The 56,659-nt window shown below is 57.8% G+C and carries 58 protein-coding genes, 4 tRNA genes, 1 rRNA gene and 1 pseudogene (1 of these 64 cut by a window edge); 7 read left to right on the top strand and 57 right to left on the bottom strand.

Going from position 1 to position 56,659, the window contains the following annotated elements:
- Window positions 1–515 carry the 5' portion of a sugar nucleotide-binding protein gene (locus AC1DRN_RS13195; protein WP_223461694.1) on the bottom strand. It extends 370 nt beyond the left edge of the window, so 515 of the gene's 885 nt are visible here — the first part of the coding sequence; its start codon is at window positions 513–515; its stop codon lies beyond the left edge, outside the window.
- A 306-nt stretch (window positions 516–821) separates the two neighbouring features.
- On the opposite strand from AC1DRN_RS13195, the gene AC1DRN_RS13190 reads away from it, so the two are divergent.
- Entirely contained in the window at window positions 822–5,138 is a 4,317-nt protein-coding gene (locus tag AC1DRN_RS13190; protein ID WP_223461692.1) for an Lhr family helicase, read from the top strand.
- A 152-nt stretch (window positions 5,139–5,290) separates the two neighbouring features.
- On the opposite strand, the gene AC1DRN_RS13185 is transcribed toward AC1DRN_RS13190, so the two are convergent.
- A complete protein-coding gene (locus AC1DRN_RS13185; RefSeq protein WP_223461690.1) occupies window positions 5,291–7,411 on the bottom strand; it encodes a mechanosensitive ion channel family protein in 2,121 nt (706 codons plus the stop codon).
- A 192-nt stretch (window positions 7,412–7,603) separates the two neighbouring features.
- On the opposite strand from AC1DRN_RS13185, the pseudogene AC1DRN_RS13180 reads away from it, so the two are divergent.
- The 4 genes and pseudogenes from AC1DRN_RS13180 to AC1DRN_RS13165 form a co-directional block, all read left to right on the top strand.
- Window positions 7,604–8,536, top strand: a pseudogene (locus AC1DRN_RS13180) (MFS transporter); the annotation flags it as partial.
- Window positions 8,537–8,775: 239 nt separating this feature from the next.
- Entirely contained in the window at window positions 8,776–9,540 is a 765-nt protein-coding gene (locus AC1DRN_RS13175) for an endonuclease/exonuclease/phosphatase family protein (RefSeq protein WP_223461781.1), read from the top strand.
- Complete coding sequence (gene clsB / locus AC1DRN_RS13170) at window positions 9,537–10,829, top strand: cardiolipin synthase ClsB (RefSeq protein ID WP_223461687.1); 1,293 nt, start codon at window positions 9,537–9,539, stop codon at window positions 10,827–10,829. The genes AC1DRN_RS13175 and clsB overlap by 4 nt, the downstream gene beginning before the upstream one ends.
- A complete protein-coding gene (locus AC1DRN_RS13165) occupies window positions 10,816–11,802 on the top strand; it encodes a lysylphosphatidylglycerol synthase domain-containing protein (protein WP_223461685.1) in 987 nt (328 codons plus the stop codon). The genes clsB and AC1DRN_RS13165 overlap by 14 nt, the downstream gene beginning before the upstream one ends.
- Before the next feature lie 137 nt (window positions 11,803–11,939).
- Here the strand turns inward: AC1DRN_RS13165 and AC1DRN_RS13160 are convergent, their stop codons facing one another.
- The 3 genes from AC1DRN_RS13160 to AC1DRN_RS13150 all read right to left on the bottom strand — a co-directional run bounded on the left by AC1DRN_RS13160 (window position 11,940) and on the right by AC1DRN_RS13150 (window position 15,093).
- A complete protein-coding gene (locus AC1DRN_RS13160) occupies window positions 11,940–12,698 on the bottom strand; it encodes an alpha/beta hydrolase family protein (RefSeq protein ID WP_223461682.1) in 759 nt (252 codons plus the stop codon).
- Window positions 12,688–13,797, bottom strand: a complete 1,110-nt coding sequence (locus AC1DRN_RS13155) for a DUF3182 family protein (RefSeq protein WP_223461680.1) — start codon at window positions 13,795–13,797, stop codon at window positions 12,688–12,690. Before AC1DRN_RS13155 ends, AC1DRN_RS13160 begins: the two co-directional genes overlap by 11 nt.
- A 303-nt stretch (window positions 13,798–14,100) precedes the next feature.
- The gene (locus AC1DRN_RS13150) at window positions 14,101–15,093 is read right to left on the bottom strand and encodes a GlxA family transcriptional regulator (protein WP_223461678.1); all 993 of its coding nucleotides are present in this window, start codon (window positions 15,091–15,093) and stop codon (window positions 14,101–14,103) included.
- A gap of 101 nt (window positions 15,094–15,194) precedes the next feature.
- Here AC1DRN_RS13150 and AC1DRN_RS13145 point away from each other — a divergent pair, with 101 nt between their 5' ends.
- Window positions 15,195–15,743: a cysteine hydrolase family protein gene (locus AC1DRN_RS13145; RefSeq protein WP_223461676.1), complete on the top strand. Its 549-nt coding sequence runs from the start codon at window positions 15,195–15,197 to the stop codon at window positions 15,741–15,743.
- A gap of 125 nt (window positions 15,744–15,868) precedes the next feature.
- Here the strand turns inward: AC1DRN_RS13145 and AC1DRN_RS13140 are convergent, their stop codons facing one another.
- Complete coding sequence (locus AC1DRN_RS13140; protein WP_223461674.1) at window positions 15,869–16,387, bottom strand: single-stranded DNA-binding protein; 519 nt, start codon at window positions 16,385–16,387, stop codon at window positions 15,869–15,871.
- Between the two features lie 9 nt (window positions 16,388–16,396).
- Window positions 16,397–17,794: an MFS transporter gene (locus AC1DRN_RS13135; RefSeq protein WP_223461671.1), complete on the bottom strand. Its 1,398-nt coding sequence runs from the start codon at window positions 17,792–17,794 to the stop codon at window positions 16,397–16,399.
- Window positions 17,795–17,985: 191 nt separating this feature from the next.
- On the opposite strand from AC1DRN_RS13135, the gene uvrA reads away from it, so the two are divergent.
- Window positions 17,986–20,820, top strand: coding sequence for an excinuclease ABC subunit UvrA (gene uvrA, locus AC1DRN_RS13130; RefSeq protein WP_223461669.1), 2,835 nt, complete (start codon window positions 17,986–17,988; stop codon window positions 20,818–20,820).
- Between the two features lie 64 nt (window positions 20,821–20,884).
- Here uvrA and bfr read toward each other — a convergent pair whose 3' ends face one another.
- The 50 genes from bfr to rrf form a co-directional block, all read right to left on the bottom strand.
- Window positions 20,885–21,349: a bacterioferritin gene (bfr, locus tag AC1DRN_RS13125; protein ID WP_223461667.1), complete on the bottom strand. Its 465-nt coding sequence runs from the start codon at window positions 21,347–21,349 to the stop codon at window positions 20,885–20,887.
- Window positions 21,350–21,498: 149 nt separating this feature from the next.
- Window positions 21,499–22,953: a catalase gene (locus AC1DRN_RS13120; protein WP_477786727.1), complete on the bottom strand. Its 1,455-nt coding sequence runs from the start codon at window positions 22,951–22,953 to the stop codon at window positions 21,499–21,501.
- A gap of 237 nt (window positions 22,954–23,190) precedes the next feature.
- The gene (gene rplQ, locus AC1DRN_RS13115; RefSeq protein ID WP_046041617.1) at window positions 23,191–23,577 is read right to left on the bottom strand and encodes a 50S ribosomal protein L17; all 387 of its coding nucleotides are present in this window, start codon (window positions 23,575–23,577) and stop codon (window positions 23,191–23,193) included.
- A gap of 42 nt (window positions 23,578–23,619) precedes the next feature.
- Window positions 23,620–24,621 (bottom strand): DNA-directed RNA polymerase subunit alpha, encoded by a 1,002-nt coding sequence (locus AC1DRN_RS13110; RefSeq protein ID WP_007970428.1) that lies wholly within the window; start codon window positions 24,619–24,621, stop codon window positions 23,620–23,622.
- Window positions 24,622–24,643: 22 nt separating this feature from the next.
- Window positions 24,644–25,264: a 30S ribosomal protein S4 gene (gene rpsD, locus AC1DRN_RS13105; protein WP_477786726.1), complete on the bottom strand. Its 621-nt coding sequence runs from the start codon at window positions 25,262–25,264 to the stop codon at window positions 24,644–24,646.
- A gap of 18 nt (window positions 25,265–25,282) precedes the next feature.
- Entirely contained in the window at window positions 25,283–25,672 is a 390-nt protein-coding gene (gene rpsK / locus AC1DRN_RS13100) for a 30S ribosomal protein S11 (protein WP_002555466.1), read from the bottom strand.
- 30 nt (window positions 25,673–25,702) lie between these two features.
- Window positions 25,703–26,059: a 30S ribosomal protein S13 gene (gene rpsM, locus AC1DRN_RS13095; protein ID WP_009045849.1), complete on the bottom strand. Its 357-nt coding sequence runs from the start codon at window positions 26,057–26,059 to the stop codon at window positions 25,703–25,705.
- Between the two features lie 130 nt (window positions 26,060–26,189).
- A complete protein-coding gene (gene rpmJ / locus AC1DRN_RS13090; protein ID WP_002555468.1) occupies window positions 26,190–26,306 on the bottom strand; it encodes a 50S ribosomal protein L36 in 117 nt (38 codons plus the stop codon).
- A 24-nt stretch (window positions 26,307–26,330) separates the two neighbouring features.
- Window positions 26,331–27,659 (bottom strand): preprotein translocase subunit SecY, encoded by a 1,329-nt coding sequence (gene secY / locus AC1DRN_RS13085; RefSeq protein WP_003228718.1) that lies wholly within the window; start codon window positions 27,657–27,659, stop codon window positions 26,331–26,333.
- A complete protein-coding gene (gene rplO, locus AC1DRN_RS13080; protein WP_003228720.1) occupies window positions 27,660–28,097 on the bottom strand; it encodes a 50S ribosomal protein L15 in 438 nt (145 codons plus the stop codon).
- A gap of 3 nt (window positions 28,098–28,100) precedes the next feature.
- Complete coding sequence (gene rpmD, locus AC1DRN_RS13075; RefSeq protein ID WP_003176408.1) at window positions 28,101–28,277, bottom strand: 50S ribosomal protein L30; 177 nt, start codon at window positions 28,275–28,277, stop codon at window positions 28,101–28,103.
- A 2-nt stretch (window positions 28,278–28,279) separates the two neighbouring features.
- Window positions 28,280–28,780, bottom strand: coding sequence for a 30S ribosomal protein S5 (rpsE, locus tag AC1DRN_RS13070; protein ID WP_003186035.1), 501 nt, complete (start codon window positions 28,778–28,780; stop codon window positions 28,280–28,282).
- Between the two features lie 3 nt (window positions 28,781–28,783).
- Entirely contained in the window at window positions 28,784–29,134 is a 351-nt protein-coding gene (gene rplR / locus AC1DRN_RS13065; RefSeq protein ID WP_003186037.1) for a 50S ribosomal protein L18, read from the bottom strand.
- Window positions 29,135–29,144: 10 nt separating this feature from the next.
- Window positions 29,145–29,678, bottom strand: a complete 534-nt coding sequence (rplF, locus tag AC1DRN_RS13060) for a 50S ribosomal protein L6 (protein WP_003176412.1) — start codon at window positions 29,676–29,678, stop codon at window positions 29,145–29,147.
- 12 nt (window positions 29,679–29,690) lie between these two features.
- Entirely contained in the window at window positions 29,691–30,083 is a 393-nt protein-coding gene (gene rpsH / locus AC1DRN_RS13055; protein ID WP_003186040.1) for a 30S ribosomal protein S8, read from the bottom strand.
- A gap of 209 nt (window positions 30,084–30,292) precedes the next feature.
- The gene (gene rpsN, locus AC1DRN_RS13050; protein ID WP_003176414.1) at window positions 30,293–30,598 is read right to left on the bottom strand and encodes a 30S ribosomal protein S14; all 306 of its coding nucleotides are present in this window, start codon (window positions 30,596–30,598) and stop codon (window positions 30,293–30,295) included.
- 13 nt (window positions 30,599–30,611) lie between these two features.
- A complete protein-coding gene (gene rplE / locus AC1DRN_RS13045) occupies window positions 30,612–31,151 on the bottom strand; it encodes a 50S ribosomal protein L5 (protein WP_003210069.1) in 540 nt (179 codons plus the stop codon).
- A 22-nt stretch (window positions 31,152–31,173) separates the two neighbouring features.
- Entirely contained in the window at window positions 31,174–31,488 is a 315-nt protein-coding gene (gene rplX / locus AC1DRN_RS13040) for a 50S ribosomal protein L24 (RefSeq protein WP_003176416.1), read from the bottom strand.
- A gap of 11 nt (window positions 31,489–31,499) precedes the next feature.
- Window positions 31,500–31,868, bottom strand: coding sequence for a 50S ribosomal protein L14 (gene rplN, locus AC1DRN_RS13035; RefSeq protein WP_002555479.1), 369 nt, complete (start codon window positions 31,866–31,868; stop codon window positions 31,500–31,502).
- A gap of 23 nt (window positions 31,869–31,891) precedes the next feature.
- Entirely contained in the window at window positions 31,892–32,158 is a 267-nt protein-coding gene (gene rpsQ / locus AC1DRN_RS13030; RefSeq protein WP_003176419.1) for a 30S ribosomal protein S17, read from the bottom strand.
- A 2-nt stretch (window positions 32,159–32,160) separates the two neighbouring features.
- Window positions 32,161–32,352 (bottom strand): 50S ribosomal protein L29, encoded by a 192-nt coding sequence (rpmC, locus tag AC1DRN_RS13025; RefSeq protein WP_002555481.1) that lies wholly within the window; start codon window positions 32,350–32,352, stop codon window positions 32,161–32,163.
- Window positions 32,352–32,765, bottom strand: coding sequence for a 50S ribosomal protein L16 (gene rplP / locus AC1DRN_RS13020; protein ID WP_003228729.1), 414 nt, complete (start codon window positions 32,763–32,765; stop codon window positions 32,352–32,354). The genes rpmC and rplP overlap by 1 nt, the downstream gene beginning before the upstream one ends.
- Before the next feature lie 12 nt (window positions 32,766–32,777).
- Window positions 32,778–33,464, bottom strand: a complete 687-nt coding sequence (gene rpsC, locus AC1DRN_RS13015; RefSeq protein WP_008065719.1) for a 30S ribosomal protein S3 — start codon at window positions 33,462–33,464, stop codon at window positions 32,778–32,780.
- Between the two features lie 13 nt (window positions 33,465–33,477).
- Window positions 33,478–33,810, bottom strand: a complete 333-nt coding sequence (rplV, locus tag AC1DRN_RS13010) for a 50S ribosomal protein L22 (RefSeq protein ID WP_003103908.1) — start codon at window positions 33,808–33,810, stop codon at window positions 33,478–33,480.
- A gap of 11 nt (window positions 33,811–33,821) precedes the next feature.
- Window positions 33,822–34,097, bottom strand: a complete 276-nt coding sequence (gene rpsS, locus AC1DRN_RS13005; RefSeq protein ID WP_002555486.1) for a 30S ribosomal protein S19 — start codon at window positions 34,095–34,097, stop codon at window positions 33,822–33,824.
- A 16-nt stretch (window positions 34,098–34,113) separates the two neighbouring features.
- Complete coding sequence (gene rplB, locus AC1DRN_RS13000; RefSeq protein WP_003228734.1) at window positions 34,114–34,938, bottom strand: 50S ribosomal protein L2; 825 nt, start codon at window positions 34,936–34,938, stop codon at window positions 34,114–34,116.
- Window positions 34,939–34,952: 14 nt separating this feature from the next.
- Window positions 34,953–35,252, bottom strand: a complete 300-nt coding sequence (gene rplW / locus AC1DRN_RS12995) for a 50S ribosomal protein L23 (RefSeq protein ID WP_002555488.1) — start codon at window positions 35,250–35,252, stop codon at window positions 34,953–34,955.
- Complete coding sequence (gene rplD / locus AC1DRN_RS12990; protein ID WP_003228735.1) at window positions 35,249–35,851, bottom strand: 50S ribosomal protein L4; 603 nt, start codon at window positions 35,849–35,851, stop codon at window positions 35,249–35,251. The genes rplW and rplD overlap by 4 nt, the downstream gene beginning before the upstream one ends.
- Before the next feature lie 12 nt (window positions 35,852–35,863).
- Complete coding sequence (gene rplC, locus AC1DRN_RS12985; protein WP_003186059.1) at window positions 35,864–36,499, bottom strand: 50S ribosomal protein L3; 636 nt, start codon at window positions 36,497–36,499, stop codon at window positions 35,864–35,866.
- Between the two features lie 80 nt (window positions 36,500–36,579).
- On the bottom strand, window positions 36,580–36,891 hold the full coding sequence (rpsJ, locus tag AC1DRN_RS12980; protein ID WP_003186070.1) for a 30S ribosomal protein S10: 312 nt from the start codon (window positions 36,889–36,891) through the stop codon (window positions 36,580–36,582).
- 157 nt (window positions 36,892–37,048) lie between these two features.
- Complete coding sequence (gene tuf / locus AC1DRN_RS12975) at window positions 37,049–38,242, bottom strand: elongation factor Tu (RefSeq protein WP_477786725.1); 1,194 nt, start codon at window positions 38,240–38,242, stop codon at window positions 37,049–37,051.
- 30 nt (window positions 38,243–38,272) lie between these two features.
- Window positions 38,273–40,378, bottom strand: a complete 2,106-nt coding sequence (fusA, locus tag AC1DRN_RS12970; protein ID WP_007994652.1) for an elongation factor G — start codon at window positions 40,376–40,378, stop codon at window positions 38,273–38,275.
- 30 nt (window positions 40,379–40,408) lie between these two features.
- Complete coding sequence (gene rpsG / locus AC1DRN_RS12965) at window positions 40,409–40,882, bottom strand: 30S ribosomal protein S7 (protein WP_007994653.1); 474 nt, start codon at window positions 40,880–40,882, stop codon at window positions 40,409–40,411.
- A 108-nt stretch (window positions 40,883–40,990) separates the two neighbouring features.
- Complete coding sequence (gene rpsL, locus AC1DRN_RS12960) at window positions 40,991–41,362, bottom strand: 30S ribosomal protein S12 (RefSeq protein WP_003186084.1); 372 nt, start codon at window positions 41,360–41,362, stop codon at window positions 40,991–40,993.
- Window positions 41,363–41,578: 216 nt separating this feature from the next.
- Window positions 41,579–45,778, bottom strand: a complete 4,200-nt coding sequence (gene rpoC, locus AC1DRN_RS12955; protein ID WP_056728978.1) for a DNA-directed RNA polymerase subunit beta' — start codon at window positions 45,776–45,778, stop codon at window positions 41,579–41,581.
- A gap of 64 nt (window positions 45,779–45,842) precedes the next feature.
- Window positions 45,843–49,916 (bottom strand): DNA-directed RNA polymerase subunit beta, encoded by a 4,074-nt coding sequence (gene rpoB / locus AC1DRN_RS12950; RefSeq protein WP_108218341.1) that lies wholly within the window; start codon window positions 49,914–49,916, stop codon window positions 45,843–45,845.
- A 220-nt stretch (window positions 49,917–50,136) separates the two neighbouring features.
- Window positions 50,137–50,502, bottom strand: coding sequence for a 50S ribosomal protein L7/L12 (rplL, locus tag AC1DRN_RS12945; RefSeq protein WP_095945914.1), 366 nt, complete (start codon window positions 50,500–50,502; stop codon window positions 50,137–50,139).
- Between the two features lie 75 nt (window positions 50,503–50,577).
- Window positions 50,578–51,078, bottom strand: a complete 501-nt coding sequence (rplJ, locus tag AC1DRN_RS12940; protein WP_007970413.1) for a 50S ribosomal protein L10 — start codon at window positions 51,076–51,078, stop codon at window positions 50,578–50,580.
- Window positions 51,079–51,276: 198 nt separating this feature from the next.
- Window positions 51,277–51,972 carry a 50S ribosomal protein L1 gene (rplA, locus tag AC1DRN_RS12935; RefSeq protein WP_003186095.1) on the bottom strand — a complete coding sequence of 232 codons (696 nt, stop codon included), beginning with the start codon at window positions 51,970–51,972 and terminating at the stop codon, window positions 51,277–51,279.
- Window positions 51,972–52,403: a 50S ribosomal protein L11 gene (rplK, locus tag AC1DRN_RS12930; RefSeq protein ID WP_007933726.1), complete on the bottom strand. Its 432-nt coding sequence runs from the start codon at window positions 52,401–52,403 to the stop codon at window positions 51,972–51,974. Before rplK ends, rplA begins: the two co-directional genes overlap by 1 nt.
- Window positions 52,404–52,520: 117 nt before the next feature.
- Window positions 52,521–53,054 carry a transcription termination/antitermination protein NusG gene (nusG, locus tag AC1DRN_RS12925; protein ID WP_223461663.1) on the bottom strand — a complete coding sequence of 178 codons (534 nt, stop codon included), beginning with the start codon at window positions 53,052–53,054 and terminating at the stop codon, window positions 52,521–52,523.
- A 9-nt stretch (window positions 53,055–53,063) separates the two neighbouring features.
- Entirely contained in the window at window positions 53,064–53,432 is a 369-nt protein-coding gene (secE, locus tag AC1DRN_RS12920) for a preprotein translocase subunit SecE (RefSeq protein ID WP_223461660.1), read from the bottom strand.
- 45 nt (window positions 53,433–53,477) lie between these two features.
- Window positions 53,478–53,553: transfer RNA gene (locus AC1DRN_RS12915), tRNA-Trp, on the bottom strand.
- Between the two features lie 174 nt (window positions 53,554–53,727).
- A tRNA-Thr gene (locus AC1DRN_RS12910) sits at window positions 53,728–53,803 on the bottom strand.
- A gap of 26 nt (window positions 53,804–53,829) precedes the next feature.
- Window positions 53,830–53,903: transfer RNA gene (locus AC1DRN_RS12905), tRNA-Gly, on the bottom strand.
- A 24-nt stretch (window positions 53,904–53,927) separates the two neighbouring features.
- Window positions 53,928–54,012 (bottom strand) — tRNA-Tyr (locus tag AC1DRN_RS12900).
- A 143-nt stretch (window positions 54,013–54,155) separates the two neighbouring features.
- Window positions 54,156–54,596: a hypothetical protein gene (locus AC1DRN_RS12895; RefSeq protein WP_223461658.1), complete on the bottom strand. Its 441-nt coding sequence runs from the start codon at window positions 54,594–54,596 to the stop codon at window positions 54,156–54,158.
- Window positions 54,597–54,603: 7 nt separating this feature from the next.
- On the bottom strand, window positions 54,604–55,353 hold the full coding sequence (locus AC1DRN_RS12890) for a pantothenate kinase (protein WP_477786724.1): 750 nt from the start codon (window positions 55,351–55,353) through the stop codon (window positions 54,604–54,606).
- Window positions 55,343–56,302, bottom strand: coding sequence for a bifunctional biotin--[acetyl-CoA-carboxylase] ligase/biotin operon repressor BirA (birA, locus tag AC1DRN_RS12885; RefSeq protein WP_223461654.1), 960 nt, complete (start codon window positions 56,300–56,302; stop codon window positions 55,343–55,345). The genes AC1DRN_RS12890 and birA overlap by 11 nt, the downstream gene beginning before the upstream one ends.
- 137 nt (window positions 56,303–56,439) lie before the next feature.
- Window positions 56,440–56,555 (bottom strand): 5S ribosomal RNA (rrf, locus tag AC1DRN_RS12880).
- Window positions 56,556–56,659 lie beyond the last annotated feature (104 nt).

Genomic DNA, 56,659 nt, shown 5'->3' with positions numbered 1-56,659 from the left:
TCGGGTTGTTCGGCACGGGCCAGGAAGCGACCAAGGGTGCCATCCGGACTGTCGTCCAGCAGCCAGCCGAAACGCAACAGCACGTGTTGCGGGCAGGTGGCGCGAACGCTTTGCTCGATCCGCCACAACGCCTGACCGCGCAGGCCCAATGGCACCGGTTCGTCTTTTTCGCTGTAGGCCGTGGCACGGGAGCCGTCGAACACTCGATAGCTGGAAGGTTGCAGCAGGACGATGTTGTGGTGCTGGCACAATTCCGCCAGACGCTCGATCGCACGCTCCTGGCCGGCCAGACGCTGTTCGCTCACCGCCTCTGCCTGAAACCAGTCGAAGTAGTAGGCAAGGTTGATCAATGCATCGGGACGGGTGTCGTCGAGCAGTTGTGTCAGGCTCGCGGCATCCCAGCCGTCTTCGGGCGGGCGGGGTGCGAGGAAACCGATGTCTTCCTCCGCACCGAGGCGAATCAGCGCCTGCCCAAGGGCATTTCCGCCGCCCAGTAACATAAGGCGCATTCGCATAGAGTCAGCAGGCCCAGTCTGATTGAAACAATGGCGTTATCGACACCGCGCCCAGGCGATGTCGTTGGTAATTGCCGGAATCGTTGCATTTTGCGGGTTTAGAGCGCAACCGTCATCCGTAAAGTGTAGATGCCTGAGTTTTGCAGTGCTGCCACTGGCTTCATCGCGAGCAAGCTCGCTCCTACAGTGGTTTTGTGTACACCGCCCCCCTGTGGGAGCGAGCTTGCTCGCGATAGGGCCCTGAAAGGCGGTGAAGATCTTGAGTGGTACTTGCATCTTGCGCCCCCCACCCGCATAAATTGCTGCATGAACCTGCCCATCCCCGCAGACAGTGCCCTGAGCGGCTTTCACCCTGCCGTCAGCGCCTGGTTCAGCCACACGTTCGCAGCGGTCACCGCCGCCCAGGCCCGGGCGTGGCCGTCGATCCGCCAGCGCCGTTCGACCCTGGTCGCCGCGCCCACCGGCTCCGGCAAGACCCTCACCGCCTTTCTCGCCGTCATCGACGACCTGGTGCACCGCGGCCTGGAAAGCCCCGAAGGCTTGCCCGACGCCACCCTGGTGGTCTACGTCTCGCCCCTCAAGGCGCTGTCCAACGACATCCAGATCAACCTGCAAAACCCGCTGGCCGGCATTACCGAGCAATTGCGCGTGATGGGGCTGCCCGAACTGCAGATCAGCACCGCCGTGCGCACCGGCGATACTCCGCAAAAGGACCGTTCGGCGATGCGCAAGACGGCGCCGCATATTCTGGTGACCACACCGGAGTCCCTGTATGTGCTGCTTGGCTCTGATTCCGGCCGGCAGATGCTCGGCACCACACAAACGGTGATCGTCGACGAGATCCACGCCATGGCCGCCAGCAAACGCGGCAGCCACCTGGCACTGAGCCTTGAACGCCTGCAAGCACTCTGCCCGGAGCCGCTGCTGCGCATCGGTCTGTCAGCCACGCAAAAACCCATCGAAGCCGTCTCGCGCTTCCTGGTGGGTCGCGACCGCCCGTGCGAGATCATCGACATCGGCCACGCCCGCCCCCGCGACCTGGATATCGAAGTACCACCCGTGCCGCTATCGGCCGTGATGGCCAACGATGTCTGGGAACTGGTCTACGACCGCCTCGCCGCCCTCGCCCGGGAACACCGGACCACGCTGATTTTCGTCAACACCCGGCGCCTGGCCGAACGCCTGAGCCGGCACCTGAGCGAGCGCCTGGGCAAGGATGCCGTGGCGGCCCACCACGGCAGCCTGGCCAAGGAATTTCGCCTGGACGCCGAGCAGCGACTCAAGCGCGGCGACCTGCAGGTGCTGATCGCCACGGCGTCGCTGGAACTGGGGATCGATATCGGCGACGTCGACCTGGTGTGCCAGATCGCCTCGCCACGTTCGATTGCCGGGTTTCTGCAACGGGTCGGCCGTTCCGGGCACCAGGTCGGCGGCACGCCCAAGGGCCGTTTGTTCGCCACCACCCGCGACGACCTGATCGAATGCGCCGCGCTACTCGACTGCGTGCGCCGGGGCGAACTCGATACCTTGATGATCCCGCAGGCGCCGCTGGACGTGCTGGCGCAGCAGATCATCGCCGAGGTCAGTTGCCAGGAGTGGCCGGAGCAGGCGTTGCTGGAGATGCTGCGCCGTGCCTCGCCCTACGCTGCACTCGACGACAAACACTACCAGGCGCTGCTGCACATGCTCGCCGAGGGCTACAACGGGCGTCAGGGCATCCGCAGTGCCTACCTGCACCGCGACGCCGTGAGCCGCACCCTGCGCGGTCGCCGGGGCGCAAAACTGACGGCGGTGACCAGCGGCGGGACCATTCCGGACAACGCCGACTACAGCGTGCTGCTGGAGCCTCAAGGGCTGAACATCGGCACCATCAACGAAGACTTCGCGGTGGAAAGCATCGCCGGGGATGTCTTCCAGTTGGGCAATACGTCCTATCGGATCCTGCGGGTGGAAACCGGCAAAGTCCGGGTCGAGGACGCCCAGGGCCAGCCGCCGACCATTCCGTTCTGGCTCGGTGAAGCACCGGGGCGCAGCGCCGAACTGTCCGCGGCGGTGGCGCGCTTGCAGGCACAACTCGATGACCTGCTGGGGGTTGCGCCAGGCAACTTGCAGCCAGCGCTCGACTGGCTGACTGACACCTTGGGCCTGAACCTCGCCAGCGCCGGACAACTGGTGGACTACCTGGCCCGCGCGCGGCAAACGCTGGGTGCCCTGCCCTCGCAAGACACGCTGCTGATGGAGCGCTTTTTCGACGAGTCCGGCGGCACGCAACTGGTAATTCACACGCCGTTCGGCAGCCGCATCAACCGCGCCTGGGGTCTGGCCCTGCGCAAGCGTTTCTGTCGCACCTTCAACTTTGAATTGCAGGCCGCCGCCAGCGAAGACGCCATCGTGCTGTCGCTGTCCACCAGCCACAGTTTTGAACTGGACGATGTCTGGCGCTACCTGCACAGCAACAGCGCCGAGCATATCCTGATTCAAGCGGTGCTCGACGCGCCGCTGTTCGGTGTGCGCTGGCGCTGGAATGCCGGGGTGGCCCTGGCGCTACCGCGCTACAGCGGCGGGCGCAAAGTCCCGCCGCAGATCCAGCGGATGAAAAGCGAAGACTTGATCGCCAGCGTGTTTCCCGACCAGATCGCCTGCGTGGAAAACCTCGCCGGCGAACGGGAAATTCCCGACCATCCGCTGGTAGAGCAGACCCTCGACGATTGCCTGCACGAAGCCATGGACACTGAAGGCTGGCTGGCCCTGTTGCGGCGCATGGAACGCGGCGACATTCGCCTGATCAGCCGCGATTTGCCGGCGCCTTCGCCGCTGGCGGCGGAGATTCTCAGCGCCCGCCCCTATACCTTTCTCGACGATGCGCCACTGGAGGAACGCAGAACCCAGGCCGTGCTCAATCGCCGCTGGAGCGACCCGCAATCCACCGACGACCTCGGTGCCCTGGATGCCGAGGCGATTGCCGCCGTGCGCGACGAAGCCTGGCCGACGCCCTCCGGCGTCGATGAAATGCACGAAGCGTTGATGAGCCTGGCGGGCATCAGCGATGCCGAGGCCGGTGCCAATCCGCGGTGGCTCGATTGGCTCACGACCCTGGCCGACAGCGGACGCGCGAGCCGCTTGCAGATCAACGCTGGGCAATCGTTGTGGTTGGCGCTGGAGCGCCTGACCTGCCTGCGGGCGATTTATCCACAGGCCGAATTGACGCCACGGCTGCAAGCGCTGCCGGACTTCGACGAGGTCTGGGAACCCGACGACGCCATCCTCGAACTGATCCGCGCACGGCTCAGTGCCTTCGGGCCGCTGGCGCTCGATCGTATTGCCGAACCACTCGGCTTGCCCGCTGCACGGGTCAACCAGACCCTGGCGCAACTGGAACGCGAAGGCTACGTGCTGCGAGGTCGCTTCACCCCGGGCACCGCCGAAGAAGAATGGTGCGAGCGGCATTTGCTGGCGCGGATTCACCGCTATACGGTCAAGCGCCTGCGTCGGGAAATCGAACCGGTGGCGTTGCAGGATTTCATGCGATTCCTGTTCGACTGGCAGCATGTATCGGCCGCGAGCCAGGGTCAGGGCGCGGCGGTTTTGCCAGCCGTCGTCGCGCAATTCGAAGGCTACCCCGCCGCAGCCTCAGCCTGGGACAGCGACATCCTGCCCGGACGGATCAAGGACTACTCAGCGACCTGGCTGGATGAGTTGTGCCGCAGCGGCAGACTGGTGTGGACGCGCCTGACCGCGCACAACAAAAGCGCCAGCGCCGCGCTGCGCAGCACGCCGATTGTATTGCTGCCGCGTAACCGGGTCGGTCTCTGGAGCGGTTTGACCGAACAGACGCCGGTCAGCGAACTGTCGCCGAAAACGCAAAAGGTCCACGCCGCCCTCAGCCAGCACGGCGCGCTGTTTTTCGATGAGCTGATCCATGAGGCCCATCTGCTGCGTTCGGAGCTGGAAATCGCCCTGCAGGAACTGGTAGGCGCGGGGTTGGTGAATGCCGACAGCTTCGCCGGATTGCGCGCACTGATCACCCCGGTCAGCAAGCGCCAGCCGCGCAACAGTCGGCGCGGGCGCGGGGCATTTATCGGTGGTATGGACGACGCCGGGCGCTGGGCGCTGTTGCGACGCGCACCTGCCGCGCCCGTGGTGGAAAACCAGCGTCCCGCGCCGACACCGGCCGAAACCCTTGAACACATCGCCATGACCTTGTTGCGTCGCTATGGCGTGGTGTTCTGGCGCCTGTTGGAACGCGAGGCGGATTGGCTGCCGAGCTGGCGCGAACTGCTGCGCACTTTCCATCGCCTGGAGGCACGGGGCGAGATTCGTGGCGGGCGGTTTGTCAGCGGCCTGGCGGGCGAGCAATTCGCCCTTCCCGAGGCGATTCCATTGCTGCGCGAGGTCCGGCGTCGGCCCCATGACGGCAGTCTGGTCGCGGTGTGCGGGGTCGATCCGCTGAACCTTGCCGGCACGCTGTTGCCCGGCGCGAAAGTCCCGGCGCTGGCGAGCAATCGGCTGGTGTATCGCGATGGTTTGCCGGTGGCTGCCGAGATTGCCGGCAAGCAGCAGTTCTGGCTGGAGCTGAATGAACAGGCAATGGCTGAAGTGCGCAGTAAGCTTATCCGGCATTAATGTGGTCTGGACCGGCCCCATCGCGAGCAAGCTCGCTCCCACAGGGGATTTTCTGTGAATACAAATTTTTGGCACAACAGAGATCACTGTGGGAGCGAGCTTGCTCGCGATGGGGCCAGACCAGCCACTGAAAGCCTCAAGTACAAAACTGACTACTGAGATCGCGGCCGATCCGGCATCAGCACTGCCGAATGATCCGGCTCATGCCCTGCCTCGGGCGGCGCTTCGACCGGATGCCTCGGCACCAGCGCCTGCTGTGGATAAGTCTGCGCGAAGTTCACCCACGGGCAGTTATCCACAAGCTTTTTCAAACGCTGGTTAAAGGCCCGGCTCACCGCGTATTGACCACCGGATACCGTGCGAAATTGCGCGGTCAGCACCACACCGTTGAGGTCCATCTTGTCGACGCCAAACACATCCAGCGGTCCTTGCAGGTTGTAACGCAGGAACGGGTCATTGCTGATGGAGTGCCCGGCCTCGCGGATCAGTTCGATGGCCTTATCGACATCGGTGTCGTAAGTGAATTGCACCGAGAAAAACGCATAGGCGAATTGCCGCGACTGGTTGGTCACGGCCTTGATCTGCCCGAACGGCACCGAGTGCACGAAGCCCTTGCCATCACGCAGGCGCAAGGTGCGGATGGTCAGGCCTTCGACGGTGCCGGCATGCCCGGAATCAAGCACCACCCAGTCACCGATGGACAGGGTGTCTTCGATGATGATGAACAGCCCGGTAATCACGTCCTGCACCAGTTGCTGGGAACCGAAACCGATCGCCAGGCCGATCACCCCGGCACCAGCCAGGAACGGCGCGACGTTGATCCCCAGGTTGGCCATGGTGGTGATCGCGCAAATCACCACCAGGATGATTTTGATCGCGTTGCGCAGCAGCGGCAGGATGGTTTTCACCCGCGTACTCGGCTGGCGCGCCGAGCGCTTGTAGGTCGGTGGTTTCAGGGCCTCCTGAATCGCCGTATCGAGCACCACCCAGACCATCCAGGTCACCAGCAGGATCAAACCGATGTGGCTCAGGGAATCACTGATCGCCCGGCCAACGGCATTGCTCACCGCGAATTCGAACAGCGACACGCCCCAGATCCGCCCGAGGATATCGATGAACACGATGGCCATGCCGATGCGCAGCAACGCATGGGACAGATTGAGAAAACGCTCCTTGTAGGCGCCGCTGCGGCGCAGCTCCGCTTCGCTGCGCGCCTTGAACAGATGATGCAGCGTGGTGCTGAGAAATACCGTGGCGATCAGCAGCACCGTGGTGAACAAGGCGCTGCGCAGCACTCTCTGGTTGTCCGCCCCGGCACCGATCAGGTTGATGATCGAAACCAGTACCATCAACAGAATCGGCCAATACCAGAGCCCGGAAAATATCCGCAGGGTTTCACGCAACGCCGGCTGCCTGAGGCGCTGGGCCAGCGGCAGGATGCGGATCACATGGGCTACCGGGCGACGCATGCGGATCACCAGCAAGCCGAAGGAAATCGACGCGGCCAACCCGGTGAATACTGCAATGCTGCTGGTGAGATTGCTGCCCAGTTGATGGGCGATCTGCGGACTGGTCAGGGCATCGCTCAAGGCCACCAGAAAACCGATACCGAATAACGGCCGGGGACTTTTCTCGCGAATGATCTGCACCGCCCGCCGCTTGTGGCCGGCATTGAACACCACCACCAGCGACAGCACCAATGACACGGAAAATATCCCCGTGCTTGCGGCATAAGCCAGACACAGCGCGAGCGCCCGACCGGCCGATATCGGCAAAAACTGGCTGGCATAAATCGTCAGGGGCAGGCTGACCACCGCCGGAAGAGTGTAGGGCAGCACGTAACCGAGCAACGCCTGTCCCCGTTCACGACTGAGCAGCAGACGATGCTCGCACAGACGCCTGGCGGTCATCCGCCCAAGCAGCCAAAGACAGGCAAACACCACCGCCCACACGCAGGTCAGTAGCAGAAAATCGCCGGCGACACTCCAGGGCGAACGGGCCGAAGGCTGATTGACCAACTGATCCACTTCATCGGCCGCGCGATCGGCACGCAGGCGCCAGGCGTCGACCAGGTTCTCGTTGAGATCGAGTCTGGTCTGGACCTCGTCGATGCTTGAGCTGATAGCACCGAGCAAGCCGCCCTGTACCAGCGGTTCGGGGTGCGCCAGCGGTGTCGCGGTGGCCGGCAGCCCCGGTATCGCGGCGGCTTCCAGCTGCTCGCTGCCCAGCAACAGCAACGCACCCAGCAGTATCGCGGTCTTGAGCCTGATCAAAGCACCCACTCCTTTGGCTGTGTCTGTAAGGTACTGATCGAGAAATGCCGGGCAAGTTCGGACATTGCCCGCAGAAAGCAGGACAGCGATATTTGATCTGCACGCAAATATCAAATGTCCGTCCCTGTATTTTTCCGCACAACCCGAACCCCGACACTGCGCTCCATCGAATCAACCTCCGGAGTTGCAGCCATGCCCATTGCCCTGCTCGCGCTGACCCTCAGCGCCTTTGCCATCGGGACGACCGAGTTCGTCATCGTTGGCCTGTTACCCACCATTGGCGCCGACCTCGGCGTCAGCCTGCCGTCCGCCGGCCTGCTGGTCAGCCTGTATGCCCTGGGTGTTGCCGTCGGCGCCCCGGTGCTGACCGCCCTCACTGGCAAGGTTCCACGCAAATTCCTGCTGTTGTCGCTGATGGTGCTGTTCACCCTCGGCAACCTGCTGGCCTGGCAAGCACCGGGCTACGAGTCGTTGATCCTCGCCCGGATCGTCACCGGCCTGGCCCACGGGGTGTTTTTCTCGATCGGTTCGACCATCGCCACCAGTCTAGTGCCGAAGGAAAAAGCCGCCAGCACGATCGCCATCATGTTCACCGGTCTGACCGTGGCGCTGGTCACCGGCGTGCCGCTGGGGACATTCATCGGCCAGCATTTCGGCTGGCGTGAAACCTTCCTCGCCGTTTCGGCACTGGGTGTCATCGCCTTCATCGGCAGCCTGCTCTACGTGCCGAAAAATATTGCCCACGGCAAACCTGCTTCGTTGTTGCAGCAATTACAGGTGCTCAAGAAACCGCGCCTGTTGCTGGTGTATGCCATGACAGCCCTCGGCTACGGCGGCTCGTTCATCGCCTTTACCTTCCTCGCGCCGATTCTGCAGGACCTCTCCGGCTTCAGCGCCGGCACCGTCAGCCTGGTGTTGCTGGTCTACGGTATCTCGGTAGCTGTCGGCAACATCTGGGGCGGCAAACTGGCGGACAAACGCGGTCCGATCAGCGCCCTGAAAATCATCTTTGCCCTGCTCGCCGCCGTGTTGTTCCTGCTGACCTTCACCGCCGGCAATCCGTGGCTCGCGCTGGCCACCGTGCTGGTCTGGGGCGCCGTGGCGTTCGGCAACGTACCTACCCTGTGGGAGCGAGCTTGCTCGCGATGACGGCGGCAAATTCAACATGGATTTGTCAGACAGAACGCCATCGCGAGCAAGCTCGCTCCCACAGTTGTTCGGTGTTCTGCAGAAAATGTACCGCCCGTAGCCCCATCGAAACTTTCGCCGCCGCCCCAGAGTCATCCAAAGACAGTGGCCGTCAGGCGGGAGGCGACATGACAGCGAATCACACCGATATTCCCGCACACTCAAACGCAACCGACATGCGGGTACAAGGTTCGTCCGTCATTTGTCGTTTCACGGTACTGACGGTCAACACCCACAAGGGGTTCACTGCGCTCAACCGGCGTTTCATCCTGCCGGAACTGCGTGAAGCGGTACGCAGTGTGTCAGCCGATGTGGTGTTTTTGCAGGAAGTCCACGGCACCCATGAACAGCACCCCAAGCGCTACACCAATTGGCCGGCGATGCCGCAATACGAATTCCTCGCCGACACCCTTTGGCCGCAGTTCGCCTATGGACGCAATGCGGTGTATCCGACGGGTGATCACGGCAATGCGCTGTTGTCGAAATTCCAGATCATTCGCCACGACAACCTCGACGTATCCATCAGTGGCCACGAGAACCGCGGGCTCTTGCATTGCGTGTTGCGTTTGCCCGGTGACGGCCAGGAGGTGCATGCGATTTGCGTGCACCTGGGGCTGCGCGAAACCCATCGTACCGCGCAACTGAAGTTGCTCGCCCAACGCCTGGACGCCCTGCCCAGCGACGCCCCGGTGATTGTCGCCGGGGACTTCAACGACTGGCGCCAGCGCGCCGATGCGTTTCTCAAGCCCAGCGGTCTGTATGAAGTCTTCGCCGCGCAACATGGCAAACCGGCGCGCAGTTTCCCTGCGCGCTTGCCGGCATTGCGCCTGGACCGCATCTACGTGCGCAACCTCAAGGCCAGCCATCCGCAAGTGCTGTCTACCCGGCCCTGGTCGCACCTTTCCGACCACGCCCCGCTGTCGGTGGAGATCGAGCTATGAGCAGCCGGTCGATGGAAAAAACCACGCTGGAACACATCCCCGCTCCGCCCACCCACGAGCCGACAGCGGTCGATGTCGAATACGGCTGGCAAGGCAGCAATCGCGTCGAGTTGCTGGAAAACGGCGAGGCGTACTTTCCCCGGGTGTTTGCAGCCCTGCGCCGGGCGCAAAGTGAAATCCTGCTGGAAACCTTCATTCTGTTCGAGGACAAGGTCGGCAATGAGCTGCAGCAGATCCTGATCGAAGCCGCTCAGCGCGGCGTGCGCACCACCGTCAGCCTCGACGGCTTTGGTTGCGGCGAGCTGAGTACCGGGTTCCTCACCGCGCTGACTGCGGCCGGCGTACACCTGCAAGTATTCGACCCGGCACCGAAACGCCTGGGCATCCGCACCAACTGGTTCCGGCGCCTGCACCGCAAGATCGTGGTGGTGGATGGCAGCGTCGCGTTCGTCGGCGGGATCAACTTTTCCGCCGATCATCTGGCCGACTTCGGCCCCGGGGCCAAACAGGATTATTCCGTAGAGGTGCAAGGCCCTGCCGTGGCCGACATCCATCACTTCGCGCTGCTGCAATGCGGTCGCCCGATGCACGCCAAATACTGGTGGCAACGCCGTCGGCAGCGGCGTTCGGAACTGGCCTTCAGCGATCACGATGGCCAGGTACGGCTGGTGTACCGCGACAACGCGGAACACCCGACCGACATCGAAGAGGTTTACCGCCAGGTGTTGCGCCAGGCACAGCGCCGAGTGGTGATCGCCAACGCCTACTTCTTTCCCGGTTTCCGCTTGCTGCGCGAGATCCGCAACGCGGCCCGCCGAGGCGTGGATGTGCGGCTGATCCTGCAGGGCCAGCCAGACATGCGGGTGGCCAGGCTCGCCGCGCGTATGACCTATGACTACCTGCTCAAGTCCGGCGTGAAGATCTACGAATATTGCGACCGCCCGCTGCACGGCAAGGTCGCCTTGGTGGACGAGGACTGGAGCACCGTCGGCTCCAGCAACCTCGACCCATTGAGCCTGTCGTTGAATCTGGAAGCCAACGTGCTGATCCGCGACCAGGCCTTCAATCGTCATCTGTTCAATCGCCTGGAAGACCTCAGCGATAACCATTGCAAGGCCATGTCTCCCGACGTCGCGCCACGAGGTCGTGTCTGGCACATGACCATCGGTTTTCTGGTGTTTCACTTCCTGCGGCATTTTCCGGCGTGGGCCGGTTGGTTGCCGGCGCATAAACCTCGTCTGAAACGCTTCCCCCCGCCATCCGGGAGTGCTGACCATGAACCGCGCTGAGACCCATTCGGCCTCTCCCGGCAAAAGCTGGGGCAAGTCCCATTGGCGTCGCTGGAAACGACCGCTGACGATGCTGTTTTTCCTGATGCTGATCGTGCTGTTCACGACGCTCGCCCAGCGCATCGAGTGGAACGAAGTGTTCGATAACCTGGCAGATTTCAAGGTGCGCACGCTGATCATTGCTTCGGGGCTTACCCTGGTGAGTTTTCTGGTGTACGCCTGCTTCGACCTGATCGGCCGCACCTACATCCGTCAGAACCTGACGTGGAAACAGATCCTGCCCGTGGGAATCATCAGCTACGCCTTCAACCTGAACCTGAGCGCCTGGGTCGGCGGCATCGCCATGCGTTACCGGTTGTATTCGCGGCTCGGGGTGAGCAAGAGCAACATCGCGAAAATCCTTGGCCTGAGCCTGGCGACCAACTGGTTCGGCTACATGGTGATTGCCGGCGCGGTGTTCAGCAGCGGGCTGGTGCGCATGCCACCGGGCTGGAAACTCAGCAGCAGCGCGCTGCAAGGCGTGGGGGTTTTGTTGTTGCTGCTGAGCGCCGGGTACCTGGCGGCGTGTCGGTTTGCCAAACGTCGGGAGTGGGCGACTCGCGGCGTGGAAATTGATCTGCCGTCACTGCGCATGGCAGTGCTGCAACTGGTCCTGGGTGCATTGAACTGGTCGCTGATGGCGGCGGTGATTTTCACCTTGTTGCCAGGCAAACTGGATTATCCACTGGTGCTGGGCGTGCTGTTGATCAGCGCCATCGCCGGAGTCATCACTCACATCCCGGCCGGGCTCGGCGTACTCGAGGCGGTGTTCGTGGCACTGCTGCAACATGAGGTTTCGCGGGGCAGTCTGGTAGCGGGACTGCTGGCCTATCGGGCGATTTATTTCATTTTGCCGCTGTTGATTACCGTGGTGATGTATTTGCTGGTGGAAGCCAAGGCAAAATCGTTGCGGATTGCCAGGAAACCCAAGTGATTTGTGGTGCTTGGGCGTCCGTCATCGCGGGCAAGCCCGCTCCCACAGGGAGCCAGGGTGAACACATTTTTGTGCTCGTCTACGATCAACTGTGGGAGCGGGCTTGCCCGCGATGGCGTCCGCAAGCTCACCGAAAATCACTGGGATTGAATAATGCTTAACCGCTCCCCCACCACCATCTCGGTAATCCAGTCCACCAGGATCGAGGTGTAGGCCTGCTGGGAAATCGGGTCACTCAAGGCATGGTCGGCTCCATCGATGATGCGGTGGGTCAGTGAGTGCGTCTGCTGGCAGGCTGCCCGATAGCTCATGATCGTCGCGTGGGGCACGTATTCGTCGGTCTCGGACTGCACCAGCAGGACATCCCCGGTGAACTGCGAACAGGCATGCAACGCGCGGTTACTGTCGGCACGTACCAGGGTACCTCGGTAATCACGTAGATCCAGTTTGTCCAGATCGCGTTTCGGCGTGTGCCATTGCTCGTCGCGATACAACGCCGGTACCCGTAGCGCCAGCCAACGCACCGGCCTGAGCGAGGTCAGAATCGAGGCCAGATACCCCCCGTAACTGGTGCCGACCACGGCAATCGCCGACGTATCGAGAGCCGGGTGCGCGAGCAATCGGTCATAGGCTGCCAACAGGTCACGCAGGTTGTCTTCGCGGGTCACCCGGGACAATGGAATACCGGTGCCGCCGGTGTGTCCGCGCAGGTCGAACGTCAGGCAGACACAGCCCAACGCGGCGATGCCCTTGGCGCGCTCCAGATCCCGCTCCTGACTGCCGCCCCAACCGTGCACGAAGAGCACGCCGGGGACTTTCGATTTGGGGCTCAGAAAAGTCCCGCTCATCTGTTCGTTGTCGATGTCGATCTGAATGGATTCGCTTCTAGCCGTCATAGGATTTAACCGTCACATACTTGAGGAGAAAGTCACTGGTCTGCGCCGGCCCGCGATACACCTCGATGGCGTCTGCCGGCAACGGCTGATCGCTGTAGGTTTCCACCGAAGACACACGAGTCGCGCGCATCCCCGGATCGTTGACGAAACTCTGCAAGGCCGCTACCTCGGCGCTGCTGGCACCGCCCATGCGCCAGGACTGTTCGAGCACGCCACTGCGCTGTTTGCCGTCGCTATCGATGCCCTGAGCGATGTCGTAGTTGCGCCGCGATGCATAGAAACCTGGATAGGCTTCATCCGCGGCGCTGTCGAACACCTGCGCTTGCTTGATAGCCACCCGCACATCATCGGCCAGGTCCAGCTTCAGTAAATCGACGTAGCTGCCCTGCACCACCAACAGGTTCGAGCCGCCATACACCTCTTCGCCCCTTGCGTCCTTGGTCAAGTATTGTTCACCGCAGTAACTCAGCACCTTGTCGCCGATGAAACTCTGACCGACGCTGTGGGTGATCACTTGATCCAGGTCCTGCTCCAACACCACGCCTTGCGCGAACAGCGTTTTGGCTTCGGGTCGGGCGAGGATTTCGTCGAACCGGTCGAGGCTGTCGATCACTTCCTGACCCCGCCCGGCGCAGGCGTGAATCGGCTTGAGGCGGATCGGGCCGGTATAGAGCAGATGCTTCGCCGCTGGCCGTGCATCCTCCAGCGAGAACACACTGAGACCGTCGAGCACGACACTGCGCACCCGCTCGGAAAACAATGGTGCCCAGCCTTGCGGTGCATGGGCATGGTGGTTGAGCAATCCATGACTGATGGCTTTGGTGCATATGAAGTCGTGGTCGACATAACCGCCCCACAAGTCCTCCGGCCCCTTGACCCCGAGTTGCCGGGCAACCGCAGCGCCCACCAGGGTCTGGGTCGGCAACAGGTAGAGGTCCTGCCCGTCGTGCAACTGCGGGTCGTAGCTGCCGCCGTACTCGAGCCCCAGTATCTGCGCCAGCCAGCGGGCCAGTGCACGGTTGGTTTCGACTTCATGCAGTGGCGCATCGGCGAGCACCGAATGGGCGACCACCAGTTTCTTGCGGTTTGTTGGGGTCATGCCCCCCCCCCTTCAATCGACGCTTGATGAATGTAGCTGAAGGGGTGCAGAGATCAGGCCAAGCCTGTGTACGGGGAAAGGGTTTTCAAATCAGCCTGTTGCGCAGAAAGTGATGGCATGATGCCTGTTTTATTCTGCACGACGCCCTTTGAAATTCCGGCATTTTGCACGATTCAAACCCGCACACCCGACCCTGTGGGAGCGAGCTTGCTCGCGATAGCGGTGTGTCAGACACATCAATGTTGAATGTCATGCCCTCATCGCGAGCGAGCTCGCTCCCACAGTATGTTTGTGGTGCTGCGTCTAGCGCGGCGCCGCCCCCGGTGTCACCCCAAACCGCATCCGATAATCACTCGGCGCCAGCCCGGTGATTTTCTTGAACGTCGCGCGAAACGCCCCGGGGTCCTGGTAACCCACGGTCCAGGCGATATGGTCGATGGTGCCGTTGGTGAACTCGAGCATTTCCCGGGCCTTGCCGACTCGCAGATGCTGGCAGTATTCGGTGGGTTTGAGCCCGGTAGCCGCGCGGAATCTTCGCAGGAAGGTGCGCTCCTCCAGCCCTGCCTTTTCGGCCATCGCCGCCAGCGACACATCGATTGCCCCGGTGCTTTGCAGCCAGTGTTGCACCTTGAGGATCGCCGCATCACCATGACCGAGGATCGGCGCAAAGTTGCTGCCGCACTCACTGGCGCTGTCGCTGTGCTCCACCACCAGAAAACGTGCGGTATTGGTGGCAATGCTCGGTCCCAACAACCGGTTGACCAGGCGCAAACCCAGTTCGGACCAGGCCATCAGCCCGGCGGTGGTAATCAGATCACCGTCATCGACAATCGGTGTGTCGGCCTTGAGCCTGATCGCCGGGTAACGTTCGGCAAAGGTTTTGGCCGAGGTCCAGTGGGTGGTGGCGCTACGACCGTCGAGCAGACCACTTTCGGCCAACAGGATAGAACCCACGCAAACCCCGCCCAGCGTCGCGCCGCTGGCATGTTGCTCGCGCAACCAGCGGATCAATCCCTGTGGCGCCTGGCCTTCGGAAAAACCGGCGATCGATGGCGGAATCAACACGGCCACCGGGGTGCGCTCCGGACCGGGATGGCTGTTGAAGACCCGAACTGGCGGCTGATCACCTTCGACCTGCCAATGGCTGACCCGCAACAGCGGCAACTGCGCAGACTGATGTTCGGCGGCGATCCGGTTGGCCACCCCGAACAAGTCCGTCAAGCCATGCACCGCCGCCATCTGCGCGCCGGGATAGATCAGCACACCGAGCTCGGCGATTGCCCTTTCTGCATCCATTGTCAGTTTTCCCCCTCTTATTGTCGGTGCGGCCAATCCCCGGATCGTCTGCCAGCGCCAATACTTCATTCCACACCAACACACACTTCGAGGAATCAGTCATGGCCAAGCAAGCGCTCATCGTAGTCGATATCCAGAACGACTACTTCCCCCAAGGCAAGTGGCCGCTGGTCGGTGCCGACGCCGCCGCAGACAACGCCGCACGCCTGATCAAGGCCTTCCGCGACGCCGGTGATTCGGTGGTGCACATCCGCCACGAATTCACCTCCGAAGAGGCACCGTTTTTCTCCCCGAACTCCGAAGGCGCCAAGCTCCACCCCAAAGTTCTCAACCGCGCCGACGAGCCTGTGGTGCTCAAGCACTTCGTCAATTCATTCCGCGAAACCGAGCTGAAATCGATCCTCGACGAGCAAGGCATCAAGGAACTGGTGGTCGTGGGCAGCATGAGCCACATGTGCGTCGACGGCATCACCCGTGCGGCGGCGGACTTTGGCTATAAGGTAACCGTGATCCACGACGCCTGCGCGACCCGTGACCTGGAGTTCAATGGCGTGACAGTTCCGGCGACGCAGGTTCATGCGGCGTTCATGGCAGCCCTGGCGTTTGCGTATGCCAGCGTAGTGTCGACCAACGATTTCCTCGCGGCCTGAGTCTGCGGTTAAATTCCACCGCCCATAAAAAACCCGCACTTCAGGCCGAAGTGCGGGTTTTGTTTTGTCAGCTTGTAGCTTGTAGCTTGTAGCTTGTAGCTTGTAACTTGAGGCTTGCAGCTGCTTTAGAACGGAATATCGTCATCAAAGCTGTCGAAATCCGGAGCCGGCTGAGGAGCAGCCGGCTGTGGCGCCGGACGCGACTGTTGCGGTGCCGACTGCTGTGGACGCGGAGCCTGCTGGCGCGGAGCGGATTGCTGGTAGTTGTTACCGCCGCCCTGACCCTGTTGGTCGCCTTGTGGACGACCGCCCAGCAACTGCATGGTGCCTTGCATGTCGACCACGATTTCGGTGGTGTAACGCTTGATACCGTCTTTTTCCCACTCGCGGGTCTGCAGCTTGCCTTCGATGTACACCTGCGAACCTTTACGCAGGTATTCGCCGGCGATCTCAGCCACTTTGCCGAACATCGACACACGGTGCCATTCGGTTTTTTCGACTTTCTGACCGGTTTGCTTGTCGGTCCACTGTTCGCTGGTCGCCAGACTCAAGTTGGTCACGGCGTTACCATTGGGCAGGTAACGAACTTCAGGATCCTGGCCGCAAGTGCCGACCAATATGACTTTGTTAACCCCACGGGCCATTACGTTCTCCTAGGCTACGCACGCTGCCCCGGCCGAGTTGTTCACCAGGCTTTCAAGGGTGGTGCGATCCAATAGTTCGGTGTCCAATTTGATGTAAATGGCCGCTTCATCAGCGACTATCACTGCATCTGTTACCCCTACGACCGCCTTCAGGCGCTCGACCAGACCCGCTTCGCGGATCGCCTCGGGCGACAACGGCAAGCGCAGGCTTGTCACGTAGGGAGGTTCTCGCATGGTAACAGCAAAGGCCAGCCAGAGGGCAGCCAGACCGGCGCATCCGAGGAACACAACCGACAGACCGCCATGCTGGAACAGCCAGCCGCCGAGGATGCCCCCCAGTGCCGAGCCCAGGAACTGGCTGGTGGAATAAACCCCCATCGCCGTACCCTTGCCGCCCGCCGGTGAAACCTTGCTGATCAGCGATGGCAACGAAGCTTCCAGCAGATTGAATGCGGTGAAGAACACCACCGTACCGATCACCAGAGCCCGCAAGCTATCGCCGAACTGCCAGAAGAATAGCTCAGTGAGCATCAGCGTCACGACGGCGCCGAGTAAAACTCGTTTCATTTTGCGTTTCTTCTCGCCGTAGATAATGAACGGGATCATGGCGAAGAAAGAAATCAGCAGCGCGGTCAGGTACACCCACCAGTGCTGCTCTTTGGGCAGCCCGGCCTTCTCGACCAGCGCCAGTGGCAAGGCGACGAAGCTGGACATCAACATCGCGTGCAAGACAAAAATGCCGAGGTCCAGGCGCAGCAGGTCCGGATGCTTGAGGGTCGGGATCAGCGCCTGGCGCGCGACACCGGACTCGCGATGCTGCAACGGGCTGGTGGAGCGCGGCACCATGAACATCACGATCACGATGCCGAACAACGCCATGCCGCCCGTGGCAAGGAACAGCCCGGACAGCCCGAAGGCGCGGGTCAGCAGCGGGCCGACCACCATGGCCACCGCAAACGACAGGCCGATGGTCATGCCGATCATGGCCATGGCCTTGGTCCGGTGCTGCTCGCGGGTCAGGTCCGACAGCAAGGCCATGACCGCCGCGGAAATCGCCCCGGCGCCCTGCAGGATTCGCCCGGCAATCACACCCCAGATCGAATCGGCATTGGCTGCCAGCAGACTGCCGAGGGCAAACACGATCAGGCCCAGGTAAATCACCGGGCGGCGACCGATGCGGTCGGAAATGAAACCGAAAGGAATCTGGAAAACCGCCTGGGTCAGCCCATAAGCGCCAATCGCCAGGCCAATCAGGGCCGGAGTAGCCCCGGCCAGATCCATCCCATAGGTCGCCAGAACCGGCAACACCATGAACATGCCAAGCATACGGAAGGCGAACACCAGGGCCAGACCGCTTGCTGCGCGGGTCTCGCTGCCACTCATGCGCTCGCTGTGGGGATCGTGCATGGAAAAACCTCATGTTAACCGGCGGCGATTCTACCAGTCCCTTCGATTGGCAGGGTATATCGCGACGCTTTGACGCGCATTGCTGACACACTCTTCATGTAAGACAGTAGCCCACTCGTTTGATAGTGTGCATCCATCCAGTATTTGGCCGTATACTCCTACGTTTTCGACGCCCGCCAAGCGAGGCCACCTTGGACAAGATCCTGATTCGTGGGGCTCGAACCCACAACCTGAAGAACATCGACCTGACCCTGCCACGGGACAAGCTGATCGTCATCACCGGCCTGTCCGGCTCCGGAAAGTCGTCCCTGGCGTTCGACACCCTGTACGCCGAAGGTCAGCGCCGCTACGTCGAATCGCTGTCGGCCTACGCCCGGCAGTTCCTGTCGATGATGGAAAAACCCGATGTCGACACCATCGAAGGCCTGTCGCCGGCGATCTCCATCGAGCAGAAGTCCACCTCGCACAACCCGCGCTCGACGGTCGGCACCATTACCGAAATCTACGACTACCTGCGTCTGCTTTATGCACGCGTGGGTATTCCCCGTTGCCCGGATCACGATATCCCGCTGGAAGCGCAGACCGTCAGCCAGATGGTCGACCTGGTCCTCGCCGAACCGGAGGGCAGCAAACTGATGCTGTTGGCGCCGGTCATCCGCGAGCGCAAAGGCGAGCACCTGTCGGTTTTCGAAGAGCTGCGCGCCCAAGGGTTCGTCCGCGCCCGAATCAACGGCAAGCTCTACGAGCTGGACGAAGCACCCAAGCTCGACAAGCAGAAAAAACATACCATTGATGTCGTGGTCGACCGCTTCAAGGTTCGCGCCGACCTGCAACAACGCCTGGCGGAATCCTTCGAGACCGCGCTGAAACTGGCGGACGGCATCGCCCTGGTGGCCCCGATGGACGACGAGCCGGGTGAAGAGATGATCTTCTCCGCACGCTTCGCCTGCCCGATCTGTGGTCACGCCATCAGCGAGCTTGAGCCAAAACTGTTCTCCTTCAACAACCCGGCGGGCGCTTGCCCGACCTGTGATGGTTTGGGAGTAAAGCAGTTCTTCGACATCAAGCGCCTGGTCAATGGCGAACTGACCCTGGCCGAAGGGGCGATTCGTGGCTGGGATCGGCGCAACGTCTATTACTTCCAGATGCTCGGGTCGCTGGCGGCCCACTATAAATTCAGCCTTGAAGTGCCGTTCAACGAATTGGCCGCTGACCAGCAGAAAAATATCCTGCACGGCAGCGGTTCGCAAAACGTCGACTTCAAATACCTGAACGACCGTGGCGATATCGTCAAACGCTCGCATCCGTTCGAAGGCATCGTGCCGAACCTGGAGCGACGCTACCGCGAGACCGAATCGGCATCGGTGCGCGAAGAGCTGGCCAAGTTCCTCAGCACCCAGTCGTGCCCGGATTGCCGCGGCACCCGCCTGCGGCGTGAGGCGCGGCACGTGTGGGTCGGCGAGAAAACCCTGCCGGCAGTGACCAACCTGCCTATCGGTGATGCGTCCGATTATTTTGGCGGGCTCAAGCTCACCGGAAGGCGTGGGGAAATTGCCGACAAGATCCTCAAGGAAATCCGCGAACGCCTGCAGTTCCTGGTCAACGTCGGTCTCGACTATCTGTCGCTGGATCGCAGCGCGGACACCTTGTCCGGTGGTGAGGCCCAGCGTATTCGTCTGGCCAGCCAGATTGGTGCCGGCCTGGTGGGCGTCCTGTACATCCTAGACGAGCCCTCCATCGGCCTGCATCAGCGCGATAACGACCGGCTACTGGGCACCCTCAAGCATCTGCGTGATATCGGTAACACGGTGATCGTGGTCGAGCACGACGAAGACGCCATTCGTCTGGCCGACTACGTGGTGGACATCGGCCCGGGCGCGGGTGTGCATGGCGGGCATATCGTCGCCGAAGGCACGCCGGCCGAGGTCATGGCGCATCCGGACTCGCTGACCGGCAAATACCTGTCGGGCCGGGTGAAGATCGAAGTCCCGGCCAAGCGCACACCACGCAACAAGAAGCTGACGCTGGCGCTCAAGGGCGCGCGTGGCAACAACCTGCGCAATGTCGACCTGGAGATTCCGATCGGCCTGCTGACCTGTGTGACCGGCGTGTCCGGCTCCGGCAAGTCGACGCTGATCAACAACACGCTGTTCCCTTTGAGCGCTACAGCGCTGAATGGCGCCACTACCCTTGAAGCGGCCGTCCACGACAGCATCAAGGGCCTTGAGCACCTGGACAAGGTCGTCGACATCGACCAGAGCCCGATCGGCCGTACACCGCGCTCCAACCCGGCGACCTACACCGGATTGTTCACGCCGATCCGCGAGTTGTTCGCCGGCGTACCGGAGTCCCGCTCCCGGGGCTACGGGCCGGGGCGCTTCTCCTTCAACGTCAAGGGCGGCCGCTGCGAGGCTTGTCAGGGCGACGGCTTGATCAAGGTGGAGATGCACTTCCTGCCGGACATCTACGTGCCGTGCGACGTGTGCAAGAGCAAGCGTTACAACCGCGAAACCCTGGAGATCAAGTACAAGGGCAAGAACATCCACGAAACCCTCGAGATGACCATCGAGGAAGCACGGGAGTTCTTCGATGCTGTACCGGCCCTGGCGCGCAAGCTGCAAACGTTGATGGACGTCGGCCTGTCGTACATCAAGCTGGGGCAATCGGCGACCACACTCTCCGGTGGTGAAGCCCAACGGGTGAAACTCTCCCGCGAGCTGTCCAAGCGCGATACCGGCAAGACCCTGTACATCCTCGATGAACCGACCACCGGGCTGCACTTCGCGGATATCCAGCAACTGCTGGACGTGCTGCATCGCCTGCGCGACCACGGCAACACCGTGGTGGTGATCGAACACAACCTGGACGTGATCAAGACCGCTGACTGGCTGGTGGACCTGGGTCCGGAGGGTGGTTCCAAGGGCGGTCAGATCATTGCCGTCGGCACGCCGGAGGAAGTGTCCGAGATGAAGCAATCCCACACCGGTTACTACCTCAAACCGCTGCTGGAGCGTGATCGGGCTTAACCTGGCCCCACGAAAAAGCCCCTGTCACTTCATCAGTGACAGGGGCTTTTTTGTATCCGCTGAATCAGGCGTGGGATTGCAGGTAGTTCTCAAGCCCGATCAACTTGATCAGACCCAACTGCTTCTCGAGCCAGTAGGTGTGATCTTCTTCTGTGTCATGCAATTGAACCCGCAGCATTTCGCGGCTGACATAGTCCTTGTGCTGCTCGCAGAGCGTGATGCCCTTGCACAGCGCAGCCCGCACCTTGTACTCCAGGCGCAAATCCGCTTCGAGCATCTCTGTCACCGTGGTGCCGACATCGAGATCGTCCGGACGCATGCGCGGCGTGCCTTCGAGCATCAGAATCCGGCGCATCAGGGCATCGGCGTGCCCTGCTTCCTCTTCCATTTCGTGGTTGATTCGTTCGTAGAGCTTGGCGAAACCCCAGTCCTCATACATCCGCGAGTGGACGAAATATTGATCACGCGCGGCCAGTTCGCCGGTCAGCAACGTGTTGAGGTAATCGATCACATCTGGGTGGCCTTGCATCGCCCTACATCTCCCTGCCTGAAAGTTGTAGTTTGAACCAACATGCCCTTATCGTCACTCGCAAGACGCAATAAAAGCGAAGATATTCTGAGAAAAGCGGCTGAAATAACGCAAAAAACCGCCCAAACAAGGGCGGTTCTGCTTCTCATTTAGACTTCGTTAAGCTGTACGTTGAGTAGCTTTGCGATTGCTTCTCCATACGCCGGGTCAGCCTTGTAGAAATGTTGCAGCTGGCGATCAACCACATCACTCGACACACCCGCCATCGCACCGGCAATGTTGCTGACCAGCAGCGATTTCTGCTCTTCAGTCATCAAGCGGAACAACGCACCGGCATGACTGTAGTAATCCGTGTCTTCACGGTGGTCGTAACGATCGGCGGCACCACTGAGGGCCAACGCTGGCTCTGCGTAACGAGGCGCCTGCTTCGGCGACTCGACGTAGCTGTTCGGCTCGTAGTTCGGCGCTRCACCGCCATTGCCGCCAAAAGCCATCGAACCATCGCGCTGGTAAGTGTTGACCGGACTGCGCGCAGCGTTGACGGGCAACTGCTGGTGATTGGTGCCGACACGGTAGCGATGAGCGTCCGCGTAGGCGAAGACCCGACCTTGCAGCATACGATCCGGCGACAGACCAACTCCCGGCACCATATTGCTGGGACCGAACGCCGCTTGCTCGACTTCCGCGAAGTAGTTCTGCGGGTTGCGATTGAGCTCCAGCACTCCGACTTCAATCAGTGGAAACTCTTTCTGCGACCAGGTTTTGGTGACATCAAACGGGTTCTCGTAGTGCGTCGCCGCCTGAGCCTCGCTCATGATCTGAATGCACACGCGCCATTTCGGGAAATCACCCTGCTCGATGGCATTGAACAAGTCGCGCTGGGCGTAATCCGGATCGGTACCCGCCAGGCGCGCCGCCTCGGCAGGAGCGAGGTTCTTGATCCCTTGTTGGGTCTTGTAGTGCCACTTCACCCAGTGACGCTCACCTTGAGCGTTGATAAGGCTGTAAGTGTGGCTGCCGAAGCCGTGCATGTGGCGGTATCCGTCAGGGATACCCCGGTCGGAGAACAGGATGGTGACCTGATGCAGCGCCTCGGGCGAATGCGACCAGAAATCCCACATCATCTGGGCACTCTTCAGGTTGCTTTGCGGTAAACGCTTCTGGGTGTGGATAAAGTCCGGAAACTTCAGTGGATCGCGAATGAAAAACACGGGGGTGTTGTTGCCAACGATGTCCCAGTTGCCTTCCTCGGTGTAAAACTTCAAGGCAAAGCCGCGCGGATCACGCTCGGTATCGGCCGAACCACGCTCACCGCCCACGGTGGAAAACCGCAGGAAAGTGGGGGTTTGCTTGCCGACCGCCTCAAACAGCTTCGCGCTGGTGTATTGAGTGATATCGCGCGTGACGGTGAACGTACCGTAGGCCCCCGAGCCTTTGGCGTGCACACGGCGCTCAGGGATGTTTTCACGGTTGAAGTGGGCAAGCTTCTCGATCAGGTGAAAGTCGTCGAGCAGCAACGGGCCACGAGGGCCGGCGGAACGGGAATTCTGGTTATCGGCAACAGGAGCGCCACTGGCGGTGGTAAGCGTTTTGTTTTGGCTCATGCGATCTTCCTTCCTCTGTCGGTCTTGAACTGCCGGCTATCGGCTGAGAGGGAGTATTGGTCATCAATATGACAGCTACAAATTCATTAATTTGCAGACATCGATAGAGAAAAACTAATGATCATCCCCATCACATAATGACGATGCAGACGAAGGAGACGCTTGTACAAACGGCGCGTTTCTTACAGACACAAAAAACCGGGCACTAGGCCCGGTTCCTTGTTTCAGACTGACGTCTTACTCGGCAGATACAGCTTCGCCAGCAGTAGCACGATCAACCAACTCGACGTACGCCATAGGCGCGTTGTCGCCAGCGCGGAAACCGCACTTGAGGATGCGCAGGTAGCCACCCTCACGGGTAGCGTAACGCTTGCCCAGGTCGTTGAAGAGCTTACCAACGATAGCTTTCGAACGAGTACGGTCGAAAGCCAGGCGGCGGTTAGCAACGCTATCTATCTTGGCCAAAGTGATCAGCGGCTCGGCAACGCGGCGCAGTTCTTTGGCTTTTGGCAGAGTAGTTTTGATCAGCTCGTGCTCGAACAGCGACACCGCCATGTTTTGGAACATGGCCTTGCGGTGCGAGCTGGTGCGGCTCAGGTGACGACCACTTTTACGATGACGCATGGTTCATTCCTTACCAAACACTACGTTCGGTGATTACGACGATCAGGCAGTCGCCTTGTCGTCCTTCTTAAGACTTGCAGGCGGCCAGTTGTCGAGGCGCATGCCGAGGGACAGACCGCGGGAGGCCAGAACGTCCTTGATTTCAGTCAAGGATTTCTTGCCCAGGTTCGGAGTCTTCAACAGCTCTACTTCGGTACGCTGAATCAGGTCGCCGATGTAGTAGATGTTTTCCGCCTTAAGGCAGTTAGCCGAACGTACAGTCAGTTCCAGATCGTCAACCGGGCGAAGCAGGATCGGATCGATCTCGTCTTCCTGCTCGACAACCACTGGCTCACTGTCACCCTTGAGGTCGACGAACGCAGCCAACTGCTGTTGCAGGATGGTTGCAGCGCGGCGAATTGCCTCTTCAGGATCCAGAGTACCGTTGGTTTCCAGATCAATAACCAGCTTGTCCAGGTTAGTACGCTGCTCGACACGGGCGTTTTCCACCACGTATGCGATACGGCGAACCGGGCTGAACGAAGAGTCAAGCTGCAAGCGACCGATGCTGCGGCTTTCGTCTTCATCGCTCTGACGCGAGTCTGCCGGTTCATAACCACGACCACGAGCTACTACGAGCTTCATGTTCAGGGCGCCGTTAGACGCCAGGTTAGCGATTACGTGATCGGGATTAACGATCTCGACATCATGATCCAGCTGAATATCGGCAGCGGTAACCACCCCCGAACCCTTCTTCGACAAGGTCAGCGTAACTTCGTCACGACCGTGCAGCTTGATAGCCAGACCTTTAAGGTTCAACAGGATTTCAATGACGTCTTCCTGTACACCTTCGATGGCGCTGTACTCGTGGAGCACACCGTCAATCTCGGCCTCGACTACTGCACAGCCGGGCATTGAGGACAACAGGATGCGGCGCAGCGCGTTGCCCAGGGTATGGCCAAAGCCACGCTCGAGAGGCTCGAGAGTGATCTTGGCGCGGGTTGGACTGACAACCTGCACATCAATGTGGCGGGGTGTCAGGAACTCATTTACCGAAATCTGCATGGATGCACCTATTTTCTAGCCCTTACTTGGAGTAGAGCTCGACAATCAGGCTTTCGTTGATGTCGGCGGACAGATCACTGCGAGCAGGAACGTTCTTGAAAACGCCCGACTTCTTCTCAGTGTCTACTTCTACCCATTCTACGCGGCCACGTTGGGCACACAGATCGAGAGCTTGGACAATGCGAAGTTGATTTTTTGCTTTCTCGCGAACAGCGACCACGTCACCAGCACGAACCTGGTAGGACGGAACGTTAACGGTCTGACCGTTTACGCTGATCGACTTGTGCGATACCAGCTGACGGGATTCGGCACGAGTCGAACCAAAGCCCATACGGTATACAACGTTGTCCAGACGGCATTCGAGCAGTTGCAGCAGGTTTTCACCGGTTGCACCTTTCTTGCCAGCAGCTTCTTTGTAGTAGYCGCTGAATTGACGCTCGAGAACGCCGTAGATACGACGGACCTTCTGCTTTTCACGCAGTTGGGTGCCGTAGTCGGACTGGCGACCGCGGCGTTGGCCGTGGATACCAGGTGCTGCTTCAATGTTGCACTTCGATTCGATCGCGCGCACGCCGCTCTTCAGGAAGAGATCGGTGCCTTCGCGACGAGCGAGTTTGCATTTTGGACCAATGTAACGAGCCATTCTTTACAATCTCCTGGATTACACGCGGCGCTTCTTCGGCGGACGGCACCCGTTGTGCGGGATTGGCGTCACGTCGGTGATGCTGGCGATCTTGTAGCCACAGCCGTTCAAAGCGCGGACTGCGGATTCACGACCTGGACCTGGACCTTTGACGTTGACGTCGAGGTTTTTCAGGCCGTATTCCAGCGCAGCTTGACCAGCACGTTCAGCAGCTACTTGAGCAGCAAACGGGGTGGACTTGCGGGAACCGCGGAAACCCGAACCACCGGAGGTAGCCCAGGAAAGAGCGTTACCTTGACGGTCGGTGATGGTCACGATGGTGTTGTTAAAAGATGCATGGATGTGGGCGATGCCATCAACCACTGTCTTTTTAACTTTTTTACGAGGACGAGCAGCAGGTTTTGCCATGATTAAATTCCTGTCGATTCGCTGGGGCGATTACTTGCGGATCGGCTTACGCGGACCTTTACGGGTACGCGCGTTGGTCTTGGTACGCTGACCGCGCACTGGAAGACCGCGACGATGACGCAGACCGCGATAGCAACCGAGGTCCATCAAGCGCTTGATTTTCATGTTGATTTCGCGACGCAGGTCACCTTCAGTGGTGAACTTCGCCACTTCGCCACGCAGCTGTTCAATTTGCTCGTCGCTCAGATCTTTGATCTTTGCTGCTGGGTTTACCCCAGTCTCTGCACAAATTTTCTGTGCAGTAGTGCGACCAACACCATAGATGTAGGTCAGCGAGATAACAGTATGCTTGTTATCTGGAATGTTAACGCCTGCAATACGGGCCATTCAGTGGGACTCCAATTGACAGCTACCTACGCCCCGGAAGCCAAGAAATAGGGCGCGAGATAATATCGCTGTAATAACAAATAATCAACCCGGTAGCGCACTAGCTACCGGGCTTGAAGCACAATCACACTCAGCCTTGGCGCTGTTTGTGACGCGGTTCCGCGCTGCAAATTACTCGAACAACACCTTCGCGGCGAATAATCTTGCAGTTACGGCACAGCTTTTTCACCGATGCACGAACTTTCATCACCAACTCCTCGAACCTTATGGGTCAGCGCAGCATGCCGCTGCCGTAACCCTTCAGGTTGGCTTTCTTCATCAGGGATTCGTACTGGTGCGAAACGAGGTGCGATTGTACTTGGGACATGAAGTCCATCACAACCACGACGACGATCAGCAACGAGGTCCCGCCRAGGTAGAACGGTACGTTKGCYGCRACCACCAGGAACTGGGGCAACAGGCAGACGGCCGTCATGTAAAGAGCACCGAACATGGTCAAGCGAGTCAGAACGCCATCAATGTAGCGCGCAGACTGCTCACCTGGACGGATGCCCGGAATAAAGGCACCGGACTTCTTCAGGTTTTCCGCTACGTCTTTCGGATTGAACATCAACGCCGTATAGAAGAAGCAGAAGAAAATAATCCCTGCACTAAACAGCAGAATATTCAACGGCTGACCAGGAGCGATCGACTGCGAGATGTCCTGCAACCAGCCCATACCTTCAGACTGACCGAACCAGGCACCCAACGAAGCCGGGAACAGCAAAATGCTGCTCGCGAAAATAGCCGGAATAACACCGGCCATGTTCACCTTCAGCGGCAAGTGGCTGGTCTGCGCGGCAAAGACCTTGCGGCCTTGCTGACGCTTGGCGTAGTGAACAGCAATACGACGCTGACCACGCTCAATGAACACCACGAAACCGATAATCGCTACTGCCAGCAAACCGATGGCAACCAGGGCGAAGATGTTGATATCACCCTGACGCGCAGACTCGAAAGACTGCCCGATCGCTCTCGGAAGACCGGCGACGATACCCGAAAAAATCAACATCGAGATACCGTTGCCAACACCACGCTCAGTAATCTGCTCACCCAGCCACATCATGAACATCGCACCAGCCACAAACGTGGATACCGCGACGAAATGGAAGCCAAAGTCACCAGTGAACGCAACGCCCTGCCCCGCCAGACCAATGGACATGCCAATAGCCTGGACGAGAGCGAGGACGACAGTGCCGTAGCGGGTGTACTGGCTGATCTTGCGACGGCCAGCTTCACCTTCCTTCTTCAACTGCTCCAGCTGCGGGCTGACGGCGGTCATCAGTTGCATGATGATCGATGCCGAGATGTACGGCATGATCCCCAGTGCAAAGATGCTCATCCGTTCCAGCGCGCCGCCGGAAAACATGTTGAACAAGCTAAGAATGGTCCCCTCATTCTGTCGAAACAGGTCCGCGAGTCGGTCCGGGTTGATACCTGGAACCGGGATGTGTGCGCCTATTCGGTAGACGATAATCGCCAGGAACAGAAAACGCAGACGAGCCCAGAGTTCAGACATACCGCCTTTGCCGAGCGCAGAGAGAGCACCTTGCTTAGCCATTTATTCCTCGAACTTGCCGCCAGCTGCTTCGATAGCCGCACGCGCACCTTTGGTGGCGCCGATTCCCTTGCCGATAGTGACAGCGCGAGTCACTTCACCGGACAGCATGATTTTCACACGCTGTACGTTGACGTTGATCACGTTGGCATCTTTCAGGGACTGCACGGTGACGATGTCGCCTTCCACTTTAGCCAGCTCGGACAGACGCACTTCTGCGCGGTCCATGGCTTTCAGGGAAACGAAACCGAACTTCGGCAGGCGACGATGCAGCGGCTGTTGACCGCCTTCAAAGCCTGGAGCAATGGTGCCACCGGAGCGGGAGGTCTGACCTTTGTGACCACGGCCACCAGTCTTACCCAAACCGCTACCGATACCACGGCCCGGACGATGCTTTTCGCGACGGGAACCCGGCGCTGGACTCAGATCATTGAGTTTCATCGATTAACCCTCGACACGCAGCATGTAGTAAGCCTTGTTGATCATCCCGCGATTCTCGGGAGTATCCTGGACTTCTACAGTGTGACCGATGCGACGCAGACCCAGACCCTTAACGCACAGTTTGTGGTTAGGGATGCGGCCGGTCATGCTTTTGATCAGCGTTACTTTTACGGTAGCCATGATCAGAAGATCTCCTTGACGCTTTTGCCACGCTTGGCGGCAATGGATTCAGGAGACTGCATTGCTTTCAAACCCTTGAAAGTGGCGTGAACCACGTTTACCGGGTTAGTCGAGCCGTAGCACTTGGCCAGAACGTTCTGAACGCCAGCAACTTCGAGGACAGCACGCATAGCGCCGCCAGCGATGATACCGGTACCTTCAGAAGCAGGCTGCATGTACACCTTCGAAGCGCCGTGAGCGGACTTCATTGCGTACTGCAGAGTGGTGCCGTTCAGATCAACCTGGATCATGTTGCGGCGAGCAGCTTCCATTGCCTTCTGGATCGCAGCAGGCACTTCACGCGACTTGCCACGGCCGAAGCCAACACGGCCCTTACCATCACCAACCACGGTCAACGCGGTGAAAGTGAAGATACGGCCGCCTTTAACGGTTTTGGCTACGCGGTTAACTTGAACCAGCTTCTCGATGTAGCCTTCGTCGCGCTTTTGGTCGTTATTTGACATAACTTAGAACTCCAGCCCAGCTTCACGAGCAGCATCAGCCAGCGCTTTAACGCGGCCGTGGTACTTGAAGCCAGAGCGGTCGAAAGCCACTTGCGAGACGCCAGCGGCCTTAGCACGCGTAGCGACCAGCTGGCCAACCTTAGTGGCCGCGTCGATGTTGCCGGTGGCACCATCACGCAGTTCTTTATCCAAAGTCGAGGCGCTCGCCAGGACTTTGTTGCCGTCGGCCGAAATGACCTGGGCGTAGATGTGCTGCGAAGAGCGGAACACGCAGAGACGCACGACTTCGAGTTCGTGCATTTTCAGGCGTGCTTTGCGAGCGCGACGCAGTCGAGTAACTTTTTTGTCGGTCATTTGCTATGCCCTACTTCTTCTTGGCTTCTTTACGACGGACGACTTCGTCCGCGTAGCGCACACCTTTGCCTTTGTACGGCTCTGGTGGACGGAAGTCGCGGATCTCGGCGGCCACTTGACCTACCAGCTGCTTGTCGATGCCCTTGATCAGGATATCGGTCTGGCTAGGAGTCTCAGCGGTGATGCCTTCCGGCAGTTCGTAATCCACTGGGTGCGAGAAGCCAAGAGCCAGGTTCAGCACTGTGCCTTTTGCTTGCGCTTTGTAACCAACACCGACCAGCTGGAGCTTGCGCTCGAAGCCTTGGCTTACGCCTTGGACCATGTTGTTTACCAACGCACGAGTGGTACCAGCCATTGCGCGAGTCTGTTGATCGCCATTGCGAGCAGCGAAACGCAGCTCACCAGCTTCTTCAACGATCTCAACGGACGAATGGATGTTCAGTTCAAGAGTACCCTTGGCACCCTTCACCGAAAGCTGTTGGCCTGCGAATTTTACTTCGACACCGGCTGGCAGCTTAACGGGGTTCTTAGCGACGCGAGACATGCTTATCCCCCCTTAGAACACAGTGCAAAGAACTTCGCCGCCGACACCGGCAGCGCGCGCAGCACGATCCGTCATCACACCTTTGTTGGTGGAGACGATAGACACACCGAGACCGCCACGAACTTTTGGCAGATCATCGACGGACTTGTACTGACGCAGGCCTGGACGGCTAACGCGCTTCACTTCTTCGATAACCGGACGGCCTTCGAAGTACTTCAGCTCGATGGACAGCAGTGGTTTGATTTCGCTGCTGATCTGATAACCCGCAATGTAACCTTCGTCCTTCAGGACTTTGGCAACAGCTACCTTCAACGTGGAAGATGGCATGCTTACGACGGACTTTTCAGCCATCTGGGCATTACGGATACGAGTTAGCATGTCCGCTAACGGGTCCTGCATACTCATGGGCTAGACGCTCCTAATACAAAAAAATTAGCCTTGCGGCTATTACGTGTCGCCGAGAATCTCCGAGCATGAAAAACACGGGCTCAGGCGAGCCGGGTATTCTAGACACACCCCAGAAATGAATCAAGCCCCAAAAGGGGCTTGATCCAGATTCAAGGCCACCGGTGGTCAGGATCTTGCGAACCTTTCCACCGAGACTTTGAAAGTACTTACCAGCTGGCTTTAACCAGACCCGGTACGTCACCACGCATGGCAGCTTCACGCAGCTTGTTACGGCCGAGGCCGAACTTGCGGTAAACGCCGTGTGGACGACCGGTCAGGCGGCAGCGGTTACGCATGCGCGAAGCGCTTGCGTCACGTGGCTGCTTCTGCAGGGCTACTGTAGCTTCCCAACGCGCTTCTGGACTTGCGTTCAGATCAACGATGATAGCTTTCAGTGCTGCACGCTTCTTGGCGTACTTGGCAACCGTGAGCTGACGCTTCAGCTCGCGGTTTTTCATGCTCATCTTGGCCATGGTCCTACTCCAATCAGTTGCGGAACGGGAATTTGAACGCACGCAGCAGAGCGCGGCCTTCATCATCGTTCTTGGCAGTGGTGGTCAGGGTGATGTCCAGACCGCGGAGAGCATCGATCTTGTCGTAGTCGATTTCCGGGAAGATGATCTGCTCTTTCACGCCCATGCTGTAGTTACCACGACCATCGAAGGACTTGGCATTCAGGCCGCGGAAGTCGCGAACCCGAGGCAGGGAGATCGACAGCAGACGATCCAGGAACTCGTACATACGCTCACGGCGCAGGGTCACTTTGACGCCGATCGGCCAACCTTCACGGACTTTAAAGCCAGCGATGGATTTGCGAGCGTAGGTCACAACGACTTTCTGGCCGGTGATCTTTTCCAGGTCAGCAACAGCGTGCTCGATGACTTTTTTGTCGCCGATCGCTTCGCCCAGACCCATGTTCAGGGTGATTTTGGTAACGCGCGGAACTTCCATCACGTTCGAAAGCTTAAGTTCTTCCTTAAGTTTCGGAGCAATTTCCTTCCGGTAAATCTCTTTTAGTCGTGCCATGGTCTCATCTACCTAGCAGTGTTCAAGCATCAACCGCTTTTTGGGTCGACTTGAAGACACGAATTTTCTTGCCGTCTTCTACTTTGAAACCAACGCGGTCAGCCTTGTTGGTTTCGCCGTTGAAAATGGCGACGTTAGAAGCATCCAGTGGAGCTTCTTTTTCGACGATACCGCCCTGCACGCCCGACATCGGGTTAGGCTTGGTATGACGCTTGACCAGGTTCAGACCACCAATAACCAAACGGTTGTTAGCGAGAACCTTAAGCACCTTACCGCGCTTACCTTTGTCTTTGCCGGCGATCACGATGATCTCGTCGTCACGACGAATCTTTTGCATGTCGGATCTCCTTACAGCACTTCTGGGGCGAGCGAGACGATCTTCATGAACTTCTCAGTACGAAGTTCACGGGTCACTGGCCCAAAGATACGGGTGCCGATCGGCTCTTGCTTGTTGTTCAGAAGAACAGCAGCGTTGCCATCAAAGCGGATAATGGAGCCATCAGCACGACGTACGCCGTGACGAGTGCGGACTACAACAGCAGTCATCACTTGGCCTTTTTTCACTTTACCGCGAGGAATTGCTTCCTTGACGGTAACTTTGATGATGTCACCGATACCAGCGTAACGACGATGGGAGCCACCCAGCACCTTGATGCACATAACGCGGCGAGCGCCGCTGTTATCGGCCACATCGAGCATGGATTGAGTCTGAATCATATAATTTCTCCGACCCCTAGTCCTTAGACTTCCACAGCGCGTTCGAGAACATCAACCAGCGCCCAAGACTTGGTCTTGGCCAAAGGACGAGTTTCACGAATAGTGACTTTGTCGCCGATGTGGCACTGATTGGTTTCGTCGTGCGCGTGCAGCTTAGTCGAACGCTTAACGTATTTACCGTAGATCGGGTGCTTAACGCGACGCTCGATCAGAACGGTGATGGTTTTGTCCATCTTGTCGCTGACAACACGGCCAGTCAGCGTACGGACAGTTTTTTCGGCTTCAGCCATGATTACTTACCTGCCTGCTGGTTGAGCACAGTCTTCACGCGAGCGATGTCACGCTTAACTTGCGAGAGCAGATGAGACTGCCCCAACTGGCCAGTTGCTTTCTGCATACGCAGATTGAACTGGTCGCGCAGCAAGCCGAGCAGTTGCTCGTTCAGCTGCTGTGCGGATTTTTCACGAAGTTCATTCGCTTTCATCACATCACCGTCCGTTTAACAAAGGAGGTGGCGAGCGGCAGCTTTGCAGCAGCCAGGGCGAAAGCCTCACGCGCCAGCTCTTCAGAAACACCCTCGATTTCATACAGGACTTTGCCTGGCTGAATCTGGGCAACCCAGTATTCGACGTTACCCTTACCTTTACCCATCCGAACTTCGAGTGGCTTCTTGGAAATAGGCTTGTCCGGGAATACACGGATCCAGATCTTGCCGCCACGTTTTACGTGACGGGTCAGAGCACGACGCGCTGACTCGATCTGACGAGCGGTGAGACGACCACGAGCAACAGACTTCAGCGCGAACTCGCCGAAGCTGACTTTGCTACCGCGCAATGCCAGGCCACGGTTGTGACCAGTCATTTGCTTGCGGAACTTCGTACGCTTTGGTTGCAACATTTGGCGTACCCCTTACTTAGCAGCTTTTTTACGAGGCGCTGGTGCTTGTGGTTTCAGTTCTTCTTGGCGACCACCAATTACTTCGCCTTTGAAGATCCAAACCTTTACACCGATCACACCGTAGGTGGTGTGAGCTTCGTAGTTGGCATAGTCGATGTCGGCACGCAGGGTGTGCAATGGCACACGACCTTCGCGATACCATTCAGTACGTGCGATTTCAGCACCGCCGAGACGACCGCTCACTTGGATTTTGATGCCTTTGGCACCAATGCGCATGGCGTTCTGTACGGCGCGCTTCATAGCACGACGGAACATTACGCGACGCTCCAGCTGCTGAGCTACGCTCTGCGCAACCAGCATACCGTCGAGTTCCGGCTTGCGGATCTCTTCGATATTGATGTGCACAGGCACACCCATTTGCTTGGTCAGGTCCTGACGCAGTTTCTCAACATCTTCACCTTTCTTCCCGATAACGATACCTGGACGAGCGGTGTGGATGGTGATACGTGCAGTTTGGGCCGGACGATGGATATCGATACGGCTTACGGACGCGCTTTTTAGTTTGTCTTGGAGATACTCACGCACCTTCAGATCTGCGAGCAAATAGTCCGCATAAGTCCGACCGTCTGCGTACCAGACGGAGGTGTGCTCCTTGACGATTCCCAGGCGAATGCCAATGGGATGTACTTTCTGACCCATCTCTTCGACTCCGTTACTTGTCAGCAACCTTGACAGTGATATGGCAAGACCGCTTGACGATGCGATCAGCACGGCCTTTGGCACGTGGCATGATGCGCTTCAGCGAACGCCCTTCGTTGACGAAAACAGTGCTGACCTTCAGGTCATCAACGTCTGCGCCTTCGTTATGCTCGGCGTTGGCTACGGCCGACTCMAGCACTTTCTTCATGATCTCGGCGGCTTTCTTACTGCTGAAAGCCAACAGGTTGAGCGCTTCGCCCACCTTCTTCCCGCGGATCTGGTCGGCGACCAAGCGGGCTTTCTGGGCGGAGATTCGAGCGCCCGACAACTTAGCGGCTACTTCCATTTCCTAACCCCTTAACGCTTGGCTTTCTTGTCTGCCACGTGCCCGCGATAAGTGCGGGTACCGGCGAACTCGCCCAGTTTGTGGCCGACCATGTCTTCGTTCACGAGAACTGGGACGTGCTGACGACCGTTGTGTACTGCGATGGTCAGACCGACCATTTGTGGCAGGATCATCGAACGACGCGACCAGGTTTTCACCGGTTTGCGATCGTTCTTTTCCGCCGCCACTTCGATCTTCTTCAGTAGGTGAAGATCGATAAAAGGACCTTTTTTCAGAGAACGTGGCACTGTCGTATCCCTCTATTTACTTGCGACGACGGACGATCATTTTGTCGGTACGCTTATTACCACGAGTCTTCGCGCCCTTAGTCGGGAAGCCCCATGGCGATACCGGATGACGACCACCAGAGGTACGACCTTCACCACCACCATGTGGGTGGTCAACCGGGTTCATGGCAACACCACGAACGGTTGGGCGAACGCCACGCCAGCGTTTGGCACCAGCTTTACCCAGCGAACGCAGGCTGTGCTCGGAGTTCGAGACTTCGCCCAGGGTCGCACGGCATTCAGCCAGGACTTTACGCATTTCACCGGAACGCAGACGCAGGGTCACGTAAACGCCTTCACGAGCGATCAGCTGAGCCGAAGCACCAGCGGAACGAGCGATCTGTGCGCCTTTACCCGGCTTCAGTTCGATGCCGTGTACGGTGGAACCGACTGGAATGTTGCGCAGTTGCAGAGCGTTGCCTGGCTTGATTGGAGCCAGTGCGCCTGCGATCAGCTGGTCGCCAGCACTCACGCCTTTAGGGGCGATGATGTAGCGGCGCTCGCCGTCTGCGTAGCACAGCAGTGCGATGTGAGCAGTACGGTTTGGATCGTATTCGATACGCTCGACAGTGGCGACGATGCCATCTTTGTCGTTGCGACGGAAATCGACCATACGATAATGCTGCTTATGACCACCACCGATATGACGGGTAGTAATACGGCCATTGTTGTTACGACCACCAGTCTTCGATTTTTTCTCGAGCAGCGGTGCGTGAGGAGCGCCTTTATGCAGCTCCTGATTGACCACCTTGACCACAAAACGGCGGCCAGGGGAAGTCGGTTTGCATTTAACGATTGCCATGATGCACCCCTTCCTTACTCAGCACTGCTGCTGAAATCGAGATCTTGGCCTGGCTGAAGGGAGATAACTGCCTTCTTCCAGTCATTACGCTTGCCCAGACCGCGAGCAGTGCGCTTGCTCTTACCCAGAACATTCAGGGTAGTAACACGCTCTACTTTCACGCTGAACAGGCTTTCGACGGCCTTCTTGATTTCCAGCTTGGTTGCGTCGGTCGCAACCTTGAAAACGAACTGGCCTTTCTTGTCTGCCAGAACCGTAGCCTTCTCGGAAACGTGCGGGCCAAGCAGAACTTTAAATACGCGTTCCTGGTTCATCCCAGCAGCTCCTCGAATTTCTTCACGGCCGACACGGTGATCAACACCTTGTCGTATGCGATCAGACTAACTGGATCGGAACCTTGCACGTCACGTACATCTACGTGTGGCAGGTTACGAGCAGCCAGGTACAGGTTCTGATCAACAGCGTCCGACACGATCAGAACGTCGGTCAGGCTCATGTTGTTCAGCTTGCCCAGCAGGTCTTTGGTTTTCGGCGTTTCAACGGCGAAATCCTGAACCACGACCAGACGATCAGTACGCACCAGCTCAGCAAGGATGGAACGCATTGCTGCGCGATACATCTTCTTGTTCAGCTTCTGGGAGTGATCCTGTGGACGAGCTGCGAAAGTGGTACCGCCGCCACGCCAGATTGGGCTACGGATAGTACCGGCACGAGCACGGCCAGTACCTTTCTGACGCCATGGGCGCTTGCCGCCACCACGAACGTCGGAACGGGTCTTTTGCTGCTTGGAACCCTGACGGCCGCCAGCCATGTAGGCCACGACTGCTTGGTGAACCAGCGTCTCGTTGAACTCGCCGCCAAATGTCAGTTCGGAAACTTCGATCGCTTGAGCGTCATTTACATTTAATTGCATGTCAGCTTCCCCTTAACCGCGAGCCTTGGCTGCTGGACGTACAACCAAGTTGCCGCCAGTAGCGCCAGGAACAGCGCCCTTGACCAACAACAGATTGCGTTCAGCGTCCACGCGCACTACTTCGAGGGACTGCACGGTCACGCGCTCAGCGCCCATATGACCGGACATTTTTTTGCCCTTGAATACACGACCAGGAGTCTGGCACTGGCCGATAGAGCCTGGAACGCGGTGGGATACGGAGTTACCGTGGGTGTTATCTTGCCCGCGGAAATTCCAACGCTTGATCGTACCCTGGAAGCCTTTACCCTTGGACTGACCGGTTACATCAACCAGTTGACCAGCGGCGAAGATTTCAGCGTTGATCAGATCGCCGGCCTGGTACTCGCCTTCTTCAAGGCGGAATTCCATTACGGTACGACCAGCGGCAACATTCGCCTTAGCGAAGTGGCCAGCCTGAGCTGCTGTTACACGCGAAGCGCGACGCTCGCCGACAGTGACTTGCACTGCACGATAGCCATCGGTCTCTTCAGTTTTGAACTGGGTGACGCGATTCGGTTCGATCTCAATGACCGTGACCGGAATGGAGACACCTTCTTCGGTGAAAATACGGGTCATACCGCATTTACGACCGACTACACCAATAGTCATGTTGTAAACCTCATGAGTGTACGGGGCTTTCACCCGCTATGGCCGCCCATTTCAGAGCGTTACACGACTAAGACCGAGTCTTAGCCGAGGCTGATCTGCACTTCCACACCGGCCGCAAGATCAAGCTTCATAAGAGCATCAACGGTTTTATCCGTTGGCTGGACGATGTCCAGAACGCGCTTATGAGTACGGATCTCGTACTGGTCACGCGCGTCTTTGTTGACGTGCGGGGAGACCAGAACGGTGAACCGCTCTTTACGGGTAGGCAGTGGAATTGGACCACGCACTTGAGCACCAGTACGTTTCGCGGTTTCCACGATTTCCTGGGTTGATTGGTCGATCAGGCGATGGTCGAAAGCCTTCAACCTGATACGGATTTGCTGATTTTGCATTGGATTTCAGACTCCGGCTGCTATTCCCACCGGGCGCAATACGCCCGTTAAAAGGAGGCGCAATTCTATAGACGCCCCAGATGGGTGTCAACCCAATAAAAAAGCCCCCGCTGAGCGGGGGCTTTTCAAAGCATCGAAGCTATCTCAAAAGAGATGCTTACTCGATGATTTTGGCTACGACGCCAGCGCCGACGGTACGACCGCCTTCACGGATAGCGAAACGCAGGCCGTCTTCCATTGCGATGGTCTTGATCAGGGTAACTTCCATCTGGATGTTATCACCTGGCATTACCATTTCAACGCCTTCTGGCAGCTGGCAGTTACCAGTCACGTCAGTAGTACGGAAGTAGAACTGTGGACGGTAGCCTTTGAAGAACGGAGTGTGACGACCGCCTTCTTCCTTGCTCAGAACGTAAACTTCTGCGGTGAACTTGGTGTGCGGCTTAACCGAACCCGGCTTAACCAGAACCTGGCCACGCTCAACGTCGTCACGCTTGGTACCACGCAGCAGAACGCCGCAGTTCTCGCCAGCACGACCTTCGTCGAGCAGCTTGCGGAACATTTCAACACCGGTGCAGGTGGTGGTGGTGGTGTCACGCAGACCAACGATTTCCAGTGCATCTTGAACGCGAACGATACCGCGCTCGATACGACCAGTCACAACAGTACCACGACCCGAGATCGAGAATACGTCTTCGATTGGCATCAGGAATGGCTTGTCGATAGCACGCTCTGGTTCTGGGATGTAGCTGTCCAGAGTTTCAACCAGTTTACGAACGGCAGTAGTGCCCATTTCGTTGTCGTCTYTGCCTTCCAGCGCCATACGAGCCGAACCGATGATGATTGGAGTGTCATCGCCCGGGAAGTCGTAGGTGGACAGCAGGTCGCGAACTTCCATCTCGACCAGTTCCAGCAGCTCAGCGTCGTCTACCAGGTCAGCCTTGTTCAGGAAAACCACGATGTACGGAACGCCTACCTGACGGGACAGCAGGATGTGTTCACGGGTTTGTGGCATCGGACCATCAGCGGCCGAGCAAACCAGGATCGCGCCATCCATCTGGGCAGCACCGGTGATCATGTTCTTCACATAGTCAGCGTGACCTGGGCAGTCAACGTGAGCGTAGTGACGGATCTTCGAGTTGTACTCGACGTGCGCGGTGTTGATGGTGATACCACGAGCTTTTTCTTCTGGCGCGCTGTCGATTTTATCGAAATCAACGATTGCGGAACCGAAAACTTCGGAGCAAACGCGAGTCAGAGCTGCGGTCAGAGTGGTTTTACCGTGGTCAACGTGACCGATGGTGCCAACGTTGACGTGCGGTAGGGAACGATCAAATTTTTCTTTAGCCACGACAATTAACTCCTTGCCTAAAGGACTGAATCAGCCTTGTTTTTTGGTTACAGTTTCGACGATGTGCGACGGAGCTGTATTGTATTTTTTGAATTCCATAGAGTAGCTTGCGCGACCCTGGGACATCGAACGAACGTCGGTCGCATAACCGAACATCTCGCCCAACGGAACTTCAGCACGGATCACCTTGCCGGAGACCGTGTCTTCCATACCCAGAATCATGCCGCGACGACGGTTAAGGTCGCCCATCACGTCACCCATATAGTCTTCAGGCGTAACAACCTCTACCGCCATGATCGGCTCGAGCAACTCACCACCGCCCTTCTGGGCCAGTTGCTTGGTCGCCATGGAAGCAGCCACCTTAAACGCCATCTCGTTCGAGTCGACGTCGTGGTAAGAACCATCAAACACGGTAGCCTTCAGGCCGATCAGCGGATAGCCGGCAACAACGCCGTTCTTCATCTGCTCTTCGATACCCTTCTGGATAGCCGGGATGTATTCCTTAGGAACCACACCACCCACTACTTCGTTCACGAATTGCAGACCTTCCTGACCTTCGTCAGCAGGAGCAAAACGGATCCAGCAATGGCCGAACTGGCCACGACCACCGGACTGACGAACGAACTTGCCTTCGATTTCGCAGTTCTTCGTGATGCGCTCACGATACGAAACCTGAGGCTTGCCGATGTTGGCTTCGACGTTGAACTCACGGCGCATCCGGTCAACCAGGATGTCCAGGTGCAGTTCGCCCATGCCAGAGATGATCGTTTGACCAGTCTCTTCATCAGTCTTGACGCGGAAAGACGGGTCTTCCTGAGCAAGTTTGCCCAGAGCGATACCCATTTTTTCCTGGTCATCCTTGGTCTTAGGCTCTACGGCAACCGAAATAACCGGCTCCGGGAAGTCCATGCGAACCAGGATGATTGGCTTGTCAGCGTTGCACAAGGTTTCACCAGTGGTGACGTCCTTCATGCCGATCAGGGCCGCGATGTCACCAGCGCGTACTTCCTTGATCTCTTCACGGGCGTTTGCGTGCATCTGCACCATACGACCCACGCGCTCTTTCTTGCCTTTGACCGAGTTGATCACGCCGTCGCCGGAGGCCAACACGCCCGAGTAAACACGGACGAAAGTCAAGGTACCCACGAATGGGTCGGTAGCGATCTTGAACGCCAGAGCCGAGAACGGCTCGTTGTCGTCTGCATGACGCTCCATCTGCTTTTCCTCGTCATCCGGGTCGGTACCCTTGATGGCAGGAATGTCGGTTGGAGCCGGCAGGTAGTCGATAACGGCGTCGAGAACCAGGGGAACACCCTTGTTCTTGAAGGAAGAACCGCAAACAGCCAGAACGATCTCACCAGCGATAGTACGCTGACGCAGAGCACCCTTGATTTCCTCGATGGTGAGTTCTTCACCTTCAAGGTACTTGTTCATCAGCTCTTCGCTGGCTTCGGCCGCAGCCTCAACCATGTTGTTGCGCCACTCTTCAGCCAGTTCCTGCAGTTCGGCAGGGATAGCTTCACGACGAGGAGTCATACCCTTGTCGGCATCGTTCCAGTAAACCGCTTCCATGGTCATCAGATCGATCTGACCCTGGAAGTTGTCTTCGGAACCGATAGCCAACTGGATAGGCACCGGAGTGTGACCCAGACGCTGCTTGATCTGAGCGATCACACGCAGGAAGTTCGCACCGGCACGGTCCATTTTGTTCACGTAAACGATACGTGGAACACCGTACTTGTTGGCTTGACGCCATACGGTTTCGGACTGAGGCTCAACGCCGGAAGTACCACAGAACACAACGACCGCGCCGTCGAGTACGCGCAGGGAACGCTCAACTTCAATAGTGAAGTCTACGTGGCCCGGGGTATCGATGACGTTGAAACGGTACTGGTCCTTGTGCTGCTTCGCAGAACCCTGCCAGAAGGCGGTAATGGCAGCAGAAGTAATGGTAATACCACGCTCCTGCTCCTGCACCATCCAGTCTGTGGTCGCGGCGCCGTCATGCACCTCGCCCATTTTGTGACTTTTGCCAGTGTAAAAAAGGACGCGCTCGGTGGTGGTGGTTTTACCAGCATCCACGTGTGCAACGATACCAATGTTACGGTAGCGATTAATCGGTGTTGTACGAGCCATAAAGCCCTCGCAAAATTAGTGACGCTAAAATTAGAAGCGGTAGTGCGAGAAAGCCTTGTTGGCTTCAGCCATACGGTGAACGTCTTCACGCTTCTTAACTGCAGCACCTTTACCTTCAGCAGCGTCCAACAGTTCGCCAGCCAAACGCAGAGCCATAGACTTCTCGCCGCGCTTGCGGGCGTAGTCTACCAACCAGCGCATTGCCAGAGCGTTACGACGGGAAGGACGAACCTCGACCGGAACCTGGTAAGTAGCACCACCAACGCGGCGCGACTTCACTTCGACCAGCGGAGCGATGGCGTCGAGTGCTTTTTCGAAGAGTTCCAGGGGATCGGTGCCGGCCTTACGAGCCTTCACGGTATCCAGGGCACCATAAACGATACGCTCGGCAACGGCTTTCTTGCCGCTTTCCATTACGTGGTTCATGAATTTGGCGAGGATTTGGCTTCCGTATTTCGGATCGTCCAGAATCTCACGCTTGGCTGCTACGCGACGTCTTGGCATTGATAAGCCCTCAAACGGTCTTCAGGTTAGCCCKGGACAGCTCCTATGGATGCGTGCCCGACCTTACTCTTATCGACTCAATAAAATGAAAAACTGCAAAACGGCCGATTACTTCGGACGCTTGGTACCGTACTTCGAACGACCCTGGTTACGACCTTTAACACCGGAAGTATCCAACGAACCGCGAACGGTGTGGTAACGAACACCTGGCAAGTCTTTTACACGACCGCCGCGGATCAGTACCACGCTGTGCTCTTGCAGGTTGTGGCCTTCACCGCCGATGTACGAGGAAACCTCGAAACCGTTGGTCAGGCGCACACGGCATACTTTACGCAGTGCCGAGTTAGGTTTTTTCGGCGTGGTGGTGTACACACGGGTGCACACGCCACGGCGTTGCGGGCAGTTCTGCAGCGCAGGCACGTCGGATTTCTCGACGATACGCTTACGCGGCTGACGTACCAGCTGGTTGATAGTTGCCATCTACTAGCTCCACTGTTGTCTTGCGACGCTATTGTCTTGCAAGAAAAGCAAAATGGCAKGAACGAGTTCCCGCCAAATTTAGGGGTACAAGAGTCTAAAGAGGATCTTGTCCCCAGTCAAGGCAAGGCCCCGCCCTCCCCGCTCATCCAATCTCGACAAATTGTCTCGATTCGATGAACGGAGTGACCAGGGCCTCACACTCATTTACCGCAGAACTCAGTTACCGCTCGAGTTCAGCGCTTCGGTCAGTGCAGCTTCCACTTCACTGGCGCTTACGCGCAACGGCTTGTCTGCATCACGGCGGCGCTTACGCTCGCTGTGATAAGCCAGGCCGGTACCAGCCGGGATCAGACGACCCACGACCACGTTTTCTTTCAGGCCGCGCAGGTAATCGCGCTTGCCGGTTACCGCCGCCTCGGTCAGTACGCGAGTGGTTTCCTGGAAGGAAGCCGCCGAGATGAACGATTCGGTGGACAACGACGCCTTGGTGATACCCAGCAGAACGCGAGTGAACTTGGAGACAAACTTGTCTTCGCCGCTCAGACGCTCGTTCTCTACCAGTACGTGAGTCAATTCCATCTGGTCGCCCTTGATGAAACTGGAATCGCCGGATTCAGCGATCTCAACTTTACGCAGCATCTGACGCAGGATGGTCTCGATGTGCTTGTCGTTGATCTTCACGCCTTGCAGACGGTAAACGTCCTGGATCTCGTTGACGATGTACTTGGCCAGCGCACTCACACCCAGCAGACGCAGGATGTCGTGTGGATCGCTCGGACCGTCGGAGATAACTTCGCCGCGGTTTACCTGTTCGCCTTCGAACACGTTCAGGTGACGCCACTTCGGAATCAGCTCTTCGTACGGATCGGTACCGTCGTTCGGGGTAATAACCAGACGGCGCTTGCCTTTGGTCTCTTTACCGAACGCGATGGTGCCGCTGACTTCAGCCAGAATCGACGCTTCTTTCGGACGACGGGCTTCGAACAAGTCGGCAACACGCGGCAGACCACCGGTGATGTCGCGAGTCTTCGAAGTCTCTTGCGGGATACGAGCGATAACATCACCGATCGCGATCTTCGCACCATCCGCTACACCAACCAGGGCGTTGGCTGGCAGGAAGTACTGAGCGATAACGTCAGTGCCTGGCAGCAACAGATCCTTGCCGTTGTCGTCGACCATCTTCACGGCAGGACGGATGTCCTTACCGGCAGCTGGACGATCTTTGGCGTCGAGTACTTCAATGTTGGTCATACCGGTCAATTCGTCAGTCTGACGCTTGATCGTGATGCCTTCTTCCATGCCCACGTAGGTCACGGTACCTTTCATTTCGGTAACGATCGGGTGAGTGTGCGGATCCCACTTGGCCACGATGGCGCCAGCTTCGACCTTGTCACCTTCTTTAACCGAAATCACGGCACCGTATGGCAGCTTGTAACGCTCACGCTCACGACCGAAGTCATCAGCGATGGCCAGCTCACCGGAACGGGACACGGCAACCAGGTGACCATCCACTCGCTCAACATGCTTCAGGTTGTGCAGACGGACAGTACCGCCATTCTTCACCTGAACGCTGTCGGCTGCGGAGGTCCGGCTTGCCGCACCACCGATGTGGAACGTACGCATCGTCAGCTGGGTACCCGGCTCACCGATGGACTGGGCAGCGATAACGCCGACCGCTTCACCGATGTTCACCTGGTGACCACGAGCCAGATCACGACCGTAGCACTTGGCGCAGATGCCGAAACGGGTTTCGCAGCTGATCGGCGAACGCACGATCACTTCGTCGATGCTGTTGAGCTCGATGAACTCGACCCACTTCTCGTCTACCAGGGTGCCGGCAGGAACGATGACGTCCTCGGTACCTGGCTTGAATACGTCACGGGCGATAACACGACCCAATACGCGCTCACCCAACGGCTCTACAACGTCACCGCCTTCAATGTGCGGAGTCATCAGCAGACCGTGCTCGGTGCCGCAATCGATCTCGGTTACAACCAGATCTTGTGCAACGTCTACCAGACGACGAGTCAGGTAACCGGAGTTAGCCGTTTTCAACGCGGTATCCGCAAGACCCTTACGAGCACCGTGAGTGGAGATGAAGTACTGAAGTACGCTCAAACCTTCACGGAAGTTCGCGGTAATCGGCGTTTCAATGATGGAACCGTCCGGCTTGGCCATCAGGCCACGCATACCGGCCAGCTGACGAATCTGTGCTGCGGAACCCCGCGCACCCGAGTCGGCCATCATGTACATCGAGTTGAAGGATTCCTGGTCGACTTCGACGCCATGACGGTCGATGACTTTCTCTTTMGAGAGGTTGGCCATCATCGCCTTGGAAACTTCGTCGTTCGCCTTGGACCAAAGGTCGATCACTTTGTTGTACTTCTCGCCCTGGGTTACCAGGCCGGAGGCGTACTGGCTTTCGATCTCTTTCACTTCATCAGTAGCAGCATTGATGATGCGGGCTTTTTCATCCGGGATAACGAAGTCGTTAACACCGATGGAAACGCCGGAAATGGTCGAATAAGCAAAACCGGTGTACATCAACTGGTCAGCGAAGATCACGGTCTCTTTCAGACCAACCACGCGATAGCACTGGTTGATCAGCTTGGAGATCGCCTTTTTCTTCATCGGCAGGTTGACGACGTCGTAGGACAGACCTTTTGGCACAACCTGGAACAACAGCGCACGGCCGACAGTGGTGTCGACGATACGGGTGTTGCTCACGCTGCCGCCATCACGGTCGTTGACGGTTTCGTTGATCCGCACCTTGACCTTGGCGTGCAGTGCGGCTTCGCCGGCACGGAACACACGGTCAACTTCTTGCAGATCCGCGAACACACGACCTTCGCCCTTGGCGTTGATCGCTTCACGAGTCATGTAGTACAGACCCAATACAACGTCCTGCGACGGAACGATGATTGGCTCACCGTTGGCTGGCGACAGAATGTTGTTGGTCGACATCATCAACGCACGCGCTTCGAGCTGGGCTTCCAGCGTCAGCGGTACGTGCACGGCCATTTGGTCGCCGTCGAAGTCGGCGTTGTACGCGGCGCAGACCAGAGGGTGCAGCTGGATAGCCTTACCTTCGATCAGTACCGGTTCAAACGCCTGGATACCCAGACGGTGAAGGGTCGGTGCACGGTTGAGAAGAACCGGGTGTTCGCGAATCACTTCAGCGAGAACGTCCCAAACCTCTGGCAGCTCGCGCTCGACCATCTTCTTGGCAGCCTTGATGGTGGTAGCGAGACCACGCATTTCAAGCTTGCCGAAAATGAACGGTTTGAACAGCTCGAGAGCCATCTTCTTCGGCAGACCGCACTGGTGCAGACGCAGGGTCGGACCTACGGTAATTACCGAACGGCCGGAGTAGTCAACACGCTTACCGAGCAAGTTCTGACGGAAACGACCCTGCTTACCCTTGATCATGTCAGCCAGGGATTTCAGAGGACGCTTGTTGGAGCCGGTGATAGCGCGGCCACGACGACCGTTGTCGAGCAGTGCGTCGACGGCTTCCTGCAACATACGCTTTTCGTTGCGCACGATGATGTCCGGAGCGGACAGATCCAGCAGGCGCTTCAAGCGGTTGTTACGGTTGATCACTCGACGATACAGATCGTTGAGGTCGGAAGTCGCGAAGCGACCGCCATCGAGCGGGACCAGTGGACGCAGATCTGGCGGCAGAACCGGCAGAACGGTCAGCACCATCCACTCTGGCAGGTTGCCGGAACCCTGGAAGGCTTCCATCAACTTCAGACGCTTGGACAGCTTCTTGATCTTGGTTTCGGAGTTGGTTTGCGGAATTTCTTCACGCAGGCGGCCAATCTCGTGTTCCAGGTCGATAGCGTGCAGCAGTTCGCGGACAGCTTCGGCACCCATGCGGGCATCGAAATCGTCGCCGAACTCTTCCAGCGCTTCGAAGTACTGCTCGTCGTTGAGCAGCTGACCTTTTTCAAGGGTGGTCATGCCTGGATCGATAACGACATAGCTCTCGAAGTAGAGAACGCGTTCGATATCACGCAGGGTCATGTCCATCAGCAAGCCGATACGGGACGGCAGCGATTTCAGGAACCAGATGTGGGCAACTGGCGAGGCCAGTTCGATGTGCGCCATGCGCTCACGACGAACTTTTGCCAGCGCGACTTCAACGCCACACTTCTCGCAGATCACACCACGGTGCTTCAAGCGCTTGTACTTACCGCACAGGCACTCGTAATCCTTTACCGGGCCAAAGATCTTGGCGCAGAACAGGCCGTCACGCTCAGGCTTGAACGTACGGTAGTTGATGGTTTCCGGCTTTTTAACTTCACCGAACGACCACGAACGGATCATCTCAGGCGATGCCAATCCGATACGGATGGCGTCGAACTCTTCGACTTGACCCTGGTTTTTCAGCAAATTCAGTAGGTCTTTCAAGGCCTTTCCTCCTGGCGGAGCAGAGAGCGGGCAATCCTGCCCCGCTCTCGATTCGCGTCACGTGTTATTCGGTTTCCAGATCGATATCGATGCCGAGGGAACGAATTTCCTTGATCAACACGTTGAAGGACTCGGGCATGCCCGGCTCCATACGGTGATCGCCATCCACGATGTTTTTGTACATCTTGGTACGGCCGTTCACATCGTCCGACTTCACTGTGAGCATTTCTTGCAGAGTGTAAGCGGCACCGTATGCTTCCAGTGCCCAGACCTCCATCTCCCCGAAACGCTGACCACCGAACTGCGCCTTACCACCCAGCGGCTGCTGGGTAACCAGGCTGTACGAACCGGTAGAACGAGCGTGCATCTTGTCGTCTACCAAGTGGTTCAGCTTCAGCATGTACATGTAGCCAACGGTAACCGGGCGCTCGAACTTGTTGCCGGTACGGCCGTCGGTCAGCTGCATCTGGCCGCTTTCTGGCAGATCCGCCAGTTTCAGCATGGCCTTGATTTCGCTTTCCTTGGCACCGTCGAACACTGGAGTGGCCATTGGAACGCCGCCACGCAGGTTTTGAGCCAGATCCAGGATTTCCTGGTCCGAGAAGTCATCGAGGCTTTCCTGACGACCGCCGATCTCGTTATAGATCTCGTGCAGGAACTTGCGCAGCTCGGCAACTTTGCGCTGCTCTTCAATCATGCGGTTGATCTTCTCGCCCAGACCCTTGGCCGCGAGGCCCAGGTGGGTTTCAAGGATCTGACCGACGTTCATACGCGAAGGTACGCCCAACGGGTTGAGGACAACGTCGACCGGGGTGCCATTGGCATCGTGCGGCATGTCTTCAACCGGCATGATCACGGAGACCACACCCTTGTTACCGTGACGACCGGCCATCTTGTCGCCCGGCTGGATGCGACGACGGATTGCCAGGTAGACCTTGACGATTTTCAGCACGCCTGGAGCCAGGTCATCGCCCTGCTGCAGTTTGCGCTTCTTGTCTTCGAACTTGTCGTCCAGCAGACGGCGACGATCAACGATGTAGGCCTGAGCCTTCTCGAGCTGCTCGTTCAGAGCATCTTCAGCCATGCGCAGTTTGAACCACTGGCCGTGCTCAAGACCGTCGAGAACTTCGTCGGTGATGTCCTGGCCTTTCTTCAGACCGGCGCCGCCTTCGGCTTTGTGGCCGACCAGAGCGGAACGCAGACGTTCGAAAGTAGCACCTTCAACGATGCGGAACTCTTCGTTCAGGTCCTTGCGGATCTCGTCCAGCTGGGACTTCTCGATCGACAGTGCACGAGCATCACGCTCAACGCCGTCGCGGGTGAAGACCTGTACGTCGATGACAGTACCTTTGGTACCGGTAGGTACACGCAGGGAAGTGTCCTTAACGTCGCTGGCTTTTTCACCGAAGATCGCACGCAGCAGTTTTTCTTCCGGAGTCAGCTGGGTCTCGCCTTTCGGAGTGACCTTACCGACCAGGATGTCGCCTGCGCCAACTTCAGCACCTACGTAAACGATACCGGCTTCGTCCAGCTTGTTCAGAGCCGCTTCACCCACGTTCGGGATGTCGGCAGTGATTTCCTCTGGGCCAAGCTTGGTGTCACGGGCCACACAGGTCAGTTCCTGGATGTGGATCGTGGTGAAGCGGTCTTCCTGAACAACACGCTCGGACAGGCAGATGGAGTCTTCGAAGTTGAAGCCGTTCCATGCCATGAACGCGATGCGCATGTTCTGACCCAGCGCCAGCTCACCCATGTCGGTGGACGGGCCGTCGGCCATGATGTCGCTACGCTGAACCCGATCACCCTTACGCACCAGCGGACGCTGGTTGATGCAGGTGTTCTGGTTGGAGCGGGTGTACTTGGTCAGGTTGTAGATGTCGACACCGGCTTCACCGGTTTCAACTTCGTCATCGGCAACACGAACCACGATACGGCTGGCGTCGACGGAGTCGATCACGCCGCCACGACGAGCCACGACGCAAACGCCGGAGTCACGGGCTACGTTACGCTCCATGCCGGTACCTACCAGCGGCTTGTCAGCGCGCAGGGTTGGTACAGCTTGACGCTGCATGTTCGAACCCATCAACGCACGGTTGGCGTCGTCGTGCTCGAGGAACGGAATCAGCGACGCAGCAACCGAAACTACCTGCTTCGGCGATACGTCCATCAAGGTGACGTCTTCCGGCGCCTTGACGGTGAATTCGTTCAAGTGACGAACAGCTACCAGTTCGTCGATCAGGACTTTCTTGTCGTTCATCGTGGCCGAGGCCTGAGCGATCACGTGATCGGCTTCTTCGATGGCGGACAGGAATACGATCTCGTCGGTGACCAGAGCGTCTTTCACCACACGGTACGGGCTCTCGAGGAAGCCGTACTGGTTGGTGCGCGCGTAGGCAGCCAGGGAGTTGATCAGACCGATGTTCGGACCTTCCGGCGTTTCGATCGGGCATACACGACCGTAGTGAGTCGGGTGTACGTCACGAACTTCGAAGCCGGCACGCTCACGAGTCAGACCGCCAGGGCCGAGTGCGGAAACACGACGCTTGTGGGTGATCTCGGACAGCGGGTTGTTCTGGTCCATGAACTGGGACAGCTGGCTGGAACCGAAGAACTCTTTCACCGCCGCAGCCACTGGCTTGGCGTTGATCAGGTCTTGCGGCATCAGGCCTTCGCTTTCAGCCATCGACAGACGCTCTTTGACCGCACGCTCAACACGTACCAGGCCAACGCGGAACTGGTTCTCGGCCATTTCGCCTACGCAGCGAACACGACGGTTACCCAGGTGGTCGATGTCATCGACGATGCCTTTACCGTTACGGATGTCGACCAGGGTCTTCAGTACCGCGACGATGTCTTCCTTGCACAGCACGCCCGAACCTTCGATCTCGGTACGACCGATACGACGGTTGAACTTCATCCGGCCGACCGCAGACAGGTCATAGCGCTCAGGGCTGAAGAACAGGTTGTTGAACAGGGTCTCGGCAGCGTCTTTGGTTGGCGGCTCGCCAGGACGCATCATGCGATAGATCTCGACCAGCGCTTCCAGTTGGTTGCTGGTGGAGTCGATCTTCAGGGTGTCGGAGACGAACGGACCGCAGTCGATATCGTTGGTGTACAGAGTTTCGATGCGAACAACCTGAGCCTTGGCGATTTTGGCCAGGATCTCGGTGTTCAGCTCGGTGTTGCACTCTGCCAGGATTTCGCCGGTTGCCGGGTGCACGATGACCTTGGCGGTTGTGCGACCCAGGACGTAGTCCAGAGGCACATCCAGCTCTTTGATCCCGGCTTTTTCCAGCTGGTTGATGTGGCGAGCGGTGATACGACGACCTTGCTCGACAATAACCTTGCCTTTGTCATCCAGAATATCGAGGACGGCGATTTCACCGCGCAGGCGCTGAGGCACCAGTTCCAGGCTCAGGGTCTCGCCCTTCACGTGGAATACGTTGGTGGTGTAGAACGCGTCCAGCACTTCTTCAGTGGTATAGCCCAGCGCGCGCAGCAGTACCGAGGCAGGCAGCTTGCGACGACGGTCGATACGCACGAACACGCAGTCTTTCGGGTCGAACTCGAAGTCCAGCCACGAACCGCGGTAAGGAATGATGCGCGCGGAGTACAGCAGTTTACCGGAGCTGTGCGTCTTGCCACGGTCGTGGTCGAAGAACACGCCCGGGGAACGGTGCAGCTGGGAAACGATTACACGCTCGGTACCGTTGATTACGAAGGTACCGTTTTCAGTCATCAGGGGGATTTCACCCATGTAGACTTCTTGCTCTTTGATGTCCTTGATCGCTTTGTTCGACGATTCTTTGTCGAAAATGATCAGGCGCACTTTTACCCGCAAAGGTACGGCGTAAGTTACACCGCGCAATACGCATTCTTTGACATCAAATGCCGGTTCGCCCAGGCGATAACCGACGTACTCCAGCGCAGCATTGCCGGAGTAGCTGATGATCGGGAAAACGGATTTGAAGGCCGCATGCAGGCCCACGTCGCGGAACTGATCTTTAGTCGCTCCCGCTTGCAAGAATTCACGATACGAATCCAGCTGGATGGCCAGGAGGTACGGCACATCCATGACGTCCGGCAACTTGCTAAAGTCCTTGCGGATACGTTTTTTCTCAGTATATGAGTAAGCCATCAGCGTTCCCCAGCTTGGTCACCTGCTTGTTTGGCCCCTCCCGACGGGAGCAGCCAGAAAATCGTGCAAACCCCATGGTTTGCGCCACCGCATCGGGTGGTTACAGCACGTTATCGGCACCGACCGAGTCGGCTGCCAGTAACGGAAAAAGGCCGGTGGCAAGAGCCACCAGCCATCAGCCTGTCGCTTAACGCTCGGGCTGGAGGAGCAAAGTCGATGCTTACTTCAGCTCGACTTTAGCGCCTGCTTCTTCCAGAACTGCTTTGGCTTTGTCAGCTGCTTCTTTGGCAACAGCTTCCAGAACCATGGCAGGTGCGCCGTCAACTACAGCCTTGGCTTCTTTCAGGCCCAGACCGGTCAGTTCACGTACAGCCTTGATCACGTTAACTTTCTTCTCGCCAGCTTCGGTCAGCATGACGTTGAATTCGGTTTGCTCTTCAACAACAGCGGCAGCAGCGGCAGGACCTGCCGATGCAGCAGCAGCGGTAACGCCGAATTTTTCTTCGAAAGCTTTGATCAGCTCAACAACTTCCATTACGGACATGTTGCCAACTGCTTCAAGGATATCGTTCTGAGAGATAGACATGAATCTAATTCCTGATATTGGGGACGGCCTACGCGACCATCGAAAAAAACAAAAAACGCGAGAAGTTGACGAGCCTTAGGCTGCAGCAGCTTCTTTCTGGTCGCGAATTGCCGCCAGAGTACGAGCCAATTTGCTGGTAGCGCCTTGAATCACGCTCATCAGCTGAGAAATTGCTTCGTCACGGGTCGGCAGAGTTGCCAGTACGTCGATTTGGTTAGCTGCGAGGAACTTGCCCTCGAACGCAGCTGCCTTGATCTCGAACTTGTCCTGACCCTTTGCGAATTCCTTGAAGATCCGGGCAGCAGCGCCTGGATGTTCCTTGGAGAACGCAATCAGGGTAGGGCCAGTGAACACGTCGTTGAGGACACTGAATTCAGTGTCAGCAACAGCGCGCTTGAGCAGGGTGTTACGTACAACACGTACGTAAACGCCAGCTTCACGAGCCTCTTTACGGAGTCCGGTCATCGCGCCTACTGTTACGCCACGGGCATCAGCCACGACAGCGGACAGAGCGACTTTGGCAGCCTCGTTGACTTCAGCGACGATGGCCTTCTTGTCTTCGAGTTTAATTGCCACGGGTTTAACTCCTGCTTGTTACCGTTTCATCTGGTCGAAACCGGATGTCGTTTTGGTGTCTGATTCGGTAAGGAACCGGGAGCACCATCTGCGTAGGCTTGTGGTTTAAGACTTGCGTCGCCTACGGTCTTGGATAGCCCCCGCCAGGCAGGGACCCCAATTTTTCAATTGGCGCAATTACTTGCGCCAATCTGTGTCTTACGCGTCGAGCGAGCTTTGGTCGATGACCAGACCTGGGCCCATAGTGGTGCTCAGGGTAACGCGCTTGACGTAAATGCCTTTCGAGGAAGCTGGCTTGATACGCTTCAGATCAGCGATCAGGGCCTCAACGTTTTCCTTCAGCTTGACGGCGTCGAAGCCGATCTTGCCAACGGAAGTGTGGATGATGCCGTTTTTGTCGGTGCGATAACGAACCTGACCAGCCTTGGCGTTTTTAACCGCGGTAGCTACGTCTGGAGTTACGGTGCCGACTTTAGGGTTAGGCATCAGGCCACGTGGACCGAGGATCTGACCCAACTGACCTACAACGCGCATTGCATCCGGGGATGCGATCACTACGTCATAGTTCAGGTCGCCGCCTTTCATTTCGGCAGCCAGGTCGTCCATGCCTACGCGGTCAGCGCCGGCAGCCAGAGCGGCTTCAGCAGCTGGACCCTGGGTGAACACAGCAACGCGAACGGTCTTGCCAGTGCCGTGTGGCAGCACAGTAGCGCTACGAACGACCTGGTCGGATTTACGTGGGTCAACACCCAGGTTTACAGCTACGTCGAACGACTCGCTGAACTTGACAGTCGACAGCTCGGCCAGCAGGGCAGCAGCGTCTACAAAGTTGTAGGCCTTGCCTGCTTCGATTTTGCCGGCGATAGCCTTTTGACGCTTGGTCAGCTTAGCCATTACACACCCTCCACGTTAAGGCCCATGCTACGAGCAGAACCGGCGATAGTACGCACGGCTGCTTCCATATCAGCTGCAGTCAGATCCGCGTTTTTGGTTTTCGCGATTTCTTCCAGCTGAGCACGAGTCACGGTGCCAACCTTAACGGTGTTCGGACGAGCGGAACCGCTGGTCAGACCGGCCGCCTTCTTCAGCAGAACCGAAGCAGGGGTGGATTTGGTTTCGAAAGTGAAGCTACGGTCGCTGTAGACAGTGATGATCACTGGAGTCGGCAGACCTGGCTCAAGACCCTGAGTACGGGCGTTGAAAGCCTTGCAGAATTCCATGATGTTCACGCCGTGCTGACCCAGAGCAGGACCAACAGGTGGGCTTGGGTTAGCCTGAGCGGCTTTCACTTGCAGCTTGATGTAAGCGGTAATCTTCTTGGCCATGAGGCACTCCAATTACGGGTTCAAACGCCTCGAAAGGCTCCCCGGTTACTTGCGCGTTTATCCCAGTGACGACAAAACCCCACAGCCTACGGCTGCGGGGTTGGGATTTTTGTTCAACTAGACCTTTTCGACCTGGCTGAACTCGAGCTCCACCGGAGTAGAGCGACCGAAAATGAGCACTGCGACCTGGATCCGGCTCTTTTCGTAGTTAACTTCTTCAACAACACCGGTAAAATCTGCGAACGGACCATCACTGACACGCACCGACTCGCCTGGCTCGAACAACGTCTTCGGCTTCGGCTTGTCGCTGCCATCGGCAACGCGGCGCAGAATCGCTTCTGCTTCTTTATCGGTGATTGGCGCAGGCTTATCGGCAGTACCGCCAATGAAACCCATCACCCGAGGAGTATCCTTGACCAAGTGCCAAGTACCCTCGTTCATATCCATCTGCACCAGCACATAGCCAGGGAAGAATTTGCGTTCGCTTTTGCGCTTCTGGCCATTGCGCATTTCAACCACTTCTTCAGTGGGAACCAGAATCTCGCCGAAGCCATCTTCCATACCGGCCAGCTTTACGCGCTCGATCAGCGAGCGCATTACATGCTTCTCGTAACCGGAGTAAGCATGCACAACATACCAACGCTTAGCCACGGGACACCCTTAGCCGACGATCAAGGAAACAAGCCAGCCGAGCAGGGAATCAAGCCCCCACAACAGCAACGCCATAACCAGGACAACAGCCACAACGATCAACGTGGTCTGCGTGGTTTCTTGGCGAGTTGGCCAAACGACTTTACGAATTTCGGTGCGTGCTTCCTTAACCAGTACAAAGAAAGACTTGCCCTTGACCGTCTGCAAGCCTACAAAGGCAGCTACGGCAGCAATAGCAAGCAATGCGAGTACGCGGTACAGGATCGGCGAAGTAGAAAAGTACTGATTGCCAACAACGCCAACAACCACCAGAGCGACTACTACAAGCCACTTGAGGAGGTCGAAACGAGAGCCTTGAGCTTCAGCTTTAGGAGTCATCTATGAAGATCCTGTGAAAAGAAAGCCAGACACACCGAGTGAATCTGGCAGGTCAGGAGGGAATCGAACCCCCAACCTACGGTTTTGGAGACCGTCGCTCTGCCAATTGAGCTACTGACCTAAAACAAAATCAGGCCGACCATTATGCCGACCCGAAAAAGACTTTACAACACTTACCAGGCAATCCTGGCTGCAACGCCGGCATTCACGACACCGGCAACCCTCAGAAACACAATCAGGCGCAACCACTACCACCTAAAACAAAGGCAGATATTTTCATATCTGCCTTGTTATATGGAGCTCTTGAGCGGATTTGAACCGCTGACCTCACCCTTACCAAGGGTGTGCTCTACCAACTGAGCTACAAGAGCGTAACACTGTGCAAAACCTGTAAACTTGGAGCGGGTAGCGGGAATCGAACCCGCATCATCAGCTTGGAAGGCTGAGGTTCTACCACTAAACTATACCCGCGAGGCTTACAGCTCTCGCTAAAAATGGTGGAGGGGGAAGGATTCGAACCTTCGAAGTCGTAGACGTCAGATTTACAGTCTGATCCCTTTGGCCGCTCGGGAACCCCTCCTAAGCGAGCCGGCATTCTACATCATGCCAGCCTTCTGTCAAGCATTTTTCTCATTAAAAACCTGAGCTTAGCTGCGTTGACCTCACTTCACACCGTTAACCGTTTCCGGTGTTCGCTGTGGAGCGGGCGCCATTCTATGCAAACTATTCGGTGGGTGCAACCCCCTCGCACGGCATTATTTTATGTTTTAACTCATTGAATTCTTTAGAAAGGTTTATCAACTGCAAATCGTCCAGCCAACGCCGGCTTTCCGGTGCGATACGCACCCAATACCCCGCCCCTTCTGCCGCAGCTTTCGGCAGGGACTGATACTTGACCTCCATCCCGCTCAAACGTCGCTCAACCGCCTGCGCGGCCTCCTGGCGCGTATAGCCGCCCAGATAAAGGCAGCCATTGTCTGTCGAGACAGTTTTACTCTTGTCTTTGGCTACGTCACTCGCTTCGCTCAACAAGCGGATATCTTGTTGAGATCCGCGATACAGGCTCAAAGGCGTGACATCCTTCGCGCGCAGAGGAGCCTCTTGTTGATGCCAGATGTAGTAGAAGCCATTGAGGACAAGCAGCAGCAGAAACAACCAACGCATAAAAACCTCAGGATAAGGGACAGGCCATGGCCAATCCGACAAACACCAAGTCCGGAACAACCCTGGCCTGAGGCACGACCTCAGTAACCAGGCCCGCATCCCCCCCGGTGAGGAATACGACAAAGTCCTCACCCCAGTAGCTGCGCGCCAACTCGAGCTGGGTCAGCACGAAGCCGCGCAACATCAGCAAACAACCACGCTCTACAGCCTCGACAGTCGCGCGCCCCGGGACAAGACTTTCCAGTGCCTGCTCGGCCGCCAGATCCCCATAACGAATTTTGCGAGTGTGGGTGCGTAACTGGTTACGCATCAACGGCATCCCCGGACAGATGAAACCACCCAGGTGCTCTCCATCCGCCGCTATAAAGTCAGCAGTCACGKCCGTACCGAAATCGAGCACCAGACACGCAGCTGACGCCAGATGAAAGCCCCCGAGCATTGCAAGCCACCGATCCAGACCCAGCCGCTCAAACTCCTCATACCCGTTGCGCACGCCTGACATTTCGCGCGCTGGCGTTGCGCACACAACCGGCACATCAAAGGTATCCCTGAGCAAAGACGTCAGCGCAGCGGTTTCCTCCGCGGTCCTGACGCTCACCAGCCGGCAAAACGTGAGGGCAAGCCCTTTGAGCTCCCCCAACCCCTCCAGCAATGCGAGATTGGAATCGACGACCCCTTCGCCCAGCACCTGCCCGGCATTAGCGGCAAGCACACGCCACTTGATGAAACTATTCCCACAATCGAGCTCAAGAATCATCACGCAACCTCAGGCTCAACTCACCACCACTGAAGACTTTCTCCACACCATCCACCTTCAGGCGCAAGGCGCCCTGGCCATCAATACCAAGCACTTCACCATCAATTTGATTGACGCCGGCAATCAACGACACGCTTCGCCCCTGCCACAGGTGATTCTGCTCCCACTCTGACTGGATGGCCAAAAAACCACCCGCCTGGTGACGAGCCAGGTATCGCTGCAGTATCTCCCCCAACACCGCGACCAATTGGTTGCGATCAAACAACTTGCCTGACTCGAGCCGCAGGGAAGTCCATTGCTGGTCCACCTCATCAGCGGACTGCATATTCACATTGATTCCTACCCCCAGAACCACGTGGCACACATCAGCAGGATCACCAACCAACTCAAGCAATATTCCAGCGATCTTTTTCTGCCCCACAAGGACATCGTTAGGCCACTTCAACCCAGCGGCTGCAATACCGAGCTCACGTAACGTCTGCAAAACAGCGAGTCCAACGACCAGACTCAAGCCCTCCAACTGACGCATCCCACCATCAATGCGTAGCACCAGGCTGTAATAGAGATTTTCTGCGAATGGACTGACCCACTTGCGACCACGTCGCCCGCGCCCGGCCGTCTGCCGCTCCGAAAGCACCACAAACGGTGCCGCCTGCCCCCGTCCGATAGCGCGCAGTGCTTCGGCATTAGTGGAGTCGATTGAGTCGTAAACCTGGACGGGCCAGGCGCAAGAGTGCGCCTGAGCGCTTATCTCGGCAGGATCGAGCAGCGCTAATGGCGCGGACAATTGATAGCCGCGCCCACGAACCTTATGAATAGACAAACCCAGCTCAGCCTCCAAATGCTGAAGCTGCTTCCACACGGCACTTCGACTGACGCCCAGGGCAGCACCCAATGCTTGACCCGAATGGAATCGGCCATCTTTAAGAAGCTTTAACAACGTCAGCATGCAGGTCTCGCCTCACAATGAGGCCCGCATGATAGCCACGCACCGAGCGATTGCATAGAAATCCAGTAGCCGTGGCTTTCCTGCGGACAAAAACAAAACCCCTACCTGCGTGCGCAGATAGGGGGTTCGGAATTTAATCTTGACGATGACCTACTCTCACATGGGGAAACCCCACACTACCATCGGCGATGCATCGTTTCACTGCTGAGTTCGGGATGGGATCAGGTGGTTCCAATGCTCTATGGTCGTCAAGAAATTCGGGTACTGAACCGTTTTTCAACGTTTCAGCAAATTGGGTATGTGACAGCTTTCGGTGTTTTGTGAGCGTCGAACTTTCGGTTCATTGCGTCTTCACAC

This window comes from Pseudomonas sp. P5_B3 (genome assembly GCF_056400405.1).
The sequence above is the reverse complement of the archived record's forward strand: the minus strand, read 5'-3'. Positions and strand labels throughout refer to the sequence as shown.

What these genes read in the sequence shown, in the direction of transcription:
- AC1DRN_RS13190 (WP_223461692.1), top strand. Translation starts at nt 822, where the DNA reads ATGAACCTGCCCATCCCCGCAGACAGTGCCCTGAGCGGCTTTCACCCT.
- AC1DRN_RS13175 (WP_223461781.1), top strand. Translation starts at nt 8,776, where the DNA reads ATGCGGGTACAAGGTTCGTCCGTCATTTGTCGTTTCACGGTACTGACG.
- clsB (WP_223461687.1), top strand. Translation starts at nt 9,537, where the DNA reads ATGAGCAGCCGGTCGATGGAAAAAACCACGCTGGAACACATCCCCGCT.
- AC1DRN_RS13165 (WP_223461685.1), top strand. Translation starts at nt 10,816, where the DNA reads ATGAACCGCGCTGAGACCCATTCGGCCTCTCCCGGCAAAAGCTGGGGC.
- AC1DRN_RS13160 (WP_223461682.1), bottom strand. Translation starts at nt 12,698, where the DNA reads ATGACGGCTAGAAGCGAATCCATTCAGATCGACATCGACAACGAACAG.
- AC1DRN_RS13155 (WP_223461680.1), bottom strand. Translation starts at nt 13,797, where the DNA reads ATGACCCCAACAAACCGCAAGAAACTGGTGGTCGCCCATTCGGTGCTC.
- AC1DRN_RS13150 (WP_223461678.1), bottom strand. Translation starts at nt 15,093, where the DNA reads ATGGATGCAGAAAGGGCAATCGCCGAGCTCGGTGTGCTGATCTATCCC.
- AC1DRN_RS13145 (WP_223461676.1), top strand. Translation starts at nt 15,195, where the DNA reads ATGGCCAAGCAAGCGCTCATCGTAGTCGATATCCAGAACGACTACTTC.
- AC1DRN_RS13140 (WP_223461674.1), bottom strand. Translation starts at nt 16,387, where the DNA reads ATGGCCCGTGGGGTTAACAAAGTCATATTGGTCGGCACTTGCGGCCAG.
- AC1DRN_RS13135 (WP_223461671.1), bottom strand. Translation starts at nt 17,794, where the DNA reads ATGCACGATCCCCACAGCGAGCGCATGAGTGGCAGCGAGACCCGCGCA.
- bfr (WP_223461667.1), bottom strand. Translation starts at nt 21,349, where the DNA reads ATGCAAGGCCACCCAGATGTGATCGATTACCTCAACACGTTGCTGACC.
- rplQ (WP_046041617.1), bottom strand. Translation starts at nt 23,577, where the DNA reads ATGCGTCATCGTAAAAGTGGTCGTCACCTGAGCCGCACCAGCTCGCAC.
- AC1DRN_RS13110 (WP_007970428.1), bottom strand. Translation starts at nt 24,621, where the DNA reads ATGCAGATTTCGGTAAATGAGTTCCTGACACCCCGCCACATTGATGTG.
- rpsK (WP_002555466.1), bottom strand. Translation starts at nt 25,672, where the DNA reads ATGGCAAAACCTGCTGCTCGTCCTCGTAAAAAAGTTAAAAAGACAGTG.
- rpsM (WP_009045849.1), bottom strand. Translation starts at nt 26,059, where the DNA reads ATGGCCCGTATTGCAGGCGTTAACATTCCAGATAACAAGCATACTGTT.
- rpmJ (WP_002555468.1), bottom strand. Translation starts at nt 26,306, where the DNA reads ATGAAAGTTCGTGCATCGGTGAAAAAGCTGTGCCGTAACTGCAAGATT.
- rplO (WP_003228720.1), bottom strand. Translation starts at nt 28,097, where the DNA reads ATGAAACTCAATGATCTGAGTCCAGCGCCGGGTTCCCGTCGCGAAAAG.
- rpmD (WP_003176408.1), bottom strand. Translation starts at nt 28,277, where the DNA reads ATGGCTACCGTAAAAGTAACGCTGATCAAAAGCATGACCGGCCGCATC.
- rpsE (WP_003186035.1), bottom strand. Translation starts at nt 28,780, where the DNA reads ATGTCAAATAACGACCAAAAGCGCGACGAAGGCTACATCGAGAAGCTG.
- rplR (WP_003186037.1), bottom strand. Translation starts at nt 29,134, where the DNA reads ATGACCGACAAAAAAGTTACTCGACTGCGTCGCGCTCGCAAAGCACGC.
- rplF (WP_003176412.1), bottom strand. Translation starts at nt 29,678, where the DNA reads ATGTCTCGCGTCGCTAAGAACCCCGTTAAGCTGCCAGCCGGTGTCGAA.
- rpsH (WP_003186040.1), bottom strand. Translation starts at nt 30,083, where the DNA reads ATGAGTATGCAGGACCCGTTAGCGGACATGCTAACTCGTATCCGTAAT.
- rpsN (WP_003176414.1), bottom strand. Translation starts at nt 30,598, where the DNA reads ATGGCCAAGATGAGCATGAAAAACCGCGAGCTGAAGCGTCAGCTCACG.
- rplE (WP_003210069.1), bottom strand. Translation starts at nt 31,151, where the DNA reads ATGGCACGACTAAAAGAGATTTACCGGAAGGAAATTGCTCCGAAACTT.
- rplX (WP_003176416.1), bottom strand. Translation starts at nt 31,488, where the DNA reads ATGCAAAAGATTCGTCGTGACGACGAGATCATCGTGATCGCCGGCAAA.
- rplN (WP_002555479.1), bottom strand. Translation starts at nt 31,868, where the DNA reads ATGATTCAGACTCAATCCATGCTCGATGTGGCCGATAACAGCGGCGCT.
- rpsQ (WP_003176419.1), bottom strand. Translation starts at nt 32,158, where the DNA reads ATGGCTGAAGCCGAAAAAACTGTCCGTACGCTGACTGGCCGTGTTGTC.
- rpmC (WP_002555481.1), bottom strand. Translation starts at nt 32,352, where the DNA reads ATGAAAGCGAATGAACTTCGTGAAAAATCCGCACAGCAGCTGAACGAG.
- rplP (WP_003228729.1), bottom strand. Translation starts at nt 32,765, where the DNA reads ATGTTGCAACCAAAGCGTACGAAGTTCCGCAAGCAAATGACTGGTCAC.
- rpsC (WP_008065719.1), bottom strand. Translation starts at nt 33,464, where the DNA reads ATGGGTCAGAAAGTACATCCCATTGGCATTCGCCTGGGAATCGTCAAG.
- rplB (WP_003228734.1), bottom strand. Translation starts at nt 34,938, where the DNA reads ATGGCAATCGTTAAATGCAAACCGACTTCCCCTGGCCGCCGTTTTGTG.
- rplW (WP_002555488.1), bottom strand. Translation starts at nt 35,252, where the DNA reads ATGAACCAGGAACGCGTATTTAAAGTTCTGCTTGGCCCGCACGTTTCC.
- rplD (WP_003228735.1), bottom strand. Translation starts at nt 35,851, where the DNA reads ATGCAATTAAATGTAAATGACGCTCAAGCGATCGAAGTTTCCGAACTG.
- rplC (WP_003186059.1), bottom strand. Translation starts at nt 36,499, where the DNA reads ATGACTATTGGTGTAGTCGGTCGTAAATGCGGTATGACCCGTATTTTC.
- rpsJ (WP_003186070.1), bottom strand. Translation starts at nt 36,891, where the DNA reads ATGCAAAATCAGCAAATCCGTATCAGGTTGAAGGCTTTCGACCATCGC.
- fusA (WP_007994652.1), bottom strand. Translation starts at nt 40,378, where the DNA reads ATGGCTCGTACAACACCGATTAATCGCTACCGTAACATTGGTATCGTT.
- rpsG (WP_007994653.1), bottom strand. Translation starts at nt 40,882, where the DNA reads ATGCCAAGACGTCGCGTAGCAGCCAAGCGTGAGATTCTGGACGATCCG.
- rpsL (WP_003186084.1), bottom strand. Translation starts at nt 41,362, where the DNA reads ATGGCAACTATCAACCAGCTGGTACGTCAGCCGCGTAAGCGTATCGTC.
- rpoB (WP_108218341.1), bottom strand. Translation starts at nt 49,916, where the DNA reads ATGGCTTACTCATATACTGAGAAAAAACGTATCCGCAAGGACTTTAGC.
- rplL (WP_095945914.1), bottom strand. Translation starts at nt 50,502, where the DNA reads ATGTCTATCTCTCAGAACGATATCCTTGAAGCAGTTGGCAACATGTCC.
- rplA (WP_003186095.1), bottom strand. Translation starts at nt 51,972, where the DNA reads ATGGCTAAGCTGACCAAGCGTCAAAAGGCTATCGCCGGCAAAATCGAA.
- rplK (WP_007933726.1), bottom strand. Translation starts at nt 52,403, where the DNA reads ATGGCCAAGAAGATTACCGCTTACATCAAGCTGCAAGTGAAAGCCGCT.
- secE (WP_223461660.1), bottom strand. Translation starts at nt 53,432, where the DNA reads ATGACTCCTAAAGCTGAAGCTCAAGGCTCTCGTTTCGACCTCCTCAAG.
- AC1DRN_RS12895 (WP_223461658.1), bottom strand. Translation starts at nt 54,596, where the DNA reads ATGCGTTGGTTGTTTCTGCTGCTGCTTGTCCTCAATGGCTTCTACTAC.
- birA (WP_223461654.1), bottom strand. Translation starts at nt 56,302, where the DNA reads ATGCTGACGTTGTTAAAGCTTCTTAAAGATGGCCGATTCCATTCGGGT.